General features: G+C 65.7%; 40 protein-coding genes, 1 pseudogene and 2 riboswitches. Of the genes and pseudogenes, 26 read left to right on the forward strand and 15 right to left on the reverse strand.

Going from position 1 to position 47,998, the window contains the following annotated elements; genetic code table 11:
- Positions 1–154, forward strand: a pseudogene (locus tag DB708_RS27510) (HNH endonuclease signature motif containing protein); the annotation flags it as partial.
- Positions 155–215: 61 nt separating this feature from the next.
- Complete coding sequence (locus DB708_RS03525; RefSeq protein ID WP_108920615.1) at positions 216–692, forward strand: SixA phosphatase family protein; 477 nt, start codon at positions 216–218, stop codon at positions 690–692.
- Between the two features lie 8 nt (positions 693–700).
- Here DB708_RS03525 and DB708_RS03530 read toward each other — a convergent pair whose 3' ends face one another.
- Together DB708_RS03530 and DB708_RS03535 are read right to left on the reverse strand one after the other, a co-directional pair.
- Positions 701–1,246 carry a DUF3558 domain-containing protein gene (locus DB708_RS03530; protein WP_165839720.1) on the reverse strand — a complete coding sequence of 182 codons (546 nt, stop codon included), beginning with the start codon at positions 1,244–1,246 and terminating at the stop codon, positions 701–703.
- Positions 1,246–1,797, reverse strand: a complete 552-nt coding sequence (locus DB708_RS03535) for a DUF3558 domain-containing protein (RefSeq protein ID WP_108920616.1) — start codon at positions 1,795–1,797, stop codon at positions 1,246–1,248. The genes DB708_RS03530 and DB708_RS03535 overlap by 1 nt, the downstream gene beginning before the upstream one ends.
- Positions 1,798–1,982: 185 nt before the next feature.
- Between DB708_RS03535 and DB708_RS03540 the strand changes: the two genes are divergently transcribed.
- From DB708_RS03540 to DB708_RS03580, 9 genes are all read left to right on the forward strand, one after another.
- Positions 1,983–3,749 carry an ABC transporter ATP-binding protein gene (locus DB708_RS03540; RefSeq protein ID WP_108920617.1) on the forward strand — a complete coding sequence of 589 codons (1,767 nt, stop codon included), beginning with the start codon at positions 1,983–1,985 and terminating at the stop codon, positions 3,747–3,749.
- Positions 3,746–5,647, forward strand: a complete 1,902-nt coding sequence (locus tag DB708_RS03545; RefSeq protein ID WP_108920589.1) for an ABC transporter ATP-binding protein — start codon at positions 3,746–3,748, stop codon at positions 5,645–5,647. The genes DB708_RS03540 and DB708_RS03545 overlap by 4 nt, the downstream gene beginning before the upstream one ends.
- Before the next feature lie 120 nt (positions 5,648–5,767).
- The gene (locus DB708_RS03550) at positions 5,768–6,103 is read left to right on the forward strand and encodes a DUF732 domain-containing protein (protein WP_108920590.1); all 336 of its coding nucleotides are present in this window, start codon (positions 5,768–5,770) and stop codon (positions 6,101–6,103) included.
- Between the two features lie 348 nt (positions 6,104–6,451).
- Positions 6,452–7,186 carry an LppX_LprAFG lipoprotein gene (locus DB708_RS03555; protein ID WP_108920618.1) on the forward strand — a complete coding sequence of 245 codons (735 nt, stop codon included), beginning with the start codon at positions 6,452–6,454 and terminating at the stop codon, positions 7,184–7,186.
- Between the two features lie 80 nt (positions 7,187–7,266).
- Entirely contained in the window at positions 7,267–7,635 is a 369-nt protein-coding gene (locus DB708_RS03560) for a DUF4189 domain-containing protein (protein ID WP_235616613.1), read from the forward strand.
- Positions 7,636–7,778: 143 nt separating this feature from the next.
- The gene (locus DB708_RS03565; RefSeq protein WP_108920591.1) at positions 7,779–8,477 is read left to right on the forward strand and encodes a C39 family peptidase; all 699 of its coding nucleotides are present in this window, start codon (positions 7,779–7,781) and stop codon (positions 8,475–8,477) included.
- A gap of 202 nt (positions 8,478–8,679) precedes the next feature.
- Positions 8,680–9,834 carry a BTAD domain-containing putative transcriptional regulator gene (locus tag DB708_RS03570; RefSeq protein WP_108920592.1) on the forward strand — a complete coding sequence of 385 codons (1,155 nt, stop codon included), beginning with the start codon at positions 8,680–8,682 and terminating at the stop codon, positions 9,832–9,834.
- A 228-nt stretch (positions 9,835–10,062) separates the two neighbouring features.
- The gene (locus DB708_RS03575; protein WP_108920593.1) at positions 10,063–11,859 is read left to right on the forward strand and encodes a serine/threonine-protein kinase; all 1,797 of its coding nucleotides are present in this window, start codon (positions 10,063–10,065) and stop codon (positions 11,857–11,859) included.
- An 80-nt stretch (positions 11,860–11,939) separates the two neighbouring features.
- Positions 11,940–14,309 carry an FHA domain-containing protein gene (locus tag DB708_RS03580; protein WP_108920594.1) on the forward strand — a complete coding sequence of 790 codons (2,370 nt, stop codon included), beginning with the start codon at positions 11,940–11,942 and terminating at the stop codon, positions 14,307–14,309.
- A gap of 7 nt (positions 14,310–14,316) precedes the next feature.
- Here DB708_RS03580 and DB708_RS03585 read toward each other — a convergent pair whose 3' ends face one another.
- Positions 14,317–14,532 (reverse strand): hypothetical protein, encoded by a 216-nt coding sequence (locus tag DB708_RS03585; protein WP_108920595.1) that lies wholly within the window; start codon positions 14,530–14,532, stop codon positions 14,317–14,319.
- A gap of 276 nt (positions 14,533–14,808) precedes the next feature.
- Between DB708_RS03585 and DB708_RS03590 the strand changes: the two genes are divergently transcribed.
- On the forward strand, positions 14,809–16,698 hold the full coding sequence (locus DB708_RS03590) for a serine/threonine-protein kinase PknH/PknJ (protein ID WP_108920596.1): 1,890 nt from the start codon (positions 14,809–14,811) through the stop codon (positions 16,696–16,698).
- 56 nt (positions 16,699–16,754) lie between these two features.
- On the opposite strand, the gene DB708_RS03595 is transcribed toward DB708_RS03590, so the two are convergent.
- Both DB708_RS03595 and DB708_RS03600 read right to left on the reverse strand, forming a co-directional pair.
- Positions 16,755–17,318 carry a hypothetical protein gene (locus DB708_RS03595; protein ID WP_108920620.1) on the reverse strand — a complete coding sequence of 188 codons (564 nt, stop codon included), beginning with the start codon at positions 17,316–17,318 and terminating at the stop codon, positions 16,755–16,757.
- Positions 17,319–17,566: 248 nt separating this feature from the next.
- Entirely contained in the window at positions 17,567–18,742 is a 1,176-nt protein-coding gene (locus tag DB708_RS03600) for an adenylate/guanylate cyclase domain-containing protein (RefSeq protein ID WP_108920597.1), read from the reverse strand.
- Here DB708_RS03600 and DB708_RS03605 point away from each other — a divergent pair.
- Positions 18,741–19,235 (forward strand): DNA-deoxyinosine glycosylase, encoded by a 495-nt coding sequence (locus DB708_RS03605; protein WP_108920598.1) that lies wholly within the window; start codon positions 18,741–18,743, stop codon positions 19,233–19,235. The genes DB708_RS03600 and DB708_RS03605 overlap by 2 nt on opposite strands.
- Here the strand turns inward: DB708_RS03605 and DB708_RS03610 are convergent.
- Positions 19,230–20,618, reverse strand: a complete 1,389-nt coding sequence (locus tag DB708_RS03610; protein ID WP_108920599.1) for an amidase — start codon at positions 20,616–20,618, stop codon at positions 19,230–19,232. The genes DB708_RS03605 and DB708_RS03610 overlap by 6 nt on opposite strands.
- Before the next feature lie 62 nt (positions 20,619–20,680).
- On the opposite strand from DB708_RS03610, the gene DB708_RS03615 reads away from it, so the two are divergent.
- The 3 genes from DB708_RS03615 (at position 20,681) to DB708_RS03625 (ending at position 25,700) form a co-directional block, all read left to right on the forward strand.
- Positions 20,681–21,109 carry an HIT family protein gene (locus DB708_RS03615; protein ID WP_108920600.1) on the forward strand — a complete coding sequence of 143 codons (429 nt, stop codon included), beginning with the start codon at positions 20,681–20,683 and terminating at the stop codon, positions 21,107–21,109.
- Between the two features lie 10 nt (positions 21,110–21,119).
- Positions 21,120–21,572: a nitroreductase family deazaflavin-dependent oxidoreductase gene (locus DB708_RS03620; RefSeq protein ID WP_108920601.1), complete on the forward strand. Its 453-nt coding sequence runs from the start codon at positions 21,120–21,122 to the stop codon at positions 21,570–21,572.
- A gap of 132 nt (positions 21,573–21,704) precedes the next feature.
- A complete protein-coding gene (locus tag DB708_RS03625) occupies positions 21,705–25,700 on the forward strand; it encodes a bifunctional diguanylate cyclase/phosphodiesterase (protein WP_108920602.1) in 3,996 nt (1,331 codons plus the stop codon).
- Here the strand turns inward: DB708_RS03625 and DB708_RS03630 are convergent.
- From DB708_RS03630 to DB708_RS03640, 3 genes are read right to left on the reverse strand one after another with little or no spacing between them, the layout of a single operon-like run.
- On the reverse strand, positions 25,684–26,715 hold the full coding sequence (locus DB708_RS03630) for an LLM class flavin-dependent oxidoreductase (RefSeq protein ID WP_108920603.1): 1,032 nt from the start codon (positions 26,713–26,715) through the stop codon (positions 25,684–25,686). The genes DB708_RS03625 and DB708_RS03630 overlap by 17 nt on opposite strands.
- Positions 26,716–26,753: 38 nt before the next feature.
- A complete protein-coding gene (locus tag DB708_RS03635; RefSeq protein ID WP_108920604.1) occupies positions 26,754–27,884 on the reverse strand; it encodes an FAD-binding protein in 1,131 nt (376 codons plus the stop codon).
- A gap of 6 nt (positions 27,885–27,890) precedes the next feature.
- Complete coding sequence (locus DB708_RS03640; protein WP_108920605.1) at positions 27,891–28,727, reverse strand: uracil-DNA glycosylase; 837 nt, start codon at positions 28,725–28,727, stop codon at positions 27,891–27,893.
- Positions 28,728–28,798: 71 nt separating this feature from the next.
- Between DB708_RS03640 and DB708_RS03645 the strand changes: the two genes are divergently transcribed.
- A complete protein-coding gene (locus tag DB708_RS03645) occupies positions 28,799–30,046 on the forward strand; it encodes a multidrug efflux MFS transporter Tap (protein ID WP_108920621.1) in 1,248 nt (415 codons plus the stop codon).
- Between the two features lie 69 nt (positions 30,047–30,115).
- A complete protein-coding gene (locus tag DB708_RS03650) occupies positions 30,116–31,435 on the forward strand; it encodes an FAD-binding oxidoreductase (RefSeq protein ID WP_108920622.1) in 1,320 nt (439 codons plus the stop codon).
- A gap of 32 nt (positions 31,436–31,467) precedes the next feature.
- On the opposite strand, the gene DB708_RS03655 is transcribed toward DB708_RS03650, so the two are convergent.
- Entirely contained in the window at positions 31,468–32,181 is a 714-nt protein-coding gene (locus tag DB708_RS03655; protein WP_108920606.1) for an MgtC/SapB family protein, read from the reverse strand.
- 328 nt (positions 32,182–32,509) lie between these two features.
- Positions 32,510–32,678, reverse strand: a riboswitch (M-box (ykoK) riboswitch).
- A 251-nt stretch (positions 32,679–32,929) separates the two neighbouring features.
- Positions 32,930–33,055, reverse strand: coding sequence for a hypothetical protein (locus DB708_RS27935; protein WP_261859577.1), 126 nt, complete (start codon positions 33,053–33,055; stop codon positions 32,930–32,932).
- 118 nt (positions 33,056–33,173) lie between these two features.
- Positions 33,174–33,356: riboswitch (M-box (ykoK) riboswitch) on the forward strand.
- Between the two features lie 209 nt (positions 33,357–33,565).
- Here DB708_RS27935 and DB708_RS27180 point away from each other — a divergent pair.
- From DB708_RS27180 to DB708_RS03670, 4 genes are all read left to right on the forward strand, one after another.
- The gene (locus DB708_RS27180; RefSeq protein ID WP_165839721.1) at positions 33,566–33,742 is read left to right on the forward strand and encodes a hypothetical protein; all 177 of its coding nucleotides are present in this window, start codon (positions 33,566–33,568) and stop codon (positions 33,740–33,742) included.
- A gap of 107 nt (positions 33,743–33,849) precedes the next feature.
- Positions 33,850–34,857 (forward strand): VWA domain-containing protein, encoded by a 1,008-nt coding sequence (locus tag DB708_RS03660; protein WP_108920607.1) that lies wholly within the window; start codon positions 33,850–33,852, stop codon positions 34,855–34,857.
- Between the two features lie 167 nt (positions 34,858–35,024).
- Complete coding sequence (locus tag DB708_RS03665) at positions 35,025–36,266, forward strand: cytochrome P450 (RefSeq protein WP_165839722.1); 1,242 nt, start codon at positions 35,025–35,027, stop codon at positions 36,264–36,266.
- Positions 36,266–36,847 (forward strand): TetR/AcrR family transcriptional regulator, encoded by a 582-nt coding sequence (locus DB708_RS03670; protein ID WP_108920609.1) that lies wholly within the window; start codon positions 36,266–36,268, stop codon positions 36,845–36,847. Before DB708_RS03665 ends, DB708_RS03670 begins: the two co-directional genes overlap by 1 nt.
- A gap of 24 nt (positions 36,848–36,871) precedes the next feature.
- Here the strand turns inward: DB708_RS03670 and DB708_RS03675 are convergent, their stop codons facing one another.
- The 3 genes from DB708_RS03675 to DB708_RS03685 form a co-directional block, all read right to left on the reverse strand.
- Positions 36,872–37,588 (reverse strand): siderophore-interacting protein, encoded by a 717-nt coding sequence (locus DB708_RS03675; protein ID WP_108920610.1) that lies wholly within the window; start codon positions 37,586–37,588, stop codon positions 36,872–36,874.
- A gap of 68 nt (positions 37,589–37,656) precedes the next feature.
- On the reverse strand, positions 37,657–38,796 hold the full coding sequence (locus DB708_RS03680) for an acyltransferase family protein (RefSeq protein ID WP_108920611.1): 1,140 nt from the start codon (positions 38,794–38,796) through the stop codon (positions 37,657–37,659).
- Positions 38,793–40,508 carry a DEAD/DEAH box helicase gene (locus tag DB708_RS03685; protein ID WP_108920612.1) on the reverse strand — a complete coding sequence of 572 codons (1,716 nt, stop codon included), beginning with the start codon at positions 40,506–40,508 and terminating at the stop codon, positions 38,793–38,795. Before DB708_RS03685 ends, DB708_RS03680 begins: the two co-directional genes overlap by 4 nt.
- Positions 40,509–40,595: 87 nt before the next feature.
- On the opposite strand from DB708_RS03685, the gene DB708_RS03690 reads away from it, so the two are divergent.
- Together DB708_RS03690 and DB708_RS03695 are read left to right on the forward strand one after the other, a co-directional pair.
- Complete coding sequence (locus tag DB708_RS03690) at positions 40,596–41,180, forward strand: LppP/LprE family lipoprotein (RefSeq protein ID WP_235616618.1); 585 nt, start codon at positions 40,596–40,598, stop codon at positions 41,178–41,180.
- A 58-nt stretch (positions 41,181–41,238) separates the two neighbouring features.
- Positions 41,239–44,652: a TM0106 family RecB-like putative nuclease gene (locus DB708_RS03695; protein ID WP_108920613.1), complete on the forward strand. Its 3,414-nt coding sequence runs from the start codon at positions 41,239–41,241 to the stop codon at positions 44,650–44,652.
- Between the two features lie 8 nt (positions 44,653–44,660).
- Here DB708_RS03695 and DB708_RS03700 read toward each other — a convergent pair whose 3' ends face one another.
- Positions 44,661–46,556: an MFS transporter gene (locus tag DB708_RS03700; protein ID WP_201263411.1), complete on the reverse strand. Its 1,896-nt coding sequence runs from the start codon at positions 46,554–46,556 to the stop codon at positions 44,661–44,663.
- 268 nt (positions 46,557–46,824) lie between these two features.
- Between DB708_RS03700 and DB708_RS03705 the strand changes: the two genes are divergently transcribed.
- Together DB708_RS03705 and DB708_RS03710 are read left to right on the forward strand one after the other, a co-directional pair.
- Entirely contained in the window at positions 46,825–47,613 is a 789-nt protein-coding gene (locus tag DB708_RS03705) for a hypothetical protein (RefSeq protein ID WP_235616616.1), read from the forward strand.
- Positions 47,614–47,799: 186 nt separating this feature from the next.
- Positions 47,800–47,998, forward strand: a 199-nt coding sequence (locus tag DB708_RS03710) for a 2-oxoglutarate dehydrogenase E1 subunit family protein (RefSeq protein ID WP_235616617.1), incomplete at its 3' end; no start/stop codon positions are given.

Below are 47,998 nucleotides of genomic sequence, written 5' to 3' on the forward strand. Positions count from 1 at the left end.
GCTCCAACCCCAAGGCTGGACCACCCGAAAACACCCCAACGGCGACACCGAATGGATCCCACCCCCACACCTCGACCACGGCCAACCCCGCACCAACACCTACCACCACCCCACCAAACTCCTCCTCAACCCCGACAACGACAAGCCGGCATAACAGCCGCGGTTACCCACTGGTTAGCGTTAGTCCCGTGAATCGTGAGCGCACCCTGCTGCTGATGCGGCACGCGAAATCCGGCTACCCGCCCGGCGTAACGGACCACGACCGGCCCTTGGCGCCCCGCGGCATTCGAGAGGCGGGCCTGGGTGGTGACTGGCTGCGCGCCAACCAACCCGGCATCGACGCCGTGCTGTGCTCCACGGCCACCCGCGCCCGTCAAACCCTCGCCAACACTGGCGTCGACGCGCCCGTGCAGTATCGCGAGCGCCTCTACGACACCACCCCGGGCACGATGATCGACGAGATCAACGGGATCGCCAACACCGTCGACACCTTGCTCGTCGTCGGGCACGAACCGACGATGTCTTCCCTGGCGATCGGTCTGGCAGGCAACGATGGCACCGATACGACTGCGGTACAACGTATTTCAGAGAAATTTCCGACGTCGGCGATCGCGATCCTCAGGGTCGCCGGCGACTGGACGGATCTGCAGCTTCGACGAGCAGCGTTGACCGGCTTTCACGTTCCGCGCTGAACCCCCCGCTAGGAGTTGGTCGAGAGCGTCAGCTCCATCAGCTTGAGGGCCTGGCCGCAGGCGTCGATACCGGGTGCTTGCGGGTTGACCCACCAGCCGACCACTCCGGCCGCATCGCTGGCCACACCGCACGCCCCGTTCGGGTCGTCCGGGCGCATCACAATCGAGTTCACGCCCGCGATCGTCCGCGTTTCCACCTTGTATTTCAGGAAGTCGGCGACCTTACGCTCTTCGCCCAGACTGCCCTGCTCGAACCAGAATCGGGTGATATCGATCAGGCCGGCCGGGTTGGCCGCCTGCCACCGGCAGATCGCGCCGACGAACGTGCTCTGAATATCGAGCGGGTCGGCGCCCACGGTCTTAGCCAGGATGTCGCTGGTCAAAACCTCACACTCCTTGAGCAGGTTCGGGTACTGCTGCTGGGAGGTGTTGTTGCGCGGCACACCGCCGGAGCCTGCCTTGACAGCATCACCCCCGATAGATCTCGAGCAGCCGGTCAGGATCACCAGCGCGGTCAGCGAGATGACCACCGCCGTCCGGACACGTCTTGTCATCATTTCGAGTTCGCAATCGATTGACGAGTCAATTCTCTGGCGATGTCGCACGGCTGCGGGAATGGCTTCTGGCTGAAACTGATCGACCACTCGATGAAGTCGTCCTGGAACTGAATGCCGACCTCACACAGCGAGTCACCCAGGTTCGGCTCGTTGCCGACCGCGATGAAGCCGCTGTGGCCGTTGATGTTGATGTCGTCGACGCTGGCGCGCGAAAGCTCCTCGGTCTTGCGTTCACGTCCGATTGGGCTACCGCGGTACCAGGAAAAGGAGAAGTGCGGGCCGAGGATGCCGCCGCCCGCCAGCCACTGGCATCCCACGGAGTTGCGGGCCGTGTTGATCAGGCCACTCACCTTGGTCAGCTCCGCGATCGTCTGGTCGCCGACGCCCCCGCATTGCGGAAACATCGGTCCGTGGTGGCCTTCTGCGTTCCCCGGCGCCGACGACGACGTCCCACCCGGTTTGTTGTCGCCGGAGCCTGAGCAGCCCGCAACCGTCGGGATCAAGAGGGTGATAGCCGCAAGGGCTAGCGCCGTGAGGTTACGACGCACCGCTACCCTGCTTCCGCTCAGCTTGCACCTGGTCCACACGATGCACTGTAGCGGCAGCCCACCGGGTCAACCACCGACGCGCCACCTGATCAGGCATTTTCCTTGCATTGCGGGATGCGGCACGCGCGCACAGCCGCCCGGCGGTGCTCAGCGCCGCGCCGCGTGCCATATGCGACAGTTACCAAATGCTTCTGGCACTGCTGCGCCAGTACATCCGGCCGTACCGGCGGCTGGTGGCGGTGCTGATGGTGCTTCAAACGATCAGCACGCTGGCGACGCTGTACCTGCCGACGGTCAACGCCGCGATCATCGACGACGGCGTTGCCAAGGGCGACACCGCGGCGATCATCCGTCTGGGCATGGTGATGCTGGCCGTCACCGGATTGCAGGTGTTGTGCTCGGTCGGAGCCACCTACTTCGGGTCGCGGACAGGAATGGGATTCGGCCGCGACCTGCGCCTGGCGATGTTCGAGCACGTCACCACCTTCTCCGAGCGCGAGACCGCCCGATTCGGCGCGCCGACGCTGCTCACCCGCAGCACCAACGATGTTCGCCAGATCCAATACCTGGTTCAAATGGCGGGCACGGTGCTGGTTACGGCCCCGATCATGTGCGTCGGCGGAATCTTCATGGCCATCCACCAGGAGGCCGCTCTGACATGGTTGCTGCTGGTCAGTGTCCCGATCCTGGCCGTGGCCAACTACTGGATCATGTCGCATATGCTGCCGCTGTTTCGCAGCATGCAAGCCCTGATCGACGGCATCAACCGGGTGATGCGCGACCAGCTGTCCGGCGTACGGGTGGTCCGGGCGTTCACCCGCGAAGAATTTGAGCGCGACCGGTTTTCTCGCGCCAATGTCGCGCTGTCGAATGCCTCGCTGACGGCGGGCAACTGGCAGGCGCTGATGCTGCCGGTGACCACGCTGACCATCAACGTGTCCAGCGTCGCGCTGATCTGGTTCGGCGGGCTGCGCATCGACCGCGGCCAGATGCAGGTCGGCTCACTGACCGCATTTCTGGCGTACTTCACGCAGATCCTGATGGCTGTGCTGGTGGCGACGATGACACTGGTAGTGCTGCCGCGAGCTTCCGTGTGCGCCGAGCGGATCACCGAGGTGCTGTCCACTCACGCTGCCGTCGACAACCCGCAACATCCCAAGCTTCCGAAAGCGGGAATCACCGGCGTGGTGCGCTTGGACCGCGCGACGTTCACCTATCCGGGCGCGGATCGCCCTGTGCTGCAAGATATCTCGTTGACGGCGCTGCCCGGCACCACCACCGCGGTGGTCGGCAGCACCGGCTCGGGTAAATCGACGCTGGTGTCGCTGATCTGCCGGCTCTACGACGTGACCGCCGGCGCCGCCTTCCTCGACGACCTCGACGTCCGCGATTACGACACCGAGCGGTTGTGGTCGGCGGTCGGCCTGGTCCCGCAACGCGGATACCTCTTCTCCGGCACGGTCGCGGACAACCTGCGGATAGGCGCGGCTCCCGGCCAGGTGGTGACCGAGGAGCAGATGTGGGAAGCGTTGCGAGTCGCCGCCGCCGACCAATTCGTCCGGGCACACGCCGACGGGCTGCAGATGCGCGTCGCCCAGGCCGGGATGAATTTCTCGGGCGGGCAACGACAACGGCTAGCGATCGCCCGCGCAGTCATCCGCCGGCCGGCGATCTACTTGTTCGACGACGCATTCTCCGCGCTCGACGTGCACACCGACGCCCACGTCCGGGCCGCGCTGCACGAAATCTCCGGCGGTGCGACCATCATTGTTGTCACACAACGTATCTCGACGGCTTATCGGGCCGACCAGATCATCGTCGTGGACAACGGGAAACTGGTGGGCACCGGCACGCATGAATCGCTGCTGGCCGATTGCACCACCTACGCCGAATTCGCCGACTCGCAATCGGTCGGCGCGTTGCGATCAGGTCAGGCCGGGGGCATGCCGTGACCACGACGACGAACCGGCCCGGCCGCGGCGCCGTCCCCAACACCCGATCCCGCGACTTCTGGGGCACAGCGGCGCGGCTGGTGAAACGGCTTGCGCCACAACGAACACTGAGCATCGCGGTGATCACCCTGGGCCTCACCGGCACCGTGATCGGCGTGGTCGTACCGCGAATTCTCGGCCACGCCACCGATCTGCTCTTCAACGGTGTGATCGGGCGGGAACTACCGGCGGGAATCACCAAGGCACAGGCCATTGCCCAAGCCCGGGCACGCGGCGACCGGGCTTTCGCCGACCTGCTGTCCGGAATGAATGTGATACCGGGCCACGGCGTGGACTTCGGCGCGGTAGCCGCAACACTGGCCATTGCTCTGGCCTTTTATATCGTTGCCTCACTGCTGATTTGGGCACAGTCCCGGCTGCTCAACCTCACCCTGCAGCGCACCATGGTCGCGCTGCGGTCCGACGTCGAAGATAAAGTCCACCGACTGCCGTTGTGCTACTTCGACGGACGGCTGCGCGGCGAACTATTGAGCCGGGTGACCAACGACATCGACAACGTCCAATCCTCGCTGTCGATGACGATCAGCCAGGTGCTGACGTCGATCCTGACCGTTGTCACGGTGCTGGCGATGATGCTGTCGATCTCGCCGATGCTGACGCTGATCACGGTGCTGACCGTGCCGCTCTCGCTGCTGGCGACCCGAGCAATCACGCGCCGCTCGCAACGGCTTTTCAAGGCTCAGTGGACCAGCATCGGACGGCTCAACGCCCACATCGAAGAGACCTACAGCGGGTTCACCGTAGTCAAGACCTTCGGCCACCGCGACGCTGCACGTGAACAATTCCGCGACCTCAATGACGACGTCTACCAGGCCAGCTTCGGCTCCCAGTTCTTCTCCGGCTTGGTGGCACCGGCCACGACGTTCATCGGCAACCTCGGCTACGTCGCGGTCGCGGTGCTCGGCGGCCTACAGGTGGCCACCGGACACATCACCCTCGGCGACATCCAGGCGTTCATCCAATACGTCCGGCAGTTCAACAACCCGCTGAGCCAGGTGGCCGCGATGTACAACACGCTGCAGTCCGGGGTGGCCAGTGCCGAGCGGGTGTTCGAGCTGCTCGACGAGCCCGAGGAAGCGCCGGTCTCCGCGCAACTGCCCCCCAACGGCCAGGCCCCGCCGCACGGACGTGTCGAGTTCGACCGCGTGAGCTTTGCCTACCACCCGGGCACCCCGGTGATCGAGGACCTGTCCATGACGGTCGAGCCGGGCAGCACCGTGGCGATCGTCGGCCCGACCGGAGCGGGCAAAACCACGCTGGTCAACCTGCTGATGCGGTTCTACGACGTCGACGCCGGCCGCATTCTGGTCGACGGCGTCGACATCACTACGATCAGCAGACAAGCACTGCGCTCGCGAATAGGCATGGTGCTGCAAGATACCTGGCTATTTGACGGGACCATCGCGGAGAACATCGCCTACGGGCGCCCCGAAGCCAGCGAAAACGAGCTGGTAGAAGCCGCCAAGGCGGCCTACGTCGACCGGTTTGTGCACACCCTGCCGGCCGGTTACCAGACCCGGGTCACCGGCGACGGCGCCAACATCAGCGCCGGTGAGAAGCAGCTGATCACGATCGCGCGCGCGTTTCTGGCCCGTCCGCAGCTGTTGATCCTGGATGAGGCGACCAGCTCAGTCGACACCCGCACCGAGGCCCTTATACAGCGCGCGATGCACGAGCTGCGCCGAGATCGCACGAGTTTCGTTATCGCGCACCGACTTTCGACGATTCGTGACGCAGACCGCATCGTGGTGGTCGAGTCCGGCCGCATCATCGAACAGGGCAACCATGCCGAGCTGATGGCCCGCCGGGGCGCCTATTACGCGATGACCCGAGCCTGACTTCAGCCACCTGAGACGTTACTGAAACGACGCCAAGAAGTTATTGAGGATCCATTTAGGAGCGGGGCCGACGCTAGTTCCATCAGCACCCCAACCGCACACCTGAAAAGGATCACCGCAATGTTCTCTCACCGCATCCGCACCATTGCCGCCACCGTGATCGGCGCTGCCGCCATCGGACTCGTCGCAGTTGGAACCGCCGGCACCGCCGGGGCCAGCACCGCCGACGACGCGTTCATTACGCAGATGGACAAGCTCGGTATCTCCTTCAGCTCCCCCGCCGAGGCAGTCCGGGAAGGCCACCTGGTGTGCCAGGAGCTCGCCTCCGGCAAGTCCGGGACCGACGTCGCCACCGAGGTCCTCAAGCAGACGAACCTGACCACCCACCAGGCGGCTTACTTCGTCGTCGATGCGACCCACGCGTACTGCCCGTCGCTCGCCCCTCAACTCACCTAGTCGCACCCACCACCGAAGAATGGGGGGATCTCGGTAACCGGGATCCCCCCATTTACCTGTTTTCAGCTCCGGATTGGACGTCTCGTTGGCGCCGGCGGCGCATCGCACTCGACGGCATGGCCGTGACTGCACAGCAAGCTGATGATTGGAACACCCTGACAATCAAGGTGATTCAACCTCGCGCGACTATGCAAACGGTCGAGCGCAGGGCCGCAATTCACGCGAGATCTCGTTGCGACCTTCCGAAGCCGGCGTCGGGCTCACTAAGCTTCGGGTTCGGCTGTTGATTTGCTGCGCGGCGATTGCTATGCAGTAAGCAGCTGTGGCCAACACATCAAGGAGATGTCGATGAAGCTCTCGCCTCGCGCCGTTACCGCCGCCGCTGCCGCCGCGTTGGCCCTGGTACTCGCCATCGGTGGTTGTTCGAACAACTCGAGCACCGGCAAATCGCCCGGACCCACCGCAACCACTTCCAGCAGCGAAGCAGCCACCCTGCTCAAGCAAGCTACCGACGCGATGAGCAAGGTCACCGGGATGCATGTGAGCGTGGCTGTGCAGGGCGACGTGCCCAACTTGCGGTTGACCAAGCTGGACGGCGACATCTCCAACGCCCCGCAGACGGTTGCCACCGGCACCGCAACGCTGCTGGTCGGCAAATCCTCCCAAGACGCGAAGTTCGTCTACGTCGACGGCCATCTCTATTCCGATCTCGGACAACCCGGCACCTACACCGACTTCGGTAACGGTGCCTCGATCTACAACGTGTCGGTGCTGCTCGACCCCAACAAGGGGCTGGCCAATCTGCTGTCGAAGCTGCAGGGCGGGTCGCTCGCCGGCACCGATCAGGTCAACGGCGTCGCGACCACGAAGATCACCGGAAACTCGTCCGCCGACGACGTGGCCACGCTGGCCGGCTCCAAGCTGACCGCCCAGAGCGTGACGACGGTGCCCACCACAGTCTGGATCGCCTCGGACGGGTCCTCGCACCTCGTCCAGGTTCAGATCCATCCCACGAATGACACCTCGGTGACGCTGACCATGTCCGACTGGGGCAAGACAGTCACCGCCACCAAGCCCGCCTAGGGATCGACGTGGGTGTCGGCGCCGTGCATCGCAAACCCGTGGAAACCGCCGGACCGCCGGCATTCGGAAAGGAATCACCAATGAGGATGATTACTCGTCGCCGGCGGTTCACCGTGGCCGTCGCCGGAATGGCCGGCGCCGCCGCGATCAGCCTCGCGCTGGCTCCCGCGGCCGGCGCCGCCGATCAATACGGCGCAATTGCCTACTCCAGCAACGGTTCCTGGGGCCGTGCCTGGGACTACCCGACCCGGCCGGCCGCGGAGGCCACCTCGGTTAAAAACTGCGCCTACCCGGACTGCAAGGTGCTGACCAGCTTCACCGATTGCGGAGCGGTCGCGACCAACGGCCAGCGCTTCCAGGGAGGTGTCGGGCTCACGCTGGCCACCGCGATGAAAGACGCGCTGACCAAACTCGGTGGCGGCTCGATCGACACCTGGGCCTGCAACTAGCCCCTGCCAGTAGGACCGGACAAACCCGGCCTGCCAAGGCGGCACGAGGTCACTCCAAGAATTCCTGGAGATAACAAATAGGCCACGATCGCAACCTTTTCTCAACCAACCCCGCAGCACTGCGGAACGAGAAAAGGACAACGATGAAGACCACCAAAATTGCCGCGATCGCCAAGATCGCCACCCTCGCGGTCGTCACCGGTGCCATCGCGCTGGGATTGGCCGGACCGGCCGAGGCGGCGGCGGGCACCATGTACGGCGACCCCGCGGCCGCCGCGAAATACTGGCGCTACCAGAAATACGACGACTGCGTCCTGATGTCGAGCGCCGACGTGATCGGTCAGGTGACCGGTAAGGAGCCCTCGGAGCGAACCATCATCAAGCGGGCGCAGTCCACGCCGAGCGTCGTCCACCCCGGCTCGATCTACACCACGCCGGCCAACACCAAGAACCCAAACTCCGGGATGGGCACCAGTTTTGCCGACGTCCCGACATTGTTGGGGCTGTACAAGATCGGCGCCATGATCACCAACAAGGAGCACGCAGTCAAAGACGGCATCCCGACCGGCATCGAGGGCATCGAGCAGCAATTGAGTGCGGGCCACAAGGTCATCGTCAGCGTCAATGGCGAACTGATTTGGCACCAGCCCGTCGAGACGAAGGACGACAACGGAAACCCGCGGGGCGACCACGCCGTGGTCGTGACCGGTGTCGACACCACCAATAACGTGGTGCACCTCAACGACAGCGGCACGCCCAATGGTCGCGACGAACAGATTCCGATGGCACTTTTCCTTCAAGCGTGGGGCGCCAGCAAGGAATTGATGGTCTTCACCACCTGAGCCAACAACACCAGGCCGATCGGTGTTTTCGATGAACGCCAACGTATTTCAGCCGTCGGCGAGCACGCATCCGCACCGGACCGCGGCACGCCAATCTTCAGGGTTTTACCGAATTCGCCGGCTTCGTATCACAATGACAAGGAATGACACCGTATTGGCACGTGACGCCGCGCAGAGAACCCGGAAGGGCTGGTTAGCGACGATGGTAGACAAGAGTCTCGAATTCGGCCTGCTCGGGCCGTTGGAGATGACTGTTGACGGCACTCTGGTGCCGTTGGGCACGCCCAAACAGCGGGCAGTGCTGGCCATGCTGCTGATGAACCGCAACAGCCCGGTCGGCGTCGAGAGGCTCATCACCGCGTTGTGGGACGAGGAACCGCCGTCCGGCGCGCGGGCCAGTATCCACTCCTACGTGTCCAATCTGCGTAAGCTGCTCACCGGTGCCGGCATCGACCCACGAGTGGTGCTGGCCGCGGCGCCGCCCGGTTACCGACTCGCCGTCGCCGAAAGCAGTTGCGATCTCGGGCGGTTCATCACCGAGAAGACCGCGGGCGTGCATGCGGCCGCGTCCAGCCGGTTCGAGCAGGCCAGCCAGCACCTATCGGAGGCATTGACGCAGTGGCGGGGACCCGTGCTCGAGGACCTGCGGGACTTTCAGTTCGTCGACACCTTTGCGACCTCGCTCATGGAGGAAAAGATTCTGGTTCATACGGCGAAGGCGGAGGCCGAAATCGCTTGCGGACGTGCCGCCGCCGTGATCAGCGAGCTGGAAGCCCTGACCGCGGAGCACCCCTACCGCGAGCCGCTGTGGGCCCAGCTGATCACGGCTTACTACCTGACCGATCGCCAATCCGACGCGCTGGCCGCTTATCGCAGGGTGAAGACCACGCTTGCCGACGAGCTGGGGATCGACCCCGGGCAGACGCTGCGTGACCTCAACGAACGGATCCTGCGCCAGGAGCCGCTGGACGCCAAGAAATCCGCCCGGACCACGGCCGTCGGCACCATTACCCTGCTGGACCAGCGCACCAAGGTCCCGGCCGGGAAGCCGGCCGCCTATCTGCACGAAGCGTCGGGCCGCAGCTATCCACTGCGCGCGGCGGAAACCCGGATCGGACGACTCAGCGACAACGACATCATCCTGGCCAGCGCCAATGTCAGCCGACACCACGCCGTTATCGTCGACACCGGCACCAGCTACATCATCAACGACCTGCGCTCCTCGAACGGCGTTCATGTGCAACACCAACGGATCCGTTCGGCGGCCACGCTCAAAGACGGCGACCACGTCCGAATCTGCGACCACGAATTCACGTTCGAGATCCCTCGCGGCTACACCGGCGACGCTTCGAACTGAGGAAGACCAATCCATCTGCCGTGCAACGTAATTCACGGCATTAGTCCGCGCGACGCGCCCAGTCAGCTTGGGCGACAACGGCATGACGGACGAGATCTCGCGATCGTCGCGCGTCCGGATCGGCAACGGCTTACCGTGATGGTTGCTGGCAACGGAGGTCAACGGCGCGGATCTGCGCGTAATTGTTGATATCGTCGGCGAGTCTGCTGTTGGTTTGGAGGATCAACGATGAGCGAGGAGCAGAACTCGCGGGCGGGGTCGATGTTCGGGCCCTACCACTTAAAGCGGCTGCTAGGTCGCGGTGGCATGGGCGAGGTCTACGAGGCCGAGCACACCGTCAAAGAGTGGACGGTTGCGGTCAAGGTGATGACCGCGGAGTTCAGCAGGGACCCCGTCTTCCGCGAGCGGATGCGGCGTGAGGCGCGAACCGCGGGCCGTTTGCAGGAACCGCATGTGGTGCCCATTCACGACTATGGCGAAATCGATGGGCAGATGTTCATGGAGATGCACCTCATCGAGGGCATCGACTTGGACGACATGCTCAAACGGTTTGGCCCGCTGACCGCGCCGCGCGCGGTCGCCATCATCACCCAGATCGCCTCGGCCCTCGACGCGGCCCACGCCGCCGGGGTCATGCACCGCGACATCAAGCCGCCCAACATCCTGATCACTCGCGACGATTTCGCCTACCTCGTCGATTTCGGCATCGCCAGCGCCACCACCGACGAGAAACTCACCCAGCTCGGCACCGCGGTCGGCACCTGGAAATACATGGCGCCCGAACGCTTTTCCAACGGCGAGGTGACCTACCGCGCCGACATCTACGCGTTGGCCTGCGTGCTGTACGAATGCCTGACGGGCACCCCGCCGTATCGCGCGGGCACCGCCGGCGAGCTGGTCAGAGCTCACACGACCGACGAAATCCCCCTCGCCAGCTCGGTGCGCTCGGGCATCCCCAAGGCATTCGACTCGGTGATCGCGCGTGGCATGGCCAAAAAGCCCGAGGAGCGTTACGCCAGCGCCGGCGACCTGGCCCTGGCGGCCCATGAGGCACTCAGCAACCCCGATCAAGACCACGCCGACAACATCCTGCGGCGCAGCCGCGAGGCCACCCTGGCCACCGACATCAACATCGCCCCTCCTCCCACCACCCCCGCCACGGCACAACCTCGGGTCAATACGCCGCAGGCGCCGTATCCGGGACCGAGTTCAACGCCCGTGCCACCGCCCACGCAGACCCCTCGACACTGGGCACCAGAAAGCGGCCCCATCCCTACCCCGAGTCAGCCCGCCTCCGGCCCGCAGTACTACCAGGGCACCGGCGGCAGCTGGGCCGGTCCGCCGCCGCCTGCCGGCCCCACCGCCTGGAACCTGGGATCCCAGCCGCCACCCAAGCCCAAACGCAACCCCTGGCCGATCGTCGCCGCTGCCGTCGGCCTGGTCGCGGTTCTGGTGCTCGCCGCCATCGGCATCTATGTCGCCACGCAGGACGACGACAACCCGCATCCCCACCCCACGGCGACGAGAACGCCGACGCCGACGAAAACCACGACCTCGAATCCGACCACCACGACCACCGCGGCCGGCGACCTTGAAGGCCAGTTGCTCAGCGTGCTGCCCCCGGGTTACCCGAGCGGCGTGTGCACACCGGCGACCCCGAAACCGGACACCGTGTGGTCGGATGCGCTGGCCATGGTGGACTGCGACCAGAACACCAACCCGGGCGGCCCGTCTCGAGCGCGATACGCACTGTTCGCGAATCCGAACGTCCTGAAGGTCGCATTCGACGCCGACGTCAAGCTTCTACAGCAGATGGCCACCTGCCCCGGCGGAACCGCGAACCCGGAGTCATGGCAGCACCCGAACGCCCCCAAGGTGGATGTGGGCATGGTCGCCTGTGGCACCTACGAGAACCACCCAAACATGGTGTGGAGCAACCAGGTGAAGCTGCTGCTGTCCGATGTCTTCGGAGACCCGCCGACCATCGACGATCTGCACACATGGTGGACCAAGTACGGTGGCTGAGCCGCGGTAATTCGGCTTGTGTGGTGGCAAATCTCAACCAGCCCAACAACATTGGCTAGCTAACAAAGCGGAGGCTATGCGTGGACGACAGGACCGATATGGTCACCACCATTCCCGGGTTGGAATTGCGGGCCGGTGGACGTACCTGGCAGGCCACCGGTGGCCGGTCCTGGAGCATTGGCCGCGCGAATGAAGCCGACATACAGCTGGAGAATCCGAGAGTGTCGCGCCAGCATGCGGTGCTGCAGCCGACGCCGGCGGGCTGGATTCTGGTCAACCGCAGCAACAACGGGATGTTCGTGAACGGTCGGCGAGTGGAGACCCTGACGATCCACCAGCCGATCACCGTCGTGCTCGGGTCGCCCTCCTCCGGGCAGGCGCTGGAGGTCTACCCCGTCGCGCAGCAGCCCAGCCGGCCCAGGCCGCAGCCCGTTGCTGCGCCGCAACGTCCGGTCGGCGAGACCACGGTTGCCCGGCCGCCGACCGCGGTACACACCATCGATCAGGTGGTAATCGGGATTGGCCGCGGAACCGACAACCACGTCGTGCTTGACGACTTGCTGGTCTCTCGCCACCATGCGGTGTTGCGCCGCTCCGGCAATCAGTGGGAGCTGATAGATAGCAACAGCGCCAACGGAACTTACGTCAACGGCAACCGGATCAATCGCGCGATCATCGGACCGAACGACATCGTCGGCATCGGCCACCAGCTGCTGCATCTGTCCGGCGACCAGCTGGTGGAATACGTCGACACCGGCGACGTGTCCTACGAGGCGTCCAACCTGCGCGTGGTCACCAACAAAGGCAAAGTGCTGCTGACCAACATCAGTTTCGCACTACCGCAACGCTGCTTCATGGCAGTGGTCGGGCCAAGCGGCGCAGGAAAATCCACGCTGTTGGGCGCCTTGACCGGGTTTCGCCCGGCCGGTAGCGGCGCCGTCCGATATGACAATCGCGACCTCTATCAGAACTATGCCGAGCTGCGACACCGAATCGGCTTCGTGCCGCAGGACGACATCCTGCACACTCCGCTGACAGTGCGGCGGGCACTGAATTATGCTGCACGACTTCGATTTCCACATGACGTTTCCTCCAGAGAACGAAAGCTGCGCATCGACGAGGTGCTGGGCGAGCTTGGGTTGGCCGCGCACGCCAATCAACGGATCGACAGCCTTTCCGGAGGACAGCGCAAACGGACCAGCGTCGCTCTGGAACTACTGACCAAACCGTCGCTGCTGTTCCTCGACGAGCCCACGTCGGGCCTTGACCCCGGGTACGAGAAATCCGTGATGCAGACGCTGCGCGCGCTAGCCGACGACGGTCGATCCGTCGTGGTGGTCACGCATAACACCGCGCAGCTGAACCTCTGCGACCGGCTGCTCATCCTGGCGCCGGGCGGTCGGCTGGCCTACTTTGGCCCGCCGCAGCAGGCGCTGAACTACTTCGGCTGCAACGACTTCGCCGACCTGTTCAACCTTCTCGAACACGACACGACGACCGACTGGACCGGCCGGTATGTCGCGTCGCCGATTCACGGAGCGCTGAGCGGGCCACACGCATCGCTGCGAGCCGCGGCACCTGCCACCCGCTCCGCGAAGCCGCTGGCTCAGCAGAGCGCACTGGCCCAATTCACCACCCTGTGCCGGCGCTATCTCGCGGTTATCGGCGCCGATCGCCAATACTCGGTGACACTGCTGGTGTTGCCGTTGCTGCTGAGCCTGTTCGCGCACGCCGTCCCGGGCCAAGCTGGGTTGTCGCTGACCAAGGCCATCGAGACGAAGTCCACTCAGCCCTCGCAATTGCTGGTGCTGCTGATCATCGGCGGCGGGCTGATGGGCTGCGCCGCTTCGATCCGCGAGATCGTCAAGGAACGAGCCATCTATCAACGCGAGCACGGCATCGGGTTATCCCGCGGCGCGTATGTGGCTTCCAAGTTGGTGGTCCTCACCGCGTCGACCACGTTGCAGGGGCTGGTTCTGGGTTTCCTCGGGGTGGTGGGTCTGCCGCCGCCCGACCAGGCCGTCGTACTGCCCTGGCCCAGAGCCGAAGTGGCCGTAGCGGTCGTCGCCGTCACCGTGGTTTCGATGATGATCGGTCTGCTGATTTCGGCGATGATCGGCAACGCCGACCGGGGTATGCCGTTGCTGGTGCTCGTGGTGATGGCCGAACTGGTGCTGTGCGGCGGGATGTTTGGGGTGAAGGGCCGCATCCCGCTGGAGCAATTGGCATGGCTATCGCCGTCCCGGTGGGCGTATGCGATGGCCGCCTCGACCATCGATCTCAACGATCTGCGCCGGACCGCCGGCGGCGACGAAGACCCGCTGTGGGACTACGACCCCAGCAACTGGTGGCTGGCCGTGGTGGCGTGCACCGTCCAGGCGGTCGTGCTGGTGATCCTGCTCGCCCTGCGACTCAGAGCGCTTGACCCGCAACGCAAAGCGGGCAAGTGACCGGCGTCTACGCGTGCTTCGCGACCAGCGGTAGCGCGCTGAGAGCCCAAGAGCCACAGGTCATCTGAACCGACAGCAGCCGATACCCGACGCTGTACACGCCGTATGACCAGACTCGCTGGGCCCCGGCCCGCCAGTGCACGGGCAAAACTGCCGCGACACCGATCAAGGCGGCCAGGACGGCGAGGCGGGCCTTGAAGTCGATGCCGGTGGTGGTGAACATGACGTCCCTTCGCTGTAACTCGCTTCCCTATGGAGAAAGGGTCTGCCCACATACTGCGGAGATCCTTGATGAATCCTTGGAACGCACCGGACATTTGGGCCCCGGGATGGACGGACGGGCGGCCGCGACACGCCTGAACGATGTTTGCCGTTGTCGAGCGGGCGAGCCCGCCGGCGCATACCGTCATGGGTGCTTACCGGGGGTTTGCGGCCGCCGGGGTGGGCGGGAAATTGTTGATATGGTCGGCGGGTCTGCGGTTGGTTTGGAGGATCAGCGATGAGCGACGAGCAGGCTTCACGGGCGGGGTCGACTTTTGGGCCCTACCACCTCAAACGGCTGCTGGGCCGGGGCGGGATGGGCGAAGTCTACGAGGCCGAGCACACCGTCAAAGAGTGGACCGTAGCGGTCAAACTGATGTCGGATCAGTTCAGCTCAGACCCCGTCTTTCGGGAGCGGATGAAGCGTGAGGCGCGCACCGCGGGCCGTTTGCAGGAGCCGCATGTGGTGCCCATCCACGACTACGGCGAAATCGACGGAAAAATGTTCATGGAGATGCGCCTCGTCGAGGGCACCGACCTGGACAGCTTGCTCAAACGGTATGGCCCGCTGACGCCGCCACGCGCGGTCGTCATCACCACTCAGATCGCCTCGGCTCTGGATGCCGCCCATGCCGCCGGGGTGATGCACCGCGACGTTAAACCGCCCAACATCCTGGTCACCCGAGACGATTTCGCCTACCTGGTGGACTTCGGCATCGCCAGCGCCACCACCGACGAGAAGCTCACCCAACTCGGTACCGCGGTCGGCACCTGGAAATACATGGCTCCCGAGAGGTTCACCAACGACGAGGTGACCTACCGCGCCGACATCTACGCATTGGCTTGCGTGCTGCACGAATGCCTGACGGGTGCCCCGCCGTATCGCGCGGACAGCGCCGGCGTGCTGGTCAAGGCTCACATGAGCGACCCGATTCCACAGCCCAGTGCGGTGCGCTCGGGCATTCCCAAAGCATTCGACGCGGTGATCGCCCGCGGCATGGCCAAAAATCCCGAGGACCGCTACGCCAGTGCCGGCGATATAGCGCTCGCCGCGCACGAGGCCCTCACCAATCCCGATCAAGACCACGCCGACAACATCTTGCGCCGCAGCCAAGAAGCCACCCTGCCCGGTAAAGAGAAGCTCGAGCAGCCGCCGACAGTCGCGGCCACCGCGCTGGCGCCTCCGGCCAACACACCCCCGCCGCCGGCCAACACACCGCCGCCGCCGTACCCGCGACCGAGTTCAACCCCGGTGCCTCGCCCCGCGCAGGCGCCCCGGCCATGGGCACCGGAGAGCGGCCCCGTCCCCACCCCGAGCCAACCCGCCTCCGGCCCGCAGTACTACCCGGGCACCAGCGGCAACTGGGGCGGTCCGCCGCCGGGCACGCTGCCGCCCGCCGGCCACGCTCCGTGGGGCCTGGCACAGCAACCCCCACCCAAACCCAAACGCAATCCCTGGCCGATCGTCGCCGCGGCCGCGGTCGTCCTCGTCGTCGTCATCAGCGCGGTGGCGATCTGGGTGATCATCCCCGACCCCAAGCCGCCACCCGACCCGGTAGCGGCCACGCGACTGAACTCGCTGCTGGTGAGTTCCTCGGATATCAACTCCATCATGGGCGCGACGAATATCCAGCCCGGCAAACCAATCACGTCGATGGGCACCTCGTCGATGACGGTGTCGATACCGGACTGCCAGGGAGCGCTGTATACGACTCAGGATCCGGTGTACGCCGGAAGCGGCTACACCGGCATCAACGGAGTGGTGTCCCAGGAGCCGGGAGACAACAACGATCACTGGGTCAATCAAGCCGTGGTGGCATATCCGACCGCGGACAAGGCCAAGGCGTTCTTGCAGACCTCGACCGACAAATGGAAGAACTGCGCCGGCCAGACCGTGACGGTCAAGAATTCGAACAAAACCTACCGATGGACCTTCGCCCCGATCCAGGGCAGCGCAACGAAGATATCGGTGCTGCAGACTCAAGAAGGCGCCGAAGGCTGGCAGTGCGAGCACGCGATGAGCGTGGCGAACAACGTGATCGCGGATATCAACGCATGCGGGTACCACATCAGCGATCAGGCCGGCCAGATCGCTGACAAGATCGTCGAGAAAGTCAACGAAGTCTAGCGACGCTGATTCGACTGCGAAGCGCACCAACGCCGAAGCGGCACTGCGGCATTGGCTTAGTTCTGTGGATCTGGTCCCTGTGCGCGCAGATCGTCGACCGCCGACATGGCGTTGCGCAGTTTGGCCAGCCATTCCTCGGTGTGTTCACCGACGAGCTTGACCGACCACGCCAGCGCGTCAGCGCGAGACCTGGCGACTCCGGCGTCGACCAGCGTGTCGAGCACCTGGCGTTCGGGTTGCTTCAGGCGGGTCATCACCGGAACGGCGATGTGCGTGAACAGAAGTCGTTCGCCGCCGATCTCGACGCCCCAGGAAACCTTGCGCCCGTAACGATCCTGGGCCTCGTCGGCGATGCGCATCCGCTCGGAACGGGTCTCCTCCCGGAACCGCGACGCGCGGCCCTCGGCACGCGACTCGCTCTCTTCATTTCCCGCGGCGTCGGGCAACTTGCCGACGACCGTGATCTCTTCGCGGTCGACGACGACCGTGGGGTCACCGTCGAACCAGGCTTCGGGCAGCCGTCCGGCGAACCATTCGGCCGCTCCGCTGGAGTCGGGTTGCTGGGCTTGCTGCCAGCCCCCGGGGCGACCGGACCGCCGCTGACTGTGATGCGATTTGATGATTACATAATTACACCGTTGCAGAAGCGCTGCATAGTGGGTTCTCCAGGAGCGAACGCCTGACGAACCCGCGGCCACATCCCAGGGCGCAAAACCGTTGATATGGCCCGCTCAACGGCGTATTTTTGATGGCGAAGCAGGCCCGGAAGCGGCCGAGTCAAAGCGCCGGCAAGGGGAAGGAGCCGGCCGCGTCGGACCGTGTCAGACGCCCCCCCAGAGCCGCCCGGGCCTGCCTAAACGTAGCCCAATCAGGCGCCTTCGCTGGCGTCGCCGCCGCGGCGAACCCGGAAAAGCTTTACTTCGCTTTTGACGCCCTTAAGGCGACGTGCGCCCGCGAACGACGCGGAAAACTCCCCTGTTTCGCCGACGGCCTCCCACACGGAATCGGCGACCAGGACGGTGCCCGGGCGTGCCACAGCGGTGACCCGGCTCGCCACATTGACCGGGCTGCCGAACCAGTCACCGGCCCGGCTCACCGCCATTCCGGACGACATCCCCGCTCGCAGCCGGGGAAAGTCGTTGTCGGTATCCACGGCCTCGACGAGTTTCAGCACGACATCGAGCAATGGCGCGGGTTCGGGGCAGACGAACATCACCGCGTCACCGATCGTTTTGATGAACCGGACCGGCGGCGCCGTCACGTCGCGCGCCAGGTTCGCCAGCCTGCTGGCGAGATGACTCAGCTCCTCGGGCGAGACCACTTCACCCAGCCGGGTGAAGCCGACCAGATCGGCGAAGGCAACGCTGACCTGGCGCGCCCCGGGCAACGGCTCACCCGCGGCCCGCTCGGCGGCATTGACCGCTTCGGTCTCCATCATGTGGCGCAGCTGCATGAACAGCATCTGCTCGATCATCGGGCCGAGCTGCGGCCCGATCTGGCCCACCAGCTCCTTGGACGCCTTGGCGATCTCCAGCTCGGTGGCTCCCGGACGCATGATCGCCGCCAGCGCGGCGTAGCGCATTACCTCAGCAGCGTGCGACAGACCTTCGGCGAGCACCCGAACGACGAGCACCACCTGGTCGGGGTTGAGCCCCAATTCGACGAAGCGCTGCGCGTACGCGGCCGCTTCACCATCGGCGCGCAGGTGAATCGCCGCATCGGGATCGTCCACCCGGGCCAGCCCGATCGCGCGCTGCACGCGCTGCAGCAGCATCAGGTCGATGTGGTGCCGGTCGCTGATCTCGCGCGCCGACACGTAAGTGCCGTCGCCGCCGATCAGGTGGCGGCTGGCCAGCAGCAGCGGCGGGTTGGTGGCACGGATCTCGTCGGCGCTGATGCCCTGTTCCAGCAGCCAGCCCACCAGCTCCGCGCGTTCCGTGCGCGCGGCGCCCTCGAGACCGTCGAGCAGATCGTCGATGTTGCGGTCTACCCCGTCGTCCACGTGGTCAACGTACAACGCGGACGGGCCATGATGTGTTGTGATGACCCCGCCGCTTCTGCATGGCTTCGACCCCGTCGTCGACGACCGTGCCCGGATGCTGATCCTGGGCTCGTTTCCGAGTGCCCAGTCGCTGGTGGCCCACCAGTATTACGCCAATCCACGAAATGCGTTCTGGCCCATCACCAGTGAGCTGTTCGGATTCGACGCGGGCGCCCCATACGAGTCGCGCCTGGCTGCGCTGCGCGCGCAGGGAGTAGCTCTTTGGGATGTGCTGCACAGCTGCCGCCGGGTCGGTAGCGCGGACTCCGCGATCGACCCGAAAAGCTTGGTGGTCAACGACTTTACCGAGTTGTTCGCCAGCTATCCGAGCATCACCCGGGTCTACTTCAACGGCGCCAAAGCGGCGCAGGTGTATCACCGGTTGGCACAGCCGGATCAGCGACTCCATTTCCGGCGGCTGCCGTCAACCAGCCCCGCTCACGCCACGCGGGCGGGCGTCAAACTGGCGGCGTGGCGGGAGATATTGCCGTCATGACACCGGAGGTCGGCGCTGAGCCCATGGCCGTGCCGTTTCGATCTGTGCGGACAGCGACAACAGGGTCGCCTCATCGAACGGCCGAGCGATGAGCTGCACGGAGATAGGCAAACCGTCGCCGTCGAAATCCCACGGCACCACCGCGGCCGGCTGGCCGGTCATGTTCCAGACCGGGAAGTACGGAACCTGCTGGGCGACCAGCAGCAATGTCGACACCCAGCCCCGGTTCCGATAAGCGCCGATGCGGGATGGGCCCGCGGCGGTGCCCGGTGTGATCACGACATCGACATCCTCGAAGATCGATTGGACCCTGGCACTCACCCGCTGCTCGGCGGCTCGCACCGCTGCCATTCTTTGGTCCGAGAAAAGCGATCCCGCGCGCGCCATCTTGCGGGTGCGCGCTTCGAGTCGTTCCGGGTGAGCCTGCGCGTCGGCGTCGTCGCTGATGCCCCGCAGATAGCGCGGCAGGAAGTTTGCGTAGATCTGAGACAGCGGATATTCGGGGTCGGCAGTGATCACCTCGTGGCCCAGATCGCGTAGCAACGCACCGGCCTGGTCGACGGCCGCCAACTGCGCGCGCCCCACTCGAACGGGAAGCGTGGGAACCTTGGTACTCAAGGCAATTCGCAATTTTCCGGGGTCGCGGGTCGCCGCGGCGACGAATTCGCCTGCAGGTCCGGGCAATGTCGAGGTGGCATCGAGGAATACCGCCGCGTCCAGCACCGAACGCGCGATCGGGCCGTTGGCGCTCAATCCTTGCCAAGCATCGTCATGCGGCGCTACGGACACCCGATCACGTTGCGGTTTCACGCCGAACAGGCCGCACCAGGAAGACGGGATGCGAATCGAGCCGCCACCGTCGGATCCCAACGCCAGCGGTGCCAGCCCGGCGGCGACCGCCGCGCCGCTACCGCCGCTGCTACCGCCCGGACTGCGATCGAGGTTCCACGGGTTGCGCGTCGCGCCGAACGTCAGCGACTCGGTGAACGGGAAGATCAGCAGCTCGGGCACATTCGTCTTGCCGATGATGACCGCGCCGGCCGCGCGCAGCCGTCGGACGGCTTCCGCGTCGGCGGTCACCGGCGGACCGTGGCCGCCACTGCCGCACGCCGTCACTTCGCCGGCGACGTCGATATCGTCCTTGATCGCAACCGGCACGCCGAGAAGCGGCAGCCGCTCGCCGGCGTCGAGGAGTTCCTGGGCGGCGCGAGCGTCCTCGCGCGCGCTGTCGGACAACACCACGCGGTAGCAGCGCAGCTGACTGTCGAGGCGCGCAATCCGTTCCAGATAGACCTCGAGCAGGTCCGGCGCGCTGACCTCACCGTCGGCAAGCATCCGTGCCAGCGCAGCCGCGCTGGAAAATGCGAGTTCACGAGCGTCCACTGCGGCAGCGTAGCCCCTGCGGCGGCGGTCGGTCGTGTCGAGGCAACCAGTACCGTGGCGGCATGTCCTGCGTGTTCTGTGCGATCGTCGCCGGAGCGGCTCCGGCGATCCGGATCTGCGAAGACGACGACTACCTGACGATCCTCGACATCCGCCCATTGACCCGCGGCCACACCCTGGTGATCCCCAAACAGCACAGCGTCGATCTGACCGACACCCCGCCGCAGACGCTGGCCGAGATGATTGCCATCGGCCAGCGGATCGCACGCGCCGCCCGGGCCACGGAATTGGCCGACGCGACAAACATCGGGATCAATGACGGCAGCGCGGCCTTCCAGACGGTGTTCCACATCCACCTGCACGTGCTGCCCCGCCGCAATGGTGACAAGCTTTCGGTGGCCAAGGGGATGTTGCTGCGCCGGGACCCCGACCGCGAAGCCACCGCGCAACTACTACGCGACGCGCTGGCACGCATCGACGCCAGTCAGTAGAAATGGATTCATGAGCAACCTCACCCTCGTAGAGCGGCTGTTTCTGGCCCCTCTGCTGCGCGTTCACGACACGCTCTACCGGAAGACTGACGGCCGGATCGGGCACCACGTGCCCGGAATGCCGAACAGCCTGCTGTTGCACACGATCGGCGCCAAGACCGGCCAACCGCGCAGCAGCACATTGACTTATGCCAAGGACGGCGACTCGTACCTGGTCGTGGCTTCCTACGGCGGTAGCGACGCTGCTCCCGGCTGGTATCACAACCTGCGCAAGCGTCCGGAGTGCGAAATCAACCTCGGCTCCAAACGATTCCCGGTCACCGCGCGCCCGATCACTGCCGAGGACGCCGACTACGCGCGGCTGTGGGAGCTCGTCAACAAGAACAATGCCAACCGGTACGACGGCTACCAGACCCGGACGTCGCGGCTCATCCCGATCGTCGCGCTGACGCCTGCCAAATAGCACCAACCCGCATAAAAACACCAGCTGGCACCAGTAGGACGTTTATTCTGCCCGAGCAGACGTTTATCCTGCCCTAGCAGTGGTGAAGCCTCCATCTGTTCACCGCGGGGGGACAGATCGGCTGGAGCAGCTATGAAACGCTGGACGGGGATTCCGTGGCAGCGATTCGGGCCGTCCGCGCGCGTCGGTTGGTTCGTGATCGCGGGATACGCCGTTGCCGGATGCTTGGTCGCGGTCTCGTCGCAGCGCAAATGGCAGAGCGCCAACGTGACGCGGCCCCTGGACGTGATCGTGACGGTCGCCTGCCTGCTGGTCACGGCGACATTTGCCGGCCGCGCGGCTCACTTCGCGACCGGGCGCCGCAGAGTCGGCTGGTTGGCGATGGACACCGCCCTGCTGGGCTGGGCGATCGCCGAGATCGTGTGGGCGGTCTATGACGTCCGCCCGGAGCTGGATCACGCGATCCACCCGGCGACCGCCGACTTCATCTTCCTGGTCTACCCCATCGGCGCTATGGCGTCCTTGGTGCTGCTATCCCAGGTGACTTGGCACAGTCCCCGGCGACTGGTGCTCGACGGTCTGATCGTGTCGACGTCCCTCTTCGTCGTCTCGTGGGTCTTCGTCGTGGGCAAACAAGTGCGCGAAGACAGCGGTTCCCAGCTCGCGACGCTCGCTCAGGTTTTCGCCGATGTGCTGCTGCTGACTACCGGGATCCTGATGTTGTCGCGGAGTCGTCCCGGTGACCCACCGAGCCGCAGCCTGGTGGCCGGCGCAACCGCGCTGATCAACGTCGCCGACATCGCCACGGTGTTCCGCACCGGGGTGGGTACCTATCACGTCAACGATCTGGCCGACCTGGCCCGGGTGGCTGGAATGGGACTGATCGCGCTGGCGGCTCTGTCCAGCGTCAAGGAATCCCCCAGGACCTCGCCGCGAACCGAAGTGCTGTCGCGCTCCCTGCTGTGGTTGCCGTACCTACCGGTGGTGCTGGCCGCGGCGGTGGGAATGGGTCGTGCTGTCAGCCTGATGGCGCACGGACCAATGGTCGCCGCACTGGGGCTGCTCGTCGCGGGGGTGCTCGCCCGACAGTTCGTGGTACTGCTGGAAAACCAGAAGCTGTTGTCCGAAGTCGCGCGGGAAGCGTTCCGGGACAGCCTGACCGGCCTGGCGAATCGGGTCCAATTCCTGCACCGGCTGGAAACCGCTATCGCCGCCCGGCAAAGCGACAGCGCGCCGATTGCGGTGTTGTGCCTGGATCTCGACAACTTCAAAGCGGTCAACGACGGCCTGGGGCACCCGGCCGGCGACGAGCTACTTATCCGGGTCGCTGGACGGCTCACCGCCGCCCTGCACGAGGACGGTCTGATCGCGCGGCTTGCCGGTGACGAATTCGCGGTGCTGCTTGAAGGTTCCGTCGAAGAGTCCCAAGCGGTCGCGCACGACGTTCTCGAGGCGTTCAGCGCTCCGATCGTGATCGACGGCGTGCCCGTCGCGGTCCGGCCGAGCATCGGCTTCACGGTGGCCACCGCCGCGTCGACGTGCACCGTCGACCAGCTCCTGCGACATGCCGACCTGGCCATGTATACCGCCAAACGCGAAGGCGGCCAATGCGTCCGAAGCTTTGTGCCAGACATTCCGTTCTCCTATACCTTCCCGCGGTCGACCGACTCGCCGGCATCGAACTTGCCGGCCAAACTGGCCGGGTTGGCCCCCTTGTCTGCGGCCGCTTCGGGCTACCGCGCCGTCGCGGGCGCATCCGGGCCGGCACGGCTCGCGCGGACGGAGCCAAAGCCCGCCACGTCGCCGGAGGAAGCGGCCGACGGCGTCTGGTGGCCACCGACGCCGATCCGGATAGCCATGGCACTGTTGGTAATTGGCGTATTCGTTTTCACCGCGACGAGCGTTGCCGGCGGCAATGCCGGCGACAGCGTATCCTTCGCGAAGTATTTGTATGCGGGGTTGAACCTGTTGGCGGCCGGGCTGATTGCCGCTCGCGCTTACCACTTCACCACCGACCGCCTGGCCTGGCTGCTGATCGCGGCCGGGATGGCATGCTCGGCGATCGGTGACGTCGTCTACGCGTTGCGGGTTCCCGACGGGCAGTCCCCCTCGTCGGCCGATCCGGAGTACCTCGCGTTCTACCCATTCGTCTATGTCGGGTTGCTGCTGCTCCTGCGGTCACGCCTGGCTTCCGTCCCGATTCCGATTCGGCTCGATCCACTGGTATGCGGTTTGGCCATGGCAGCGCTGGGGATTTCGTTGCGAGCCGGGCCCTTCCATGCGGCCGCGACCCGAGCACCGAACACCGTTCTGGTAGGCATGCTCTATCCGTGGGGCGACCTGGTCCTGTTGACTCTGGCCGCCGGGATATTGCCAATAGTCGGCTGGCTCAAAGAATTCCGCTGGGCAATGCTCGTTGCGGGCCTGTTCGGGTTTGCGATCGCGGACACCGTCTATCTGTTCGAGACCTCGGCGGGTTCGTATCGGGTGGGCAGCACGCTGGATGCGGCCTGGCCCGCGGCGTCGCTTCTCATCGCGATGGCAAGCTGGGCGCCCGCATCGTCGGTGACGCCGCGGCTGCGACGCGGATTCGGCTCATACACCGTGTCGGTGGCGTGGGCGCTGGTGGCACTCGTCGTCGCTGTTTGGGATCAAAACTCGCGATTGGCAGCGAGTCTGGCGGCGTTGAGCCTGATCATGGTGGCCCTGCGCTTCTCACTGACCTTCCGCGATGTCAGCATGGTGGCCGAAAACTACAAGCACGCCATGACCGACGAGTTGACCGCGCTACCCAACCGTCGTTCGCTGGCAGCGGCTTTGACCTCATTGCCCGGCCCCGCACCGACGGAGCTCGAGTCGGCTCTGAAAACGTCGTCACGCAAGGCGTTGCTGTTGGTGAAACTCTATGAGATTGGCGAGATTAGCGATTCGCTCGGCCGCCAATTCGGTGATGACCTGTTGCGCCACATCGCGGATCGACTTGCGACCAGCGTGCGCCGCGCGGATCTACTTGCGCGGGTGAGCGATGACGAATTCGCGATCCTGCTGACCGAGGGATCCGACCTGATCGGCGCCCGCGCCCAAGCGGGTCGTTTGCTCGAAGCCCTAGGCGAACCGTTCGAGTTAGATCCGATAACCGTGCGCGTCGACGCGCGAGTCGCTATTGCGTTGTGCCCCGACCATTGTGAACATCCACAGGAGCTGTTGAGTCGCGCCGAGGCGGCGATGCCGCACGCCAAAACCGCCATGGGCAAGATCGCGGTCTACGACTCGGCATTCGAGGTGCATCGCGAAAGCGACCCGAACCTGATCGACGAATTGCGCACCGCGCTGTTCGAAGGTGATGAACCGACGTTGTACTACCAACCCAAGATCAACACGAGCGACGGCAGCGTGCACAGTGTCGAGGCGCTGGTGCGCTGGAACCATCCCAGTCGTGGGGTCCTGCTGCCCGAGGTATTCCTGCCCGCCGCCGAACGCGCCGGGCTGATGCGCAAGATCGCCGACCGCACACTGAAACTCGCTCTCACCCAGATCCAGTATTGGCGCGAAACGGGCATCACCTCGGCCGTCTCGGTAAACCTGGCGACCACGAATCTGCTCGACCTCGAGCTGGTCGGCACGATTGAAAGGCTGCTGTGGGCCCGCGGTCTACCGGCCGACGCCCTGATCATCGAGATCACCGAAGGCGCCCTCGTCGACTCGGTGCGGTCCCGCAATACCGTGGCCGAACTGCAACACCTTGGCGTTCGCATTTCACTGGACGACTACGGCACCGGCTGGTCGTCGCTGGCCCGCTTACAGGATGTCTCGGCCAACGAGTTGAAACTTGACAGAATCTTCGTGTCGCGACTGTCCCAGGACGCCCGGTCGGTCGCCATCGTGCGGTCCACAGTGGCATTGGCCGACAGCCTCGGCGCGGACCTGGTGGCCGAGGGTGTCGAAGACGAGGACACGCTGAACGCGCTGCAGCGATACGGCTGCACCATTACCCAGGGATTCGTACACACCCCGCCATTGCCACCGGCCGAACTAGAGGATTGGATCGGCAGCCATGTACCCCAACCCAATTCGGGTGAATCCAAGCAGGAGAAAATCAGCGACGCCAGCGCTAGAACAATTCCTTAGCCAACAGCTCCAGCGTCGCCACCCGCCCCGGCGCAGTGGCCGGGTCGGTGCCGCGACGGGCCGACGCGACCGGGTTCACCATCACCTCGTCGACTCCGAACTGCTCGGCAAGCGCCCGCAGCTGGTCGACGGCCTGGACCGCAGTACCCAGCACCGCGCGCTGTAACCCGCTTTCCACGATGTGCTGTTGGGGAGCCGTCAATTCCGCGACTTGGGCCTCCTCCACCAGAGGCACCGGCCCCAGCGGTTGCCCGGTGCGCAGCCGCGCCATCATCTGCAGGTTCGGCAGCATCAAAGCCGTTGCCTCATCGTGTGTTTCGGCCACCGAGGCATTCACCGTCAAGAATGTCACAGGCTCGGCGGTCAACTTGCTGGGCACAAATCGTGAGCGATAGACCTCGAGTGCTTCTTCGGTTCCCTTGCCGGAGAAGTGATGTGCGAACACGTAGGGCAAGCCCTTGGCGGCGGCCAAGTGAGCCGAGTACATCGACGAGCCCAACAGCCAGAGCCGCGGTTCGCTGGCCGCGGCCGGGGTGGCCTTGAGCCGGTAGTCACCCGAGCGCAGCGGAACCATCACGCCGCGCGCACTCATCAGCGCAGCCACGTCGTCTAGGTACTCGGGGAAGTTCTCGATGTCGCGATCGTCGCGGGCCCCACGCAACGCGTACGACGTCACCGGGTCGGAGCCGGGCGCCCGGCCGATGCCCAGGTCGATCCGGCCGGGGGCCGCCGCTTCCAACAGCGCGAACTGCTCGGCGACCGCCAGAGGCGCATGGTTGGGCAGCATTACGCCGCCGGATCCGAGTCGCAGCCGCGACGTCTGGGCGGCGAGGTACGCCAGCAGCACCGGTGGGCTGGTCGCGCCCACCGATTCCATGTTGTGGTGTTCGGCGACCCAGTAGCGCGTATAGCCGAGCCGATCGGCGGTCTGCGCCAGCGCCACGGTGGCCGCCAGCGCGGCGCCGGTCGACTGGTCGGTGCGTACCGGGACTAGATCAAGGACGGAAAGACGCACGATGGCCTCAACGCATTCGGTGCCGTGTTCGTTCCCAATCAGTAGGTGCTCAACGTGATCGAACCCACGATCGCGTCGAACTGCTCCTGCGATATCGGCGCACCGCCGGGAATGTTGTCAGTCGCCAGGAATTGGGTGCGCTCGGTGTAGCCGTGAAAACGCCTGAAGTAGTTGGTAAAGGCGAGCCCGTGGTCTACCCAGTCGCCCTGGGAGGCTCGCTTGAGCTCGCCGGCCAGGATGTAGGCGCCCAGCAGCGCGACACTGGTGCCCTGGCCCGAGAGCGGCGAGCAGCAGTACCCGGCATCGCCCACCAGCGCCACCCTGCCGATCGACCAGTGATCCATCACGATCTGGGCCATCTCGTCGAAGTAGAAATCCGGTGCGCTGCGCATGAGCTGCAGCAGTTGCGGTCGCACCCAGCCGTCGCCGATCATGCGCTGCTCCACCTCGGCGAATTGCGCTTCGACATCGCGGTAGTCAAGGCGCAGTTCGGTATCCATGAAGCCCAACATGGCGCGCGCCTCGGTGTTGTTGCGGGCGCTGTAGATCCCGGCCATCGTGGCGTCCCCGTAGTGCCACATCTGCCAGAAGTCCAGATCCAGGAAGTTGGGCACGGTGAAGATGGCGGCGTGGGTGCCCAGCCCCTTGATGAATCGATCCTCGGGACCGAAAACCAGACGGCGCACATTGGAGTGCAAGCCGTCGGCGCCGATCACCAAGTCGAAACTGCGGGCGGGCGAACGTTCGAACGTCACATCCACGCCCGCGCCGCGGTTCTCCAGCGCGGCGATGCTGTCGTCGAACAGGTATTCAGTCGCCGGCTGGGTTGCCTGGTAAAGCAACTCGACCAAATCGTCACGCAGCAGCTCGATGTCGGGGTTGTCGATGCGACCACCCGTGGGCGTCGATTCGGTATCCCGGGACAGCTCGTTGCCGTCGCGGTCGACGACGGACGAACCGCGAATGCCGGTCTTGAGGTCGGCGGCGGCGGTGAGCAGGCCCATCCGGTCCAGCACCGTCAGCGCCGGGCCCCGCACATCGATCGCCTGCCCGCCCGGGCGCAGCCCCGGGTGCCTCTCCACAACGGTGACCGAAAAGCCATGCTGGGAAAGCCAATACGCCAATGTTGTACCGGCGACGCTGGCCCCGGAAATCAGTACTTTAGACATGGAAGGTCACTTAATCCCTGCCAGCTTCTTGGCTTCCATGAAGATGTCGTCGAGCATTGCCGGAGTCAGCCTACCGGTGAACATGTTCTGTTGGCTGGGGTGGTAGCAACCCAGCAAACGCATGCCCGAGGACAGCTCGGCAACCACGCCATGGCCGAACCGCGGCTTGGGCGTGCCCCGCGTCGCGGTGGCGCCCGGCAGCCGCAACGCGATCTGCCAGCCGAACCCGCCCAGCGCCACGACGGTGCGGACGTGATCGGACACCAACCGCCATTCGGCTTCCAGCCACGGCCAACAGGTGTCGCGCTCGGCCGGGGTCGGGGCGTTGGCCGGCGGCGCGCACCGGACCGGTGCGGAAATCCGAATCTGCTTGGTCTGCAAGCCATCTGCTGCATCCACACTGATCGGCTGGTTTATCAGTCCGGCCCGGTACAGGGCCGCGTACAGCTGGTCGCCGGACCGGTCGCCGGTGAACATCCGGCCGGTGCGGTTGGCGCCGTGCGCCGCGGGCGCTAGCCCGACGATGAAGATTCGCGGCCGCTGCGATCCCCAGCCCGGCACCGGCCGGCCCCAATACGGCTGATCGGCAAATGCGCGTCGTTTGGCCACAGCAACGTCCTCACGCCAGGTGACCAACCGCGGGCAAGCGCGACAGACGCTGACCGAGGCGTCGAGTTCCGCAATCGAGTCGGCCCCGCCGGCCAGCGCCCGAACCTGCTCGGCGTCAGCGGCCTGCGGCGTCTGCGGCACAGTCGGATCGCCGGGCCACCCGGTGCCGGGCGCAACCGGCGAATCGAATGGCAATCCGGTATTCGGATGAACAAGCACAGGAACATCCTGCAGTCAGCCAATGCCGCCCACGAAATTCGGTGGCTCGCGTGATCGCTTTAGGGTTAGATTCTCACGCGATGTCCATGACAAATTCCAGCCGCGGCCCGGCGATTCTGATTCTGTTCGCGACGCTGATGGCCACCGCGGGTACCGGCATTTCGCTGGTTGCCTTCCCATGGTTGGCGTTACAGCAGCACAACAGCGCCGGCGACGCGTCGGTCGTGGCCGCTGCGATGACACTGCCGATGGTGCTGTCCACGCTGGTCGCCGGTACCGCGGTCGACCTTTTCGGGCGCCGCCGTATTTCGCTGATCTCCGATTCGCTGTCCGGCGCGGCCGTGGCGACCGTCCCGGTGATCGCCTGGCTGTTCGGCGCGGACGCGATCAACGTCGTCGAGCTGGCCGTGCTGGCATTCTTCTCGGCGGCCTTCGACCCGGCCGGGACGACGGCGCGCCAGTCGATGCTGCCCGAAGCCGCCGCCCGCGCCGCCTGGTCGCTGGACCGCGCCAACAGCGTCTACGAGGCGATTCTCAACCTGACCTACATCCTGGGTCCGGGTATCGGCGGTGTGATGATCGCCACCGTCGGTGGCGTCAACACGATGTGGATCACGGCATGCTGTTTCGGGTTGTCGTTCATCGCAATTGGGGCGCTACGCCTGGAGGGCGCCGGCAAGCCGCACCACACGGTCCGGCCAGAAGGGTTGATGTCCGGGGTCGCCGAAGGCCTGCGGTTTGTGTGGAACCTGCGGGTGCTTCGAACGCTCGGGTTGATCGACTTGCTCGTCACCGCGCTGTACCTGCCGATGGAAAGCGTGTTGTTTCCCAAATACTTCAGCGACCGTCATCAACCCGCGGAGTTGGGCTGGGCGTTGATGGCCCTGGGGGTCGGCGGCGTGGTGGGCGCGCTCGGCTATGCCCTGCTCTCGAAATACACCCGGCGGCGCACGGCCGTGCTGACCGCGACGCTCACCCTTGGTGCCGCGTCGGTCGGCATCGCGTTCCTGCCGCCGTTGCCGGTGATCCTGGTGCTGTGTGCGGTGACCGGTTTGGTCTACGGGCCGATTCAACCGATCTACAGCTACGTGACGCAGACCCGGGCCCCACACCACCTGCGCGGCCGGGTGGTCGGGGTGATGATGGGGCTGACCTTCGCCGCGGGTCCGTTGGGCTTGCTGGTGGCCGGCCCGCTGGCCGACACCGCCGGGCTGCGGGTGACGTTCCTGACGTTGGCGGTGCCCATCATCGTGATCGGCCTGATCGCGATCGCGCTGCCGTCGCTGCGTGAACTCGACCGCGCACCCGAATTTGCTGGCGATAACGAGCCGTAAAATCAGCCCGTGAGCACCACAGTCAATGACGACACCCTAGCCGGCCTGATCGCCGACCTGCCCGATGGGATGGTGGTCACCGACCCCTCCATCACCGACGGCTACCGCCACGATCGCGCTTTCGACCCGTCAGCCGGCACGCCGCTGGCCGTGGTCCGGCCGCGCTGCACCGAAGACGTGCAGAAGGTGCTGCGCTGGGCCACCGCCCATCAAGTGCCCGTCGTACCGCGGGGAGCCGGCAGCGGTTTGTCCGGTGGGGCGACCGCGCTGGCGAACGGGATCGTGTTGTCGACGGAAAAGATGCGCGACATCACCGTCGACCCGGTCACCCGCACCGCGGTATGCCAGCCCGGCCTGCTCAACGCCGAGGTGAAGAAGGCCGTCGCCGGATACGGCCTCTGGTACCCGCCGGACCCGTCGTCATACGAGATCTGCAGCATCGGCGGCAATATCGCCACCAACGCCGGGGGCTTGTGCTGTGTGAAGTACGGCGTCACCACTGATTACGTGCTGGGCATGCAGGTGGTGCTGGCCGACGGCACCGCGGTACGGCTGGGCGGCCCGCGGCTCAAGGACGTCGCGGGCCTGAGCCTGACCAAGCTCTTCGTCGGCAGTGAAGGCACGCTGGGTGTCGTCACGGAAGTGACGCTGCGGCTGCTGCCCGCCCAAAACACCTCCAGCGTAGTGGTGGCCACGTTCGCCTCGCTGGAATCGGCGGTCGACGCGGTGCTCGGAGTCTCGGCGCGGCTGCGGCCCGCGATGCTGGAGTTCATGGATTCGGCGGCGATCAATGCCGTCGAGGACACCTTGCGCATGGACCTGGATCGCGGGGCCGCCGCGATGCTGGTGGCCGCCTCCGACGAGCGCGGCCGGGCCAGCGGTGAGGACGCCGAACTGATGGCGGCGATATTTGCCGAAAACAATGCAACGGACGTTTTCACCACCGATGATCCGGATGAAGGCGAGGCGTTCGTCGCGGCGCGCCGATTCTGCATCCCGGCGGTCGAGGCCAAGGGATCGCTGCTGCTCGAAGACGTCGGGGTGCCGCTTCCGGCGCTGGGCGAGCTGGTCACCGGGATTGCCCGTATCGCCGAGGAACAGGACCTGATGATCTCGGTGATCGCGCACGCCGGCGACGGCAACACTCATCCGCTGATCGTGTACGACGCTGCCGACGCCGCGATGACACAGCGGGCTCAGCTCGCGTTCGGCGAAATCATGGATCTAGCCACCGGGTTGGGCGGCACAATCACCGGCGAGCATGGCGTCGGGCGACTGAAGCGGCCATGGCTGGACGGCTACCTGGGGCCCGAGGTGGTGGCGCTGAATCAGCGCATCAAGCAGGCGCTCGACCCGCTGGGCATCCTGAACCCCGGCGCGGCGATCTAGTTCGGCGTTGGGGCCTTTGCTGGGTTTTGCCGCTAGTCGTCCAAGCTCATTTCGTCGGCGATCCACCGCACCGCAGTGACCTCGGGGGCCTTGATGACGTCGGCGAGAGCGGCTTCGATACGGTGGTCGTCGCGTTCGTCGGCAATCACGGTCGCGGCGATGCGGACACCTTGATCATCGGGCAGGTCGATCGCTGTGATCGATTGCACGGTGAGGCTGGGGCGCGAAATGGCGTCAAACACCAAGCCGCGGATGTGCGCTTCGGCGCGCGTGCCGCAGCGGACCTCGAATCGGTATTCAGCAGAGGCTTTTTCAGTTCCCGGCCCATGATGGTGGTCCAGACGGCGCCCGATCGGTCGCAGGACGATATTGGCGGCGATCACCGCACCTGCGCCGATCACTGCAGGGATTAGCAGCCCGCCGCCGGCCAGCGCGCCCACCGCGGCGGCGGCCCACAAGGTGGCGGCGGTGTTCAGTCCTGAGATGGTGGCACCTTGTTTCATGATGACGCCAGCGCCGAGAAAACCGATACCGGAGGCGACTTGGGCGGCGACGCGGGTGGGGTCGGCGTTGACACCGGTAAACGCGTAGCCACCCATGATGACGAACAGCGTGGCGCCAAGACTGACCAGGGCTGCGGTGCGCAAACCGGCGTTGCGCGATCGCCACTGCCGTTCCAACCCGATAGCTGCGCCCAGGCCAAGTCCTGCGGCGATCCGCACGACGGTGTCCACTGTGTCGATCATGTTGTACTCCTGGTGTTTTCCCGACAGCGTGCTAATCACGTGACGGAAAGGGCGCGTCGGGTGGTGTCTGCGCAGGTTTGGATTTCACGCACCGCGCCAGGCCGTGTCGGTTGTCGATCGACACTGCACACACCCGGAGGGACCCGGCTGCGACACCCACTCAGCGGTGCATGAGGTGTCCGGATAGACCTATTCGCGAATTGGGATACGGACCACTGCCACTTGCCATTTGGGTCCTCACCTCCCTCCAGCCACGGGGCAGTTCACCACGCCCACACGGTCGTACCTAACTAGCACAGGTGAGAGAGCGCACATCTAAGAGATGGTCTCCGCACCCCTCTCGTCAAAGCTTTGGCACTGCACGGCGTATCAGTCTCGCTGAAGCCACTTGGGCTCAACCCTTAAGCCGGGAAGAGCTGTCCTGACCCGGGGCGTCTTTCGACGTTCGGGGTCAGTGGCCTGTATCCGTGCGGACGCCTCACCTATCGAGGTGCTGCGCGGACAAGCCTGGCACACATCAGCTCATCGGGTCAACCCGGGGGCGGCGGCTGCTCCGCAGCGGCATGCCGCGACATCGGAAACCGTTCAGTTCACCCATATTCCCGAACCGGGGTGCAGTCCAGCCCGGCATCGGGGATGCCCTAACCGAGCGCGCACCGGGGCATGTCAACCTCGACTGCATCATAGGTCGAGTCGGTTCCGACCGTCTCGCCGGTCGCGACAACTGGTGCACCAGAAGGGGTTCGATTCAGAATCCGGGTGATTGCGAATCCACCGGCCCCGAGGTCGCGGCGATCGGCGATTCCACGACTCCGACGAGCGCCAGCGCACTCAGTCCGGCGTAGTAGAGGTGGCCGGGCAGCCCTAGCGACACACCGAGAAGGGTGAGGGTGGGCGGCCCGGTCTCGCGGCCGGTGCAATCGCGTCAGCGTCGGTGTCGGACTCACTGTAGAGAAAGCTTGACCGGTGCGAGCCCAGCATTGAGAATTGCGGTAGCACCTCGCTAGGTGAGGCGTCTGCACGGATACAGGCCACTGACCCCGAACGTCGAAAGACGCCCCGGGTCAGGACAGCTCTTCCCGGCTTAAGGGTTGAGCCCAAGTGGCTTCTGCGGCTGGATTTTTCGGTCGCGAATACGGCGTGCAGTGCCGAAGCTCTGACGAGAGGGGTGCGTGCTCAGCCGGTTCGGCTCGGCGCAACGCCCCGTGTGCTGTGAGTTGACGCCCGCGTGCGTCCCGGCTGCGAGGAGGTGGGGAATCACCATTGGATAAAAGTAATAAACCGCCGTCCGCGGATTCGGTACTATCCCCACTTCGCCGCGGGTCTATTTCGTCGTGCGGATCCTGAACGCCGTTCTCCATCAACCTGTTACGGTAGCGCTTCGTTGGGGTGCCAGACAGCGCAGACGGTTCTGGGCCACCTGGCGCACCCCTGCCTTGGCAACCCTGAATCGGCCAGTGCTGTCCCGCTGCGTAAGGCCGGACTGCTCACCTTGCGCGGCTACCTGATGATCGCCGCCGTCCTGGTGGTGGTCAGGATCGTCCGGGCAGCCGGCCACTGACCCGACAACCACGACCGCCGAAAGGATTCACAGATGCACAGCGCCGCGCGGCATACAGCTTCGTCGCTCGCAATCGAAAGTTACTGCCGCCGACGGGAATTCCGGAGATGACCGTGCCTATGCTGGGCCCGTTGACAACGTCAGGTTTCGAGCACAAGTGGTGGTTCTTATTTGTGTTCGTCGTCATCGGGTTGGTCGGCCTGTACGTCCTGGCCCTGATCAGCCGACGACGTCGACTGCTGCGATTTGCCAATATGGACATACTGGAGCGGGTAGCGCCGACGGGCTCGAGGCGGTGGCGGCACCTGCCGGCGATCCTGCTCGTGGTTGCCCTGCTCGCGTCCACGGTGGGGTTGGCCGGCCCGACCCATTCGGTGCAGATTCCGCGCAATCGCGCGGTCGTCATGTTATTGATCCAGGTATCGCCGGCGATGACCGCCACCGACATGGCACCGAGCAGGCTGGTCGCCGCCCAGCAAGCCGGTAGACAAATCACCGAACAGCTCCCTGCAGGAATCAATCTGGGGCTGATCGCCTTCTCTGGCACTCCAGCGGTGTTGGTGTCCCCGACAATTGATCACCAGGCCACCATGACTGCGATCGACAAGCTGCAAGTCTCTTATCGCACCGCTGTCGGCGACGCTATCTTCGCTGCACTGCAATCCATCGCCACTGTCGGCGCGGTGCTCGGCGGAGGTTCTGGTGCACCACCGGCACGGATCGTGCTGGAGTCGACTGGCCGGGAGAACCACCCACCGGACCCCGATAATCCCCGCGGCGAATTCACCGCCGCCCGCGCCGCCCGCGATCAAGGTGTGCCGATCTCCACCATCGCTTTTGGAACCCCCAACGGAACAATCCAGTTGGACGGTGCACACGTGTCGGTGCCAGTCGAAGACGATGCCCTCAAACGCGTCGCCCAATTGTCGGGCGGACACGCATTCCATGTCGATAACACTGCCGAACTCAAGACTGCCTACGCCAGCATCCAGCAGCAGATCGGCTACGAGACCGTCCGGGGAGATAACAGCACGAGTTGGTTTCGGCTGGGGGTGCTGCTCCTCGTTTGCGCCGCACTGGCCGGTCTCCTCATTAACCGGACGCTGCCGAATTGATATGCACAGCACGGATAATCACTGCTGCTTCAGTACCGAAGGGTGTCAGCGGCCCCGGCTGGCCGACGTGTTGTGGTTCCGAGGGCGAGCGCGTCGAAGCCGCCAACGCGGGCTCAAGCGCCGCCGCCGGTGTTGACATCTATTCATCATTGTCGTACGAATGAGACATGACAGTGGTTATGTCTTACAACACACCGGTCATGTTCGAGCTGGCCACCGCCGACACCTGGCCGAACCCGTGGCCGATGTACCGCGCGCTGCGCGACCACGACCCGGTGCACCGCGTGGTGCCGCCCAAACACCCCGAGCAGGACTACTACGTGTTGTCCCGGCACGCCGACGTGTGGTCGGCGGCCCGCGACCACGAGACGTTCTCCTCGGCACAGGGTCTGACGGTTAACTACGGCGATTTGGAAATGATTGGCCTGCAAGATAATCCGCCGCTCGTGATGCAGGATCCGCCGGTACACACCGAGTTTCGCAAGCTGGTGTCGCGAGGGTTTACCCCCCGGCAGGTCGAGGCGGTAGAGCCCAAGGTGCGCGAGTTCGTCGTGCAGCGCATCGAGAAGCTGCGCGCCGAGGGCGGCGGCGACATCGTCGCCGACCTGTTCAAGCCGCTGCCGTCGATGGTGGTCGCGCATTACCTCGGGGTGCCCGAAGAGGATTGGGCTCAATTCGACGGCTGGACGCAGGCCATCGTCGCGGCCAATACCGCCGAGGGCGGCGTCGCAAGCGCGCTGGAAACCGTCGGCGACGCGGTCGGATCGATGATGGCCTACTTCACCGGGCTGATCGAGTGCCGCCGCACCGATCCGCAGGACGACACCATTTCTCACCTGGTCGCGGCCGGCGTCGGCGCCGACGGCGATATCTCGGGCACGCTGTCGATTCTGGCGTTCACCTTCACGATGGTTACCGGCGGCAACGACACGGTGACCGGCATGCTCGGCGGTTCGATGCCGCTGCTACACCAACGGCCGGATCAGCGAGAGCTGTTGGGGGACAAGCCCGAACTGATCACCGATGCGATCGAGGAACTGTTGCGGCTCACCTCACCCGCACAGGGTTTGGCGCGCACGGTCACCCGCGACGTGACGATCGGCGACACCACCGTCCCGGCCGATCGCCGGGTGCTGCTGCTGTACGGGTCGGCCAACCGCGATGAACGCCAATACGGGCCGGACGCCGGCGAGCTCGACGTGACCCGCTGCCCGCGCAACATCCTGACCTTCAGCCACGGAGCTCACCACTGTCTGGGTGCGGCCGCGGCGCGGATGCAATCCCGGGTCGCACTGACCGAACTGCTGGCCCGCTGCCCGGATTTCGACGTCGATGAGAACTCGATCGAGTGGGCGGGCGGTAGCTATGTGCGGCGTCCGGTGTCGGTGCCGATCACGGTGAAGTCCTGATGCCCGGTAACGACTGGCTCGCGATGAGCCGCAGCGAAGCAGCCGCGGACCGGATCCTCGACGCAGCCGAGCAGCTCTACACCGCGCGCGACTCGGATTCGATTGGCATGAACGAGATCGCCAGGGCCGCAGGCTGTTCCCGCGCGACGCTGTACCGGTATTTCGACAACCGCGAGGCGCTGCGAACCGCGTATATCCACCGCGAGACGCACCGGCTGGGCCGCGAGATCATCGTGCGGACCGGCGACATCGCGGATCCCCGCGAAAGGCTGATCGAGAGCATCCTCGTCACGCTGGGGATGGTTCGCGAAAGTCCGGCGTTGGCAGCGTGGTTCGCCACCACCCGCGCACCGATCGGTGGTGAGTTGGCTGGACAGTCCGACGTGATCGCGGCCTTGGCGGTGGCGTTCCTGCACTCGCTGGGCCCTGAGGATCCCGCCGTCGTCGAACGCCGGGCCCGCTGGGCAGTCCGGGTGATCGTCTCGCTGCTGACGTATCCGGGCCGCGACATAACAGAGGAGCGGGCGATGATCGAGGAATTTGTCGTCCCGATCATCGCCCCGGCAAGCGCCCGCCGCTAGCTGGCAGCCATCCCCCTCTTCGTATCAGGCCACCCAATAGGCTTGCGCCTTAATGGATTTGCGTGGGATACCGAAGTCCTCTCGTAACGTCTTGGCAATCGAGCGGGTGGTGCGGTTGTCGCAGGCCACCCAGCCGAAGTGGTCGCCGGCATCGAAAGCCGCCGATCGCACCGCCTCCAGCAGGGCTTGACCGGCGTTCTTGCGGTCCACCCAGGTGATGTCGGCACCAATCACCACCGGCAGGTCTTTGTCGTCGTCGTGGCCGGCTTCCAAGAACACCTGCGCCGGGGCGTCGCCGATCGCGGCGAGCAGTGAGTTGATGGCCGGCAGCGAGGCGCTGTCGCCGACGATGACGTATCCGGCCGGCGCCGGTTCGGGAATGGCGAACCTGCTGCCCAGCACGGTCGCCTCGATGGTGTCGCCGGGCTGGGCCGCGCGCGCCCACTGCGATGCGATGCCGTCGTGCAGTGCGAATTCGATGCTCACCGTGTCGGTGCCCGGGTCGGGGTCGACCAGGGTAAAGCCACGCTGGTGCACCTTGTCGCCGTCGGCGAACCACATCCGGATCCACATCGTCGGATGGACCGAGTGCGCGGCGAGCATGCCACCGGCGTCGAAGCTCAGCTGCAGGTAGTGCGGGCCGATCTCGCGCCGGCCGGTGACCGTCAGCCGGTAGTCCCCGGCGCCCATCAGCCTAAGCACCGTGCCCGTCCAGCCGCGGGTTGCCTTGTGTTCGCTCATCGAGTGATGCCCTCCCATAACTCTGCATCGAGTTAGGTTAGGGTAACCTATCTAAAGCGGATTGTCACTCAGCCGGGTACTCGGGTGACGCGGTGCAAGAGCCAGGCCAGCGGGATCGTCACCACCAGCGTCGCGATGAACAGGTAGAGCATCGACCCGGTGTAGACGTGGGCTCGCACGATGTAGACCATCGCGAATTCCATGGTCACCAGGTGGATCAGGAAGATCTCGTAGGAGATCTCGCCGAGCCACACCATCGGCCGGCTGGCCAGCAGCTGCCAGTACCAACCGTGGCCCGCCAGCGCCAGCGGGGCCACCGCCAGGGTGGCGATCACCGTATAGAAGACCGTCTTGACCACCGCCTCCGCCATCGCCGAGGGTGACGTCGTGGGTGCGCCCCCGATCGGGGTGGCGACGATGAAATAGCAGATGACCGCCAGCGGTACCGCCGCGAATGCGTAGCAGCGCACCCCCATTGCTTGCAGCACCGCGAGCAACATGCCGCCCAGAAACCAGGCCAGGTAGGTCGGCAGCCATAACCGGGCGCCGTCGGGAAACCAGTGATCGACGCGCACCAGGACCACCCACACCGGGCTGATCAAAGCCAGCGCCAGCACAGTGCCCACCAACAGGTTCGGCCGCCAGCGCCGCCGGCAGACAACCACCAGAAGCAGGTACGCCAAGAACGGCAGAATGACATAGAACGACGCCTCCACGGCCAGGCTCCACATCTGGGTCAGGCCCTGATGCAGGTACTTGCCGAGATAGCCGTCGGTGTAGATCTGCGTCAACGTGAGGTTGCGGACCAGCCCGAGCCAGGAATGTCCGGGGTTGGGTCCGGCTTCGCGGTAGTGGTACAGCAGATAAGCGATCAGCACGGTGATGACGTAGGCGGGCATGATGCGCCGAACCCGGTGCCGCGCATACCGGCTCACCGAGGGAGGCGGCCCGCCGGTGGCAGCCGCCTGCACCCACGGGCGGAACAGCAGAAAGCCGGACAGCACGAAGAAGATCGGCACTCCGATTTCCAGCCGGGCCCCCACCAGGCCCCAATAGCCGTGCGTGTACTTGCCGGTGGTGTAGGCCGCATGTGTGCCGACAACCAGGATCGCGGCGACCGCGCGGATACCGGTCAGGGAAGCGACCCGGTCGACATGCGAGACCTGCTCGAGGCCGCCTTGGGCGTGCTGTTCCTCGGACAGGGTCATCCAGCGCCTTTTCTGCGCGGTTTGCCGCCACCGCGCCGGGGCTTTTCGGAGGACTTGCCGGACGACCGGTCCGGCTTGAGGTCGATCAGCACACCCGAAATACGGGTGCGTTCAAGCTTTTTGAGCGTCGATGGGGACAGCTTGGCAGGCAACTCCACCAACGAGAAGTCGGGCCCGATGGCGATGTGCCCGAAGTCGCTGCGATGCAGGCCGCCCTCGTTGGCGATGGCGCCGACGATCGCGCCCGGCCCGATCTTGTGACGCTTGCCCACGGCGATCCGGTACGTCTGAAACGACCGCATTTCCCTTGACCTTTCGGGACGGTCCCGGCGCTCGGTGTCGCGCTCGGGCCGCTCGCGGCGCCGGGGCGGCGGCTCGGGCGACATCAAGAACTCTTCGCCGTCGCGGGACTGCACTGCCAGCGCCGCGGCGATGTCGGCCATCGGGACGTCGTGGTCGCGTTCGTAGTCTCCGACCAGCTTGCGGAACAACTCGATCCCGGGGTTAGCGAGCGCGTCGGTGATGGAGTCGGCGAATTTCGCCACCCGTTGCGCGTTGACGTCCTCGACGGTGGGCAGTTGCGCCTCGGTCAAGGTCTGGCGGGTCGCCTTCTCAATTGCCTTGAGCAGATGGCGTTCTCGCGGCGAGACGAACAGCAGCGCGGCGCCCGAACGCCCGGCCCGGCCGGTCCGCCCGATGCGGTGCACGTAGGACTCGGTGTCGTGCGGGATGTCGTAGTTGAGCACGTGCGAAATGCGTTCCACGTCCAGTCCGCGGGCCGCGACGTCGGTGGCCACCAGGATGTCGATGCTGCCGTCCTTGAGCGCGGCGACGGTCCGCTCACGCTGCGCCTGCGCGATATCGCCGTTGATGGCTGCCGCGGAAAAACCGCGGGCACGCAGCTTTTCGGCTACCTCCTCGGTCGCCTGCTTGGTGCGCACGAAGATGATCATCGCCTCGAACGGCTCGACTTCCAGAACCCGGGTCAACGCGTCCATCTTGCGCGGACCGGCCACCTGGATGTAGCGCTGCGAAATATTCTCGGCGGTAGCGGTTTTCGCTTTGGTGGTGACTTCGAAGGGGTCGTGCAGGTACTTGGTGGTGAGCTTACGGATAGCGGGCGGCATGGTCGCCGAGAACAGTGCCACCTGTTTGTATTCCGGGGTGTCGCTCAAGATGCGCTCGACGTCCTCGGCGAAGCCCATGGTGAGCATCTCGTCCGCCTCGTCGAGCACCAGGTAGTCCACGTGCGACAGATCCAGCGTCCCGCGCTCGAGGTGGTCGATGACCCGGCCGGGCGTGCCGACCACTACTTGCGCGCCGCGCCGCAGCCCGGCCAACTGCACGGTGTAGGACGACCCGCCGTAGATCGGCAGCACATTGACCTTCAGATGCGCGCCGTAGCGGCTGAACGCCTCGGCGACCTGCAGGGCCAGCTCGCGGGTGGGTGCCAGCACCAGGGCCTGGGTCGCCTTGCTGCCGACATCGATCTTGGACAGGATCGGGATCGCGAACGCCGCCGTCTTGCCGGTGCCGGTCTGCGCCAGTCCCACCACGTCGGAGCCCGCCATCAGCGCCGGGATGGTCGCCGCTTGGATCGCCGTCGGCGTCTCGTAACCGACGTCGGCCGTCGCTCGCAGGACCGCAGGGTGAATCTGCAGGTCGACGAAGGTAGTAGGGGCAGGTTCAGGCGGGCCGTCGGGGACTGTCATCGTGCAAGAAGTTTAGTGGTGACCGCGAGCGCAGCGCAGCTGGGCGCGGCGGGTCGCCACCAGCCGGTGCACGCGATGCCGGTACGGTTGCGCGATGTGTGGTGCCTACCGTGCCGTGTCGAGCCACTGACCGTCGGCCTGCTGCTCGCCGTGACGTTGACCGGCTGCGGTTCTGGAGATTCGACGGTCGCGAAAACGCCGCAAGCCACGACATCGACCGCGTCGATCACCGCCCCCGCCACACCCAGGCCGAACGAAGCCGCGTCACCCGGCAGCACCGCGCCGGCCGACCCGTGCGCGGTCAACCTGGCCTCGCCCACGATCGCGAAGGTGGTCTCGGACCTGCCCCGCGATCCGCGCAGCCAACAAGCTTGGAACCCGGAACCGCTGGCCGGCAACTACAACCAGTGCGCCCAGCTTTCGGCGGTGATCATCAAGGCCAACACCAACGCGGTCAATGCGACCACGCGCGCGGTGCTGTTTCATCTCGGGCAGTTCATCCCGCAGGGCGTGCCGGACACCTACGGATTCAACGGCATCGACGCGGCGCAAACCACCGGCGACACGGTGGCGTTGACCTACCCCAGCGGTATCAACGGCTTGAACACCGACGTGCGATTCCATTGGAACGGCAACACCGTCGAGCTGATCGGTAACGCCACCGGACGCTGACCCGGCACACCCTCGCAGAACGCCTTCGCCGTCGGTCGCCTGACCTACAGTGGCTGCTGTGTTCGTCACCGGCGACAGCATTGTGTACAGCGCGTCGGACCTGGCCGCGGCCGCCCGATGTGAGTACGCGCTGCTCCGGAATTTCGACGCGAAGCTGGGCTGGGGCGCCGCCGTCGAAGTCGAGGACGACCTGCTGGCCCGCACCGCCGCCCTCGGCGACGACCAGGAGCGACGCGAACTCGACCGGCTGCGCGAACAGTTCCCCGACGGCGTCGCGGTCATCGGACGTCCGTCGTACACGCTGGCCGGACTGGCCGCTGCCGCCGAGGCGACCCGGCGCGCCATCGCCAATCGTGCCCCGGTGGTGTATCAGGCCGCGATGTTCGACGGCCGCTTCGTCGGATTCGCCGACTTCCTGGTCGCCGCGGGTCAGCAGTATCGGCTCGTCGACACCAAGCTGGCCCGCTCCCCCAAGGTCACCGCGTTGCTGCAGCTGGCGGCCTACGCCGACGCGCTCACCGGCATGGGCGTGTCCGTCGCGGACGAGGCAGAGCTGCGACTGGGCGACGGCTCGGTGGTGCGGTATCGCGTCTGCGATCTGATCCCGGTTTTCCAATCGCAGCGCGCGCTGTTGCAGCGGCTGCTCGACGACCACTACGCCACGGGCGTCGCCGTGCGCTGGGAAGACGAGAGTGTGCGGGCATGTTTCCGGTGTCCGCTCTGCGTCGAACAGGTGCAAGCGACCGACGATCTACTCTTGGTCGCCGGCATGCGAGTCAGCCAGCGGGACAAGCTGATTGACGCCGGGATTGCCACGGTCGCCGGCCTGGCCGGGCATGGCGGACCGGTGCCCGGGCTGGCGCCCAGCGCACTGGGCAAGCTGGCCGCTCAAGCCAAACTGCAAGTACGGCAACGTGATAGCGGCGTCCCGCAATTCGAGGTCGTCGATCCACAGCCGCTGAGCCTGTTGCCGGAGCCCGACCCCGGTGACCTGTTCTTCGACTTCGAGGGCGATCCGCTGTGGACCGCCGACGGTCACGACTGGGGGCTGGAATACCTGTTCGGCGTCTTGGACGCCGCGGGGAAATTCAGCCCGCTGTGGGCGCATACCCGGGTGGACGAGCGCAAGGCCCTGGTCGACTTCCTGGCGATGGTGAAAAAACGCCGCAAGCGCCGACCCAACATGCACATCTACCACTACGCGCCGTACGAGAAGACCGCCTTGTTGCGACTTGCCGGACGCTACGGGGTCGGCGAGGACGAGGTCGACGAGCTATTGCGCAACGGAACGCTGGTTGACCTATACCCGTTGGTGCGCAAGAGCATTCGGGTGGGTGCTGAATCGTTCAGCCTGAAGGCGCTCGAGCCGCTGTATATGGGGACACAGCTGCGCTCGGGTGAGGTCACCACGGCCGCCGATTCGATCACCTCATACGCCAAGTCCTGCGAACTACGCGATGCCGGCCGCGTCGACGACGCCGAAACGGTGCTCAAGGAGATCGAGGACTACAACCACTACGACTGCCGGTCGACTCAGGAGTTGCGTAACTGGCTGCTAGTGCGCGCCTGGGAGTCCGGCGTCACACCGGTTGGAGCCCAACCTGTTTGCGGTGGCGACACCGTGGACGACCATGACGAGCTGGCGGCCACCCTATCAGCGTTCACCGGCGATGCCGCCGTCGGCGACCGGACACCAGAGCAGATCGCCGTCGCGCTGGTCGGCGCGGCGCGCGGCTACCACCGGCGTGAGGACAAGCCTTTCTGGTGGGCACATTTCGACCGGCTCAACTTCCCGGTCGACGAGTGGGCGGACAACACCGACGTGTTCATTTCCGACCCGGCATCGGACAGCGTGTCGGTCAGCGTGGACTGGCATCTGCCGCCACGCGCCCGCAAGCCGCAGCGGCGGGTGGCGCTGCGCGGCGAACTGGCCCGCGGCGACCTGATGACGGACGTGTTCGCGCTCTACGAGGCGCCGGCTCCGCCGAGCATGAGCGACAATCCTGACCGGCGCGCGGCCGGGCGCGCCCAGATCGTCGAGGTCGACGACCCCGCAATACCCACCGAAGTCGTCATCCTGGAACGAGTCGGCAGTGACGGCAATGCATTTCACCAGTTGCCGTTCGCCCTGACACCCGGGCCACCCATTGCCACCACCGCACTGCGCGAATCCATCGAATCCAGCGCTAAGACCCTGGCTGCCGGACTGCCGCGGCTCCCCCACACCGCGATGACCGACGTCCTGCTGCGCAGCGCGCCCCGCACGAAAAGCGGCGCCCCGCTGCCGCGCAGCAACGACACCATCGCCGACATCACCGCGGCGGCACGCGACCTCGACTCGTCCTACCTCGCCGTACACGGCCCGCCGGGCACCGGAAAGACATACACCGCCGCACAAGTGATCACCCGCTTGGTCGCCGAACACGGCTGGCGTGTCGGTGTGGTGGCGCAATCGCATGCCACGGTGGAGAACCTGCTGGGCGCCGTGATCGATGCGGGGCTGGACCCGGGCCGGGTCGCGAAGAAGAAGTACGACCACCTCGCGCCGCGCTGGCGCGAGATCGGCAGCGGCGACTACGGGACATTCATCTCGGCCAGCTCCGGATGCGTGATCGGCGGCACGGCTTGGGATTTCGCCAACGCCAACCGGGTGCTGCCGGGCAGTCTGGACCTGCTCGTCATCGACGAGGCAGGCCAGTTCTGCTTGGCCAACACGATCGCCGTGGCGCCGGCGGCGGTCAACCTAATGCTGCTCGGGGACCCGCAGCAGTTGCCGCAGGTCAGTCAGGGCACTCATCCCGAACCGGTCGACACATCGGCCCTTGACTGGCTGGTCGACGGTCAGCGCACGCTGCCCGATGAGCGCGGCTACTTCCTGGACTGCTCCTACCGGATGCATCCGGCGGTCTGCGCCGCGGTTTCCGAGCTGTCCTACGAAGGCAGACTGCATTCGGTCACCGAGCGCACCGCCGCACGCCGCCTCGATGGCTGTCAGCCCGGTGTGCGCGTGCTTCCCGTTGGACACCAAGGTAATTCGGTCGAGAGCCCCGAGGAAGCCGGCGTGATCGTCGCCGAGATCGCGGGCCTGCTCGGGTCGTCCTGGACTGACGAGCACGGCAGGCGACCGTTGGCTGCCGCGGACGTGTTGGTGCTGGCGCCGTACAACGCCCAAGTGTCGCTGGTGCGGCGGCGATTGGCCGCCGCGGGTCTGGGCGACGTGCGGGTCGGGACCGTCGACAAGTTCCAGGGCGGGCAGGCTCCGGTGGTCTTCATCTCGATGACGGCGTCCTCAGCCGATGAAGTGCCACGCGGAATCTCGTTCTTGCTCAACAGGAATCGGCTCAATGTCGCCGTCAGCCGGGCGCAGTACACAGCAGTGATCGTGCGTTCGGAATTGCTGACCGAGTACCTGCCGGGCACGCCGGCCGGCCTGCTGGAACTGGGCGGCTTTTTGGCCCTGACGAGCGCCTGAGGCCGGCCTCAGCGCCCCGCGGAATGCCGGCCGTGGCCTTTGGTGTCGTCGTCTGGATCGTGGTTGTAGTGAGGGCCACGCGGCGCCTCACCCTCGGTGAGCCGACGCCGTATGGAACTGTTCGCGCGCCGTCCCGGCGGCGGCGCGCCGCGATCGCTGCGGGTGGCGGGACCGTGCCAGTGCGGCGGAGGCTCGACCATCGGGCGAAACCGCTTTTCGTGGGCGACGCGAGAGCTGTTGTGGGCGAATCCCATCGGTTCCGGTCGCCACGGCGGTTGGACAGCCGCGCTGGGCTCACGCCGCAGGATGACTTCGACATAGTCGTCGTCATCGTCGTCGTCGTGCGGGGGCGGCGCACCGCCGATGCCCGCGCGGGCCAGCAGCGCAGGCGCGAAGCCGACCAGGAACAGCGCGGCAACGATGCCGAACAACGCGATGAATGCGGGCAACAGCACCGACTGCGACATCGCGGCCGAGAACGGCTCGCGGACGAATTCGGGCAGTTGCAACGGAATACCGCCATCCCCCCCGTCATGATCGGACACGTCAGGCGGCATCTCGGTGCTGATCCGCCACGTCATGAACGCCGCCATGGCGGCGCTGCCCAGCACCGCGCCGAGCTGGCGGACGGAGTTGTAGACAGCGGAGCCGGCTCCGGCCAGCTGCGGCGGCAGGTTGCGGGTCGCGGTAGCCGTCAGCGGCGACCACACAAACGCCATCCCGACACCAATTGCGCCGAACGGCAACACCAACCGCCAGATCGGGGTGTCCGGAGTCATCTCGAAGGAAAGCCAGGTCATTGCGATCGCCAACACCGAGAAGCCGAAACCGAGCACCGGCCGCGGGTGGTATCGGTCAACGATCCGGCCGACGAACGGCGCCAGCACTCCATTGGCGATCGCCATCGGAGCGAGCAGCAGGGCCGAACGGGTCGGTGACAGCCCGCACACCGTCTGGGTAAAGAAGGTCAGCGGCAACATCATCGCCGTCGCGGCGAACGACGTGATGGCCACCCCAGCGCTGCACAGGCTGAAGTCGCGGTCGGTGAAGACGTCCAGTGGGATCAGCGGCTCCTGGGTGTTCACCGACTGCCAATAGACGAACGCCGAAACGAACCCGGCTCCCGCGACGATCGTCGCCCAGATCCACGGCTGCCATCGTTCGGCCTGGCCCTGCTGCAGACCGAACACGATTGCAAACATGCCGACCCCGGACAAGACGACGCCGACCAGATCGAACCGGTGCGCCTGGGTGGGCAGCTCGGGAACCAGCCACACCGCCAGCGCCACGCCGACGACACCGATCGGGACATTGACGAAAAAGATCCACTCCCAGCCCAGCCCGTCCACCAGCACGCCGCCGGCCAGCGGACCCACCAGGCTGGCGACGCCGGCGGTGGCGCCCCACACGCTGACCGCCACCCCGCGCCGCTCCGGCGGGAAGATCCGGGTGATCGTCGACAACGTCTGCGGGGTGAGCACCCCGGCGCCGACTCCCTGTACCACCCGAGCGGCGATCAGCATTCCGGCGCTACCGGACAGCCCGCACCAGATCGACGCGACGGTGAACACCACCAGGCCGATCAGGTAGAGATTCTTCGGGCCGAACCGGTCACCGAGCCGACCGGCCACCAGCAACACCACCGCATAGCCCAGCAAGTAGGCGCTCGTCACCCAGACCACGGCGTCATACCCGATATGCAGGTCGACCATGATCGTCGGGTTGGCAATCGCGACGATGGTCGAGTCGACCATGATCATGAAGAACCCGATCATCATCGCCCAGAGCGCGTTCCACGGGCTTGGGCTCCGCGGAGCGCCGAACTTGCGGTCTTTGGCCAGGTCGGCACGACTCGGCACGGTGCGCCGGGGTCCCCCGGACAGTCCGGACGTGGCCGCGGTCATGCACTCAACTCACTTCGGCGACCCAACGACGGGCTTACCGCCGTGAACAGGTGTGATACCGCCCGCATCCAGCGAGCCCCCAACGGCAGTCGACAAACGGCCCGCATCGCCACCGGCCTGTGTCCAGCCTGCATTATTCCGGTTTTGCCGACCTGCTGCCCACCCCTTTTTCCGCGGCGGCCCAAAGAACGCGCACGGCTTACCGCTAACCGCGTGTTCAGCAAACTCGCGTTAGCCTGAAGGGAACGCCATTCGCAGGAGAGGCACTATGAGCGCTCGACGCAATAGGTCAGGGATTTGGCCCCTGAAACGATCTGAGCAACCGCCAAATAACGTGCCGCCCGGGCGCTCCGGTCGCCCCAAGGCATCTGCACGGGCATTGGCGCAGGTCATCGAGCGTAGTACGCGGATCCAGGCTCCCGCCGCGGAAGCCTACGTGGCCCGGCTGCGGCGGGCGTTCCCCGGCGCGAGCCCGGCGGAGATCGTCGCCAAGCTGGAAAGCAGGTATCTGGCCGCGTTGACGGCCAGCGGGGCCGCGGTGGGGTCGGCGGCGACATTCCCCGGTATCGGGACGTTGACGGCGATGTCGGCGGGCGCCGGCGAGACCGTGTTCTTCATGGAGGCAACGGCGATCTTCGTCCTGGCGCAGGCCCACGTCTACGGCATCCCCGCCGATCACCACGAGCGGCGTCGCGCACTGGTGCTGTCCGTGTTGGTCGGCGACGACAGCAAGAAGGCCATCGGCGAGCTGATCGGTCCCGCGCGTACCAACGGCGGATGGCTGGCCGAGGGCATGGCGTCGCTGCCGCTGTCGACTCTGGGCCGGCTGAACAGCCGAATGCTCAAATACTTCGTCAAGCGGTATGCGGTGCGACGCGGCGCGCTCATGTTCGGCAAAATGCTGCCTGTCGGCATCGGGGCCGCGGTCGGTGGCGCCGGCAACCGGATCGTGGCTAAGAAGATCGTCCGTAATGCCCGCCAGGCATTCGGCGCCCCGCCGGCCCGCTGGCCGAACACCTTGCACGTGTTGCCGGCGGTGCGCGAAGCGAGCCAGTAGCCATCGGGACCGGGTTCCGACGTCTCGCTGGCGAAATAGCGGCGAAGGGTTAGCCTTTATGAGGCGGAGACGCAGTAGTCCGCCGCGGGTGTGAGGTACCTCGCCAACCGAGGTGCGCAGAGTCGCAAGCGGCGGGCAATAGCGCTTATAGCCTGCAGGACAAGAGAATTGAGGAGAACAGCGGCCGTGAGCAACATCAGTTCACCATTCGGGCAGAACGAATGGCTGGTCGAGGAGATGTACCGCAAGTTCCGAGACGACCCCTCCTCGGTGGATCCGAGCTGGCACGAGTTCCTGGTGGACTACAACCCCGAGCCGACCACCACAGCCGGCCAGGACACCCCGAACCCCGCGCAACCACCGGCCGCCGCGGCCGCCCCGCCGC

The sequence above is a fragment of the Mycobacterium montefiorense genome (genome assembly GCF_003112775.1).
Classification (GTDB): domain Bacteria; phylum Actinomycetota; class Actinomycetes; order Mycobacteriales; family Mycobacteriaceae; genus Mycobacterium; species Mycobacterium montefiorense.

Excerpts from the sequence above, each read along its gene's own strand:
- DB708_RS03585 (WP_108920595.1), bottom strand. The coding sequence starts at position 14,532 with ATGTTCACCACCACCGGCATCGACTTCAAGGCCCGCCTCGCCGTCCTG.
- DB708_RS03525 (WP_108920615.1), top strand. The coding sequence starts at position 216 with ATGCGGCACGCGAAATCCGGCTACCCGCCCGGCGTAACGGACCACGAC.
- DB708_RS03575 (WP_108920593.1), top strand. The coding sequence starts at position 10,063 with ATGAGCGAGGAGCAGAACTCGCGGGCGGGGTCGATGTTCGGGCCCTAC.
- DB708_RS03555 (WP_108920618.1), top strand. The coding sequence starts at position 6,452 with ATGAAGCTCTCGCCTCGCGCCGTTACCGCCGCCGCTGCCGCCGCGTTG.
- DB708_RS03605 (WP_108920598.1), top strand. The coding sequence starts at position 18,741 with ATGACCCCGCCGCTTCTGCATGGCTTCGACCCCGTCGTCGACGACCGT.
- DB708_RS03675 (WP_108920610.1), bottom strand. The coding sequence starts at position 37,588 with ATGAGCGAACACAAGGCAACCCGCGGCTGGACGGGCACGGTGCTTAGG.
- DB708_RS03560 (WP_235616613.1), top strand. The coding sequence starts at position 7,267 with ATGAGGATGATTACTCGTCGCCGGCGGTTCACCGTGGCCGTCGCCGGA.
- DB708_RS03700 (WP_201263411.1), bottom strand. The coding sequence starts at position 46,556 with ATGACCGCGGCCACGTCCGGACTGTCCGGGGGACCCCGGCGCACCGTG.
- DB708_RS03660 (WP_108920607.1), top strand. The coding sequence starts at position 33,850 with ATGACCGTGCCTATGCTGGGCCCGTTGACAACGTCAGGTTTCGAGCAC.
- DB708_RS03570 (WP_108920592.1), top strand. The coding sequence starts at position 8,680 with ATGGTAGACAAGAGTCTCGAATTCGGCCTGCTCGGGCCGTTGGAGATG.
- DB708_RS03685 (WP_108920612.1), bottom strand. The coding sequence starts at position 40,508 with ATGACAGTCCCCGACGGCCCGCCTGAACCTGCCCCTACTACCTTCGTC.
- DB708_RS03615 (WP_108920600.1), top strand. The coding sequence starts at position 20,681 with ATGTCCTGCGTGTTCTGTGCGATCGTCGCCGGAGCGGCTCCGGCGATC.
- DB708_RS03635 (WP_108920604.1), bottom strand. The coding sequence starts at position 27,884 with ATGTCTAAAGTACTGATTTCCGGGGCCAGCGTCGCCGGTACAACATTG.
- DB708_RS03625 (WP_108920602.1), top strand. The coding sequence starts at position 21,705 with ATGAAACGCTGGACGGGGATTCCGTGGCAGCGATTCGGGCCGTCCGCG.
- DB708_RS03645 (WP_108920621.1), top strand. The coding sequence starts at position 28,799 with ATGACAAATTCCAGCCGCGGCCCGGCGATTCTGATTCTGTTCGCGACG.
- DB708_RS03530 (WP_165839720.1), bottom strand. The coding sequence starts at position 1,246 with ATGACAAGACGTGTCCGGACGGCGGTGGTCATCTCGCTGACCGCGCTG.
- DB708_RS03650 (WP_108920622.1), top strand. The coding sequence starts at position 30,116 with ATGGTGGTCACCGACCCCTCCATCACCGACGGCTACCGCCACGATCGC.
- DB708_RS03550 (WP_108920590.1), top strand. The coding sequence starts at position 5,768 with ATGTTCTCTCACCGCATCCGCACCATTGCCGCCACCGTGATCGGCGCT.
- DB708_RS03565 (WP_108920591.1), top strand. The coding sequence starts at position 7,779 with ATGAAGACCACCAAAATTGCCGCGATCGCCAAGATCGCCACCCTCGCG.
- DB708_RS03665 (WP_165839722.1), top strand. The coding sequence starts at position 35,025 with ATGACAGTGGTTATGTCTTACAACACACCGGTCATGTTCGAGCTGGCC.
- DB708_RS03620 (WP_108920601.1), top strand. The coding sequence starts at position 21,120 with ATGAGCAACCTCACCCTCGTAGAGCGGCTGTTTCTGGCCCCTCTGCTG.
- DB708_RS03540 (WP_108920617.1), top strand. The coding sequence starts at position 1,983 with ATGCTTCTGGCACTGCTGCGCCAGTACATCCGGCCGTACCGGCGGCTG.
- DB708_RS03670 (WP_108920609.1), top strand. The coding sequence starts at position 36,266 with ATGCCCGGTAACGACTGGCTCGCGATGAGCCGCAGCGAAGCAGCCGCG.
- DB708_RS03705 (WP_235616616.1), top strand. The coding sequence starts at position 46,825 with ATGAGCGCTCGACGCAATAGGTCAGGGATTTGGCCCCTGAAACGATCT.
- DB708_RS03680 (WP_108920611.1), bottom strand. The coding sequence starts at position 38,796 with ATGACCCTGTCCGAGGAACAGCACGCCCAAGGCGGCCTCGAGCAGGTC.
- DB708_RS03655 (WP_108920606.1), bottom strand. The coding sequence starts at position 32,181 with ATGATCGACACAGTGGACACCGTCGTGCGGATCGCCGCAGGACTTGGC.
- DB708_RS03590 (WP_108920596.1), top strand. The coding sequence starts at position 14,809 with ATGAGCGACGAGCAGGCTTCACGGGCGGGGTCGACTTTTGGGCCCTAC.